The sequence below is a fragment of the Levilactobacillus sp. LN180102 genome (assembly GCF_050106635.1).
GTDB lineage: Bacteria > Bacillota > Bacilli > Lactobacillales > Lactobacillaceae > Levilactobacillus > Levilactobacillus brevis.
In genome coordinates, this window is sequence record NZ_JBNIIX010000010.1 from 1 (window position 1) to 57,671 (window position 57,671).

The 57,671-nt window shown below is 47.6% G+C and carries 54 protein-coding genes, 1 tRNA gene and 1 riboswitch; of the genes, 40 read left to right on the forward strand and 15 right to left on the reverse strand.

Features of this window, described 5'->3' with window-relative positions; all coding sequences use genetic code 11:
• Positions 1–248: 248 nt before the first annotated feature.
• Complete coding sequence (locus tag ACP4IT_RS07135; RefSeq protein ID WP_011668909.1) at positions 249–722, reverse strand: C40 family peptidase; 474 nt, start codon at positions 720–722, stop codon at positions 249–251.
• 158 nt (positions 723–880) lie between these two features.
• Positions 881–1,837, reverse strand: coding sequence for a linear amide C-N hydrolase (locus ACP4IT_RS07140; protein ID WP_128491941.1), 957 nt, complete (start codon positions 1,835–1,837; stop codon positions 881–883).
• Positions 1,838–1,968: 131 nt separating this feature from the next.
• Here ACP4IT_RS07140 and ACP4IT_RS07145 point away from each other — a divergent pair, with 131 nt between their 5' ends.
• The gene (locus ACP4IT_RS07145; RefSeq protein ID WP_011668907.1) at positions 1,969–2,595 is read left to right on the forward strand and encodes an LVIS_2131 family protein; all 627 of its coding nucleotides are present in this window, start codon (positions 1,969–1,971) and stop codon (positions 2,593–2,595) included.
• A 116-nt stretch (positions 2,596–2,711) separates the two neighbouring features.
• Here ACP4IT_RS07145 and ACP4IT_RS07150 read toward each other — a convergent pair whose 3' ends face one another.
• From ACP4IT_RS07150 to ACP4IT_RS07160, 3 genes are all read right to left on the reverse strand, one after another.
• Complete coding sequence (locus tag ACP4IT_RS07150) at positions 2,712–3,275, reverse strand: M15 family metallopeptidase (protein WP_226769800.1); 564 nt, start codon at positions 3,273–3,275, stop codon at positions 2,712–2,714.
• A 243-nt stretch (positions 3,276–3,518) separates the two neighbouring features.
• Positions 3,519–4,166 (reverse strand): NAD(P)H-hydrate epimerase, encoded by a 648-nt coding sequence (locus ACP4IT_RS07155; protein ID WP_011668905.1) that lies wholly within the window; start codon positions 4,164–4,166, stop codon positions 3,519–3,521.
• Between the two features lie 26 nt (positions 4,167–4,192).
• Positions 4,193–4,645, reverse strand: a complete 453-nt coding sequence (locus ACP4IT_RS07160) for a MarR family winged helix-turn-helix transcriptional regulator (protein ID WP_011668904.1) — start codon at positions 4,643–4,645, stop codon at positions 4,193–4,195.
• Between the two features lie 147 nt (positions 4,646–4,792).
• On the opposite strand from ACP4IT_RS07160, the gene ACP4IT_RS07165 reads away from it, so the two are divergent.
• From ACP4IT_RS07165 to ACP4IT_RS07175, 3 genes are all read left to right on the forward strand, one after another.
• Entirely contained in the window at positions 4,793–5,119 is a 327-nt protein-coding gene (locus ACP4IT_RS07165; protein ID WP_128491939.1) for a hypothetical protein, read from the forward strand.
• A gap of 50 nt (positions 5,120–5,169) precedes the next feature.
• A tRNA-Arg gene (locus ACP4IT_RS07170) sits at positions 5,170–5,241 on the forward strand.
• A gap of 588 nt (positions 5,242–5,829) precedes the next feature.
• The gene (locus tag ACP4IT_RS07175; RefSeq protein WP_107696576.1) at positions 5,830–5,916 is read left to right on the forward strand and encodes a type I toxin-antitoxin system Fst family toxin; all 87 of its coding nucleotides are present in this window, start codon (positions 5,830–5,832) and stop codon (positions 5,914–5,916) included.
• A 279-nt stretch (positions 5,917–6,195) separates the two neighbouring features.
• On the opposite strand, the gene ACP4IT_RS07180 is transcribed toward ACP4IT_RS07175, so the two are convergent.
• Positions 6,196–7,488 carry a DNA/RNA non-specific endonuclease gene (locus ACP4IT_RS07180; protein WP_086231733.1) on the reverse strand — a complete coding sequence of 431 codons (1,293 nt, stop codon included), beginning with the start codon at positions 7,486–7,488 and terminating at the stop codon, positions 6,196–6,198.
• A 472-nt stretch (positions 7,489–7,960) separates the two neighbouring features.
• On the opposite strand from ACP4IT_RS07180, the gene ACP4IT_RS07185 reads away from it, so the two are divergent.
• The 6 genes from ACP4IT_RS07185 to ACP4IT_RS07210 all read left to right on the forward strand — a co-directional run bounded on the left by ACP4IT_RS07185 (position 7,961) and on the right by ACP4IT_RS07210 (position 16,053).
• Positions 7,961–8,872 carry a DUF6933 domain-containing protein gene (locus ACP4IT_RS07185; RefSeq protein ID WP_015474388.1) on the forward strand — a complete coding sequence of 304 codons (912 nt, stop codon included), beginning with the start codon at positions 7,961–7,963 and terminating at the stop codon, positions 8,870–8,872.
• 349 nt (positions 8,873–9,221) lie between these two features.
• Entirely contained in the window at positions 9,222–10,592 is a 1,371-nt protein-coding gene (gene brnQ, locus ACP4IT_RS07190) for a branched-chain amino acid transport system II carrier protein (protein WP_011668899.1), read from the forward strand.
• A 312-nt stretch (positions 10,593–10,904) separates the two neighbouring features.
• Entirely contained in the window at positions 10,905–12,266 is a 1,362-nt protein-coding gene (locus ACP4IT_RS07195; protein ID WP_128491938.1) for an APC family permease, read from the forward strand.
• On the forward strand, positions 12,256–13,149 hold the full coding sequence (locus tag ACP4IT_RS07200) for an ROK family protein (RefSeq protein ID WP_114684558.1): 894 nt from the start codon (positions 12,256–12,258) through the stop codon (positions 13,147–13,149). The genes ACP4IT_RS07195 and ACP4IT_RS07200 overlap by 11 nt, the downstream gene beginning before the upstream one ends.
• Before the next feature lie 356 nt (positions 13,150–13,505).
• Positions 13,506–14,888: a branched-chain amino acid transport system II carrier protein gene (brnQ, locus tag ACP4IT_RS07205; RefSeq protein ID WP_069359933.1), complete on the forward strand. Its 1,383-nt coding sequence runs from the start codon at positions 13,506–13,508 to the stop codon at positions 14,886–14,888.
• Between the two features lie 91 nt (positions 14,889–14,979).
• A complete protein-coding gene (locus tag ACP4IT_RS07210) occupies positions 14,980–16,053 on the forward strand; it encodes a YdcF family protein (protein WP_015474383.1) in 1,074 nt (357 codons plus the stop codon).
• A 69-nt stretch (positions 16,054–16,122) separates the two neighbouring features.
• On the opposite strand, the gene ACP4IT_RS07215 is transcribed toward ACP4IT_RS07210, so the two are convergent.
• From ACP4IT_RS07215 to ACP4IT_RS07225, 3 genes are all read right to left on the reverse strand, one after another.
• Complete coding sequence (locus ACP4IT_RS07215) at positions 16,123–16,974, reverse strand: hypothetical protein (protein ID WP_011668894.1); 852 nt, start codon at positions 16,972–16,974, stop codon at positions 16,123–16,125.
• A 78-nt stretch (positions 16,975–17,052) separates the two neighbouring features.
• Entirely contained in the window at positions 17,053–17,472 is a 420-nt protein-coding gene (locus ACP4IT_RS07220) for a helix-turn-helix domain-containing protein (protein WP_011668893.1), read from the reverse strand.
• A 67-nt stretch (positions 17,473–17,539) separates the two neighbouring features.
• Positions 17,540–19,348, reverse strand: a complete 1,809-nt coding sequence (locus tag ACP4IT_RS07225; protein ID WP_011668892.1) for a M3 family oligoendopeptidase — start codon at positions 19,346–19,348, stop codon at positions 17,540–17,542.
• Between the two features lie 124 nt (positions 19,349–19,472).
• On the opposite strand from ACP4IT_RS07225, the gene ACP4IT_RS07230 reads away from it, so the two are divergent.
• From ACP4IT_RS07230 to ACP4IT_RS07260, 7 genes are all read left to right on the forward strand, one after another.
• A complete protein-coding gene (locus ACP4IT_RS07230; RefSeq protein WP_011668891.1) occupies positions 19,473–20,417 on the forward strand; it encodes an alpha/beta hydrolase in 945 nt (314 codons plus the stop codon).
• A gap of 439 nt (positions 20,418–20,856) precedes the next feature.
• Positions 20,857–21,546, forward strand: coding sequence for a YoaK family protein (locus ACP4IT_RS07235; protein WP_225350050.1), 690 nt, complete (start codon positions 20,857–20,859; stop codon positions 21,544–21,546).
• Between the two features lie 117 nt (positions 21,547–21,663).
• Positions 21,664–23,271 (forward strand): ribonuclease Y, encoded by a 1,608-nt coding sequence (gene rny / locus ACP4IT_RS07240; RefSeq protein WP_114684559.1) that lies wholly within the window; start codon positions 21,664–21,666, stop codon positions 23,269–23,271.
• Positions 23,272–23,374: 103 nt separating this feature from the next.
• Positions 23,375–24,694, forward strand: coding sequence for a replication-associated recombination protein A (locus ACP4IT_RS07245; protein ID WP_426855400.1), 1,320 nt, complete (start codon positions 23,375–23,377; stop codon positions 24,692–24,694).
• Between the two features lie 18 nt (positions 24,695–24,712).
• On the forward strand, positions 24,713–25,558 hold the full coding sequence (locus tag ACP4IT_RS07250) for an aldo/keto reductase (protein ID WP_156646678.1): 846 nt from the start codon (positions 24,713–24,715) through the stop codon (positions 25,556–25,558).
• 290 nt (positions 25,559–25,848) lie between these two features.
• A complete protein-coding gene (locus tag ACP4IT_RS07255) occupies positions 25,849–27,042 on the forward strand; it encodes an ROK family protein (protein WP_156646680.1) in 1,194 nt (397 codons plus the stop codon).
• A gap of 137 nt (positions 27,043–27,179) precedes the next feature.
• Complete coding sequence (locus ACP4IT_RS07260) at positions 27,180–27,905, forward strand: MerR family transcriptional regulator (RefSeq protein WP_097545661.1); 726 nt, start codon at positions 27,180–27,182, stop codon at positions 27,903–27,905.
• Between the two features lie 42 nt (positions 27,906–27,947).
• On the opposite strand, the gene ACP4IT_RS07265 is transcribed toward ACP4IT_RS07260, so the two are convergent.
• Positions 27,948–28,802 carry a DUF368 domain-containing protein gene (locus ACP4IT_RS07265; RefSeq protein ID WP_426855403.1) on the reverse strand — a complete coding sequence of 285 codons (855 nt, stop codon included), beginning with the start codon at positions 28,800–28,802 and terminating at the stop codon, positions 27,948–27,950.
• Positions 28,803–29,124: 322 nt separating this feature from the next.
• Here ACP4IT_RS07265 and ACP4IT_RS07270 point away from each other — a divergent pair, with 322 nt between their 5' ends.
• The 5 genes from ACP4IT_RS07270 (at position 29,125) to ACP4IT_RS07290 (ending at position 33,742) form a co-directional block, all read left to right on the forward strand.
• On the forward strand, positions 29,125–30,075 hold the full coding sequence (locus ACP4IT_RS07270) for a magnesium transporter CorA family protein (protein WP_087716534.1): 951 nt from the start codon (positions 29,125–29,127) through the stop codon (positions 30,073–30,075).
• A 241-nt stretch (positions 30,076–30,316) separates the two neighbouring features.
• The gene (locus tag ACP4IT_RS07275; protein ID WP_267160828.1) at positions 30,317–30,841 is read left to right on the forward strand and encodes a helix-turn-helix domain-containing protein; all 525 of its coding nucleotides are present in this window, start codon (positions 30,317–30,319) and stop codon (positions 30,839–30,841) included.
• Between the two features lie 738 nt (positions 30,842–31,579).
• Positions 31,580–32,191, forward strand: coding sequence for a glycine zipper family protein (locus ACP4IT_RS07280; RefSeq protein ID WP_156646684.1), 612 nt, complete (start codon positions 31,580–31,582; stop codon positions 32,189–32,191).
• Positions 32,192–32,745: 554 nt separating this feature from the next.
• Positions 32,746–33,087 carry a hypothetical protein gene (locus tag ACP4IT_RS07285; protein ID WP_251933074.1) on the forward strand — a complete coding sequence of 114 codons (342 nt, stop codon included), beginning with the start codon at positions 32,746–32,748 and terminating at the stop codon, positions 33,085–33,087.
• 352 nt (positions 33,088–33,439) lie between these two features.
• Positions 33,440–33,742: a hypothetical protein gene (locus tag ACP4IT_RS07290; RefSeq protein ID WP_024855368.1), complete on the forward strand. Its 303-nt coding sequence runs from the start codon at positions 33,440–33,442 to the stop codon at positions 33,740–33,742.
• Between the two features lie 625 nt (positions 33,743–34,367).
• Here the strand turns inward: ACP4IT_RS07290 and ACP4IT_RS07295 are convergent.
• Entirely contained in the window at positions 34,368–34,808 is a 441-nt protein-coding gene (locus ACP4IT_RS07295) for a hypothetical protein (RefSeq protein WP_024526256.1), read from the reverse strand.
• Positions 34,809–34,889: 81 nt separating this feature from the next.
• Complete coding sequence (gene rlmD, locus ACP4IT_RS07300) at positions 34,890–36,353, reverse strand: 23S rRNA (uracil(1939)-C(5))-methyltransferase RlmD (protein ID WP_011668880.1); 1,464 nt, start codon at positions 36,351–36,353, stop codon at positions 34,890–34,892.
• A gap of 212 nt (positions 36,354–36,565) precedes the next feature.
• Between rlmD and ACP4IT_RS07305 the strand changes: the two genes are divergently transcribed.
• The 10 genes from ACP4IT_RS07305 (at position 36,566) to ACP4IT_RS07350 (ending at position 45,976) form a co-directional block, all read left to right on the forward strand.
• On the forward strand, positions 36,566–37,216 hold the full coding sequence (locus ACP4IT_RS07305) for an ABC transporter ATP-binding protein (RefSeq protein WP_259030973.1): 651 nt from the start codon (positions 36,566–36,568) through the stop codon (positions 37,214–37,216).
• On the forward strand, positions 37,213–37,971 hold the full coding sequence (locus tag ACP4IT_RS07310; RefSeq protein ID WP_259030974.1) for an ABC transporter permease: 759 nt from the start codon (positions 37,213–37,215) through the stop codon (positions 37,969–37,971). The genes ACP4IT_RS07305 and ACP4IT_RS07310 overlap by 4 nt, the downstream gene beginning before the upstream one ends.
• Before the next feature lie 24 nt (positions 37,972–37,995).
• On the forward strand, positions 37,996–38,832 hold the full coding sequence (locus tag ACP4IT_RS07315; protein ID WP_015474369.1) for an oxidoreductase: 837 nt from the start codon (positions 37,996–37,998) through the stop codon (positions 38,830–38,832).
• Positions 38,833–38,879: 47 nt separating this feature from the next.
• A riboswitch (TPP riboswitch) is annotated at positions 38,880–38,985 on the forward strand.
• Positions 38,986–39,212: 227 nt separating this feature from the next.
• Positions 39,213–40,001 (forward strand): hydroxyethylthiazole kinase, encoded by a 789-nt coding sequence (thiM, locus tag ACP4IT_RS07320; RefSeq protein ID WP_015474368.1) that lies wholly within the window; start codon positions 39,213–39,215, stop codon positions 39,999–40,001.
• A 23-nt stretch (positions 40,002–40,024) separates the two neighbouring features.
• Entirely contained in the window at positions 40,025–40,840 is an 816-nt protein-coding gene (gene thiD, locus ACP4IT_RS07325; protein WP_024855369.1) for a bifunctional hydroxymethylpyrimidine kinase/phosphomethylpyrimidine kinase, read from the forward strand.
• Positions 40,840–41,493, forward strand: coding sequence for a thiamine phosphate synthase (gene thiE, locus ACP4IT_RS07330; protein WP_267160782.1), 654 nt, complete (start codon positions 40,840–40,842; stop codon positions 41,491–41,493). Before thiD ends, thiE begins: the two co-directional genes overlap by 1 nt.
• 76 nt (positions 41,494–41,569) lie before the next feature.
• Positions 41,570–43,495: an ATP-binding cassette domain-containing protein gene (locus ACP4IT_RS07335; protein ID WP_426855410.1), complete on the forward strand. Its 1,926-nt coding sequence runs from the start codon at positions 41,570–41,572 to the stop codon at positions 43,493–43,495.
• 484 nt (positions 43,496–43,979) lie between these two features.
• Entirely contained in the window at positions 43,980–45,278 is a 1,299-nt protein-coding gene (locus ACP4IT_RS07340; protein WP_426855412.1) for a Y-family DNA polymerase, read from the forward strand.
• Positions 45,271–45,579, forward strand: a complete 309-nt coding sequence (locus tag ACP4IT_RS07345) for a hypothetical protein (protein WP_011668873.1) — start codon at positions 45,271–45,273, stop codon at positions 45,577–45,579. The genes ACP4IT_RS07340 and ACP4IT_RS07345 overlap by 8 nt, the downstream gene beginning before the upstream one ends.
• 13 nt (positions 45,580–45,592) lie before the next feature.
• Positions 45,593–45,976, forward strand: coding sequence for a hypothetical protein (locus ACP4IT_RS07350; protein ID WP_426855414.1), 384 nt, complete (start codon positions 45,593–45,595; stop codon positions 45,974–45,976).
• A 227-nt stretch (positions 45,977–46,203) separates the two neighbouring features.
• Here the strand turns inward: ACP4IT_RS07350 and ACP4IT_RS07355 are convergent, their stop codons facing one another.
• Complete coding sequence (locus ACP4IT_RS07355; protein WP_426855416.1) at positions 46,204–47,310, reverse strand: hypothetical protein; 1,107 nt, start codon at positions 47,308–47,310, stop codon at positions 46,204–46,206.
• A 314-nt stretch (positions 47,311–47,624) separates the two neighbouring features.
• Between ACP4IT_RS07355 and ACP4IT_RS07360 the strand changes: the two genes are divergently transcribed.
• The 3 genes from ACP4IT_RS07360 to ACP4IT_RS07370 all read left to right on the forward strand — a co-directional run bounded on the left by ACP4IT_RS07360 (position 47,625) and on the right by ACP4IT_RS07370 (position 48,736).
• Entirely contained in the window at positions 47,625–48,179 is a 555-nt protein-coding gene (locus tag ACP4IT_RS07360; RefSeq protein WP_042255134.1) for a hypothetical protein, read from the forward strand.
• A gap of 105 nt (positions 48,180–48,284) precedes the next feature.
• Positions 48,285–48,479: a hypothetical protein gene (locus ACP4IT_RS07365; protein WP_024526268.1), complete on the forward strand. Its 195-nt coding sequence runs from the start codon at positions 48,285–48,287 to the stop codon at positions 48,477–48,479.
• Between the two features lie 20 nt (positions 48,480–48,499).
• The gene (locus tag ACP4IT_RS07370; RefSeq protein WP_141268002.1) at positions 48,500–48,736 is read left to right on the forward strand and encodes a DUF2922 domain-containing protein; all 237 of its coding nucleotides are present in this window, start codon (positions 48,500–48,502) and stop codon (positions 48,734–48,736) included.
• A gap of 118 nt (positions 48,737–48,854) precedes the next feature.
• Here the strand turns inward: ACP4IT_RS07370 and ACP4IT_RS07375 are convergent, their stop codons facing one another.
• Positions 48,855–49,763 carry a LysR family transcriptional regulator gene (locus tag ACP4IT_RS07375; protein WP_021742356.1) on the reverse strand — a complete coding sequence of 303 codons (909 nt, stop codon included), beginning with the start codon at positions 49,761–49,763 and terminating at the stop codon, positions 48,855–48,857.
• A 224-nt stretch (positions 49,764–49,987) separates the two neighbouring features.
• Here ACP4IT_RS07375 and ACP4IT_RS07380 point away from each other — a divergent pair, with 224 nt between their 5' ends.
• From ACP4IT_RS07380 to ACP4IT_RS07400, 5 genes are all read left to right on the forward strand, one after another.
• Positions 49,988–51,205: a PLP-dependent aminotransferase family protein gene (locus ACP4IT_RS07380; RefSeq protein WP_426855420.1), complete on the forward strand. Its 1,218-nt coding sequence runs from the start codon at positions 49,988–49,990 to the stop codon at positions 51,203–51,205.
• A 523-nt stretch (positions 51,206–51,728) separates the two neighbouring features.
• The gene (locus tag ACP4IT_RS07385; RefSeq protein WP_426855422.1) at positions 51,729–53,195 is read left to right on the forward strand and encodes a hypothetical protein; all 1,467 of its coding nucleotides are present in this window, start codon (positions 51,729–51,731) and stop codon (positions 53,193–53,195) included.
• A 570-nt stretch (positions 53,196–53,765) separates the two neighbouring features.
• The gene (locus tag ACP4IT_RS07390; RefSeq protein WP_426855424.1) at positions 53,766–55,178 is read left to right on the forward strand and encodes an S-layer protein; all 1,413 of its coding nucleotides are present in this window, start codon (positions 53,766–53,768) and stop codon (positions 55,176–55,178) included.
• A gap of 317 nt (positions 55,179–55,495) precedes the next feature.
• Positions 55,496–56,968 (forward strand): hypothetical protein, encoded by a 1,473-nt coding sequence (locus tag ACP4IT_RS07395; RefSeq protein ID WP_426855426.1) that lies wholly within the window; start codon positions 55,496–55,498, stop codon positions 56,966–56,968.
• Positions 56,943–57,326: a DUF5776 domain-containing protein gene (locus ACP4IT_RS07400; protein WP_426855428.1), complete on the forward strand. Its 384-nt coding sequence runs from the start codon at positions 56,943–56,945 to the stop codon at positions 57,324–57,326. The genes ACP4IT_RS07395 and ACP4IT_RS07400 overlap by 26 nt, the downstream gene beginning before the upstream one ends.
• A gap of 171 nt (positions 57,327–57,497) precedes the next feature.
• On the opposite strand, the gene ACP4IT_RS07405 is transcribed toward ACP4IT_RS07400, so the two are convergent.
• On the reverse strand, positions 57,498–57,617 hold the full coding sequence (locus tag ACP4IT_RS07405) for a putative holin-like toxin (protein ID WP_220096133.1): 120 nt from the start codon (positions 57,615–57,617) through the stop codon (positions 57,498–57,500).
• Positions 57,618–57,671: the final 54 nt, after the last annotated feature.

Genomic DNA, 57,671 nt, shown 5'->3' on the forward strand with positions numbered 1-57,671 from the left:
TCACTCGCTTTCAATTGGTTTTCGTCGACTTGATTGTAGCACAGGGCAGTATGCCCTTTTTAGTTTGTTTTACAAAAAAGGCGTCGATGGATTTTATCCATCAACACCAAATATCATAGAGCCCATTTAAGTAGATATTCGTAGATACAAAACGCCCGGGACGTTGATCCGGGCGTTTTTTTTACAAAAAAAACCAGCCACAGATGAGTGTGACTGGTTTAGAAGTCGTTCGTTTATGAAGACGCTAATTAAGCAACTGTACCGACGCGCGCATAACCAACAGCGTGCCACCAAGGGGCGTGAACGGCTTCCGTCACGACACCGCGGTTTTGAGAATCGATCATCTTGCCGCCGCCAACGTACAGGCCAACGTGAGAGATAGAGTGCTTGGAACCGCCGAAGAAGACCAAATCACCCTTCTTAATGTTCTTGTAGCTCACATGCTTGTACTTGTTGTATTGTGCTTGAGCGGTCCGGGGGATCTTCTTGGAAGCGCCCTTTTTGTAGACGTAGCTGGTAAAACCAGAGCAGTCAAAGCGGGAAGGACCAGTAGAGCCCCAACCATAAGGCTTACCCAATTGGGCTTTAGCGACCTTGTGGATCTTGTCGTAAGACATCGTTGCCGCATTGGCATCGACAGGTTCAGTGATGGCAAACCCAGCAATTGCAAAAGCAACAGTGGCAACCAAAGTCAAGATAATATCAGTCAGCGTCTTCTTCATAAATGTAAACAAACTCCTTAATTTTTTTAATGTCTTGGTGTATTAAATATTTTCCGTTTCGAATCAACGTGTTTAATACTATCAGGGAGTTGTTACAGAATTGTCTCAAACCATTATCAATCGGATTAAAGGTGTTGGGGGGATTGCAACATTTGCGGTTAGTTAGCCGGGAAAGCGTGAGGGAAATGCCGACCTGCCGCCATTTCAGGGGTTAAGGTGATTTGTTGCAAACGACCCGTTGTTCGGGGAATAAAGAGGTACGACTTCGTATCAAGGTCGCAAATTCCCCGGTAGTGCGTGTAATTATGATTCCGATCGTGGCGTCGTTCGGGCTGATAAGGGAGCTGAACTTCGGCTAACCACTGAAAAAGGTGGGTAACAGCCGCTGTTGTGGTGGTTGCTGGCGGATTGCCCCAACGCCGGATAGCCGTGTGAATGAAGCGGTGGGTCGGCACGGGACCGCTGGGTAACGGTTGGCCGCTAACCAGATACGATCGAGCAGCGGCAACGGTTGTTGATGAAAAGTCCGGGGTGTCAACGTTCAAGAAGTCATTGAGATTTCGTAGGTGAGTGGCCAAAATCGGCGTATTAGTGAGGACACCGGCCGGATTTAATTGGGCTGTTAGTGGGCCACCGGTGGGTTCGATGACCAGTGTTTGCCCGGAACGGTCGCTGAGAATCCAATGAAATGGGTAAACGTAGTGGTCGGTCCCCCAAGGCTGATCCACCAACGTGACGTGCGGCAGATCGGCCGCAATTGCGGCTAAAGTGGCGTGTTCGCCGAGGGCCCAGTTGATGAAATCCTGGGGAGTTAGGTTTAATTGACCGGCTACAGGAGCGGGCGCGTAGTCGACCACCCCGGGTAAATAAAGTTCAGCACAACTGATACCGTTTTCATTAAAACCGTCCGCTAACAGGTAGGCCGAAAAATCGGCGGCCATTCGCCCGCCACCGAGAATGGCATACTGGGTGGCCCGGGTGACATGTAAGGCCGTTTCCCAGTGATAGTGACGGGGTAAGAAGACGGGCCGCCAAGGAGTCGTAGTGGGAAAATCCATCGTCCGGGCGAAAAAATGGTGGCCCGTGGCGGAGGTGTAGGTTAAACTAGTACACACGGGGGATTCCTCCTTTAAAGTAATAATTAGGCTAAGTATACGCCAAACTTGTTGGGAATGACGCTTGTATTCCCAGATTGAATCTCGTAAGCTTAATTGATAAGGCTGATTTTTGGAAGGGAACTGGGAAAATGAAATCGACTTGGAACTTAGTGGGAATGGCGCTGTGGGTGCTGGTCCTCGTAACGTTAATCTGGATGGTGCATGACATGCGGGTTCGCCGCATTCGGCTCATCGTGAAGGAACACCATAGTTTCTCGTGGCGCAACTTGGCTATTTCGACGATTGAACTGGTCGTTTGGCTACTGTTTTTTGGGGGGATGAGCTACACGACGTTCTTTCAAAATGTGAATCAGTTAGGCGACCGGGTGACCCAAACAACACGCTATGAGCCATTGGTCATTAACACGGGCAGTGGGAGTGGCTCAGCTTACTACGTGACGGTCGATAACAGTACGGGCAAGCAACCCGTGCAGACCTATACGTACCTGACTGAGGGCGAAAAGTACGAGGTCAGCAGTACGGATTCGACGGTTTCGGATGGTAAGAAGGCCATTAACCTGCCAGCATCTGCATACAAATGGGACGCTAAAAAGGTTGCGAAATACGATCAACGTCATCAAAAGGCGTGGGTGGGCGTCGTCGAGACAACGTATAAGAAGACGTTTGTTAATGGCATCGGTTTGCACGCGGGGCGCTTGGCTAGTCGCTTTACGTTGATTCGAATTCCCGATCACTCCTTTATGTTACGTAAATAAAAACGAAATTTTGGATGATAAATTAAAAAAGCGGTTCTTGCAGAACGTTAACTTCTGTAAGAATCGCTTTTTTAGCAATGGTATCGCTGATTAAAGTTGTTTTAGTGTTACCTGATTCAAGGTAGGGCGTAGTCATCTGGATTGGCAGTCGCTGGACCATAAGCGTCCATTTGACTGTCCCGATAGTCCCACCACTCATTTTCGTAGCCGACGAATCCGGCCGCTCGCATTGCTTGGTCTAGGATTTGGTAGTGGTGTTCTTGAATGGCCGTTCGTGAGGCATCCCGGTGAGCAGCGGCTGTAAAGTCGTCAAAGGCCGTTTGCATCTCAAGTTCGTTACCGTCTAGGTCACATAGTGTGAGATCAAACGTGACACCTTTTTGGTGTGAGAAGTTCGGATCGGGTTCCGCAACAAAGCTGGGATCGGGATAGACGTCAAAGAGCCGGCGTTGGGCGGTCACGGGTCGGTAAGCATCCCAGATTTTTAGCCGATAGCCTTGTTGCCGGAGGGCAGCACTGGCAGCGGCCAACTTTTTAGCTGTGCCGGTACGGGCGATGGCCGTTGTGAAATCATAGACCACCTGGTGAGTGAAATTATTCGTAGTGGCGTAGCGCAGGTCGACCAAAATGCCGGGGTCCAGCGCTTGAACGTTGGTAAAACCAGTTTCTAGTTCTGACATGGGGCACCTCCAATAAGAAATTACCCTCAGTATACCGGCTTGTGGCGAGAAAAGCTTGAATTGTGGTTTGCTTAAAAAGTGGGTAAAGTTGAATAACGAAAAAGCCCCCCAGCAATTAGCTCGGGGGACTTTTAGGGTAGTCGGAAAGCGCAGAAAACTTGATGCAACTTTCACACTCCTTAGTTTACACGTTTCACTAGTGAATTTCGAGTGAAATTTGGACTTGGTAAGGTGACCTCCCAATTAGCGGGCATGTTCGACTCGGTCTTGGGCGTAAATACCAATATCGGCCACGTGAATGGTACCCGCGTGTTGCTTGCCAACGGTGGTTAATAGGCCAATTTTGTTGTAAGCCATGGTGGTCGTACTATCGGCAACAACGGCAACACCCATGACGGCACCGGTATCAGCATTAATACCTGACGGTACGTCAATGGCAACGGTTTTGGCATCGGCAGCGTTGATGGCGTTAATCGCATCAGCAAATTTGCCGGTAACGTCGCGGGTCAGTCCAACACCAAAGATGGCATCTACAATTAGAGTGGCGTTAACGATCTGATTGAGATCAGCTGTGACCGGGATATTGTAGTAATTGGCAATCTTTAATTGTTGGCTAGTTTGGGGCGTCGCGTTTTCGGGATCACCTAAGAGATAGATGGTGACGTCAATTCCGCGAATTTTGAGGAGGCGTGCCACGGCGATTCCATCGCCACCATTGTTACCCGTAGCAGCAACAACGACGACACGGTCAAGGTCAAAATCATCATTTAAGAGGTTGTTGAAAGTTGCTAAAGCCGCCCGTTCCATGAGGACCATGGCGGGGATGCCAATCACGTTGGTCGCGTGGGCATCGTAGCGTTGTGCTTCGGCAATCGTAATCGCTTTACTCATTGAAATCCCTCCTTAGAGTCAAATAACTAATGGTTGTTGGCCTGTTGCTTTTGTAAGACACGCGATGATAACCGCTGAAGCTGAGCCGTAATGACGGCGTAGTCGAAATCAGATTGATTGGGAGTCGCCTGTTGCCACCAATCGTGTAAGACGGTGATGGCTTGTTGAACGAGTTCTTGCCCAGATGGTGTGAGTTGTAGGCGCCGGTTGCGGCGGTCGCGGGGATCCGTTTCTTTTTGAATCAGGTCGAGTTCGACTAGATGGTGGACCATGCGGGCCATTAATCCCTCATCGACGGCCATCGTCCAAGCCGCCCGGCGCTGATTTAACTGACGCGTTTCGGAGATTAAGACCAGTAAATAAAATTCAGTGATGTTAACGGGCATTTTGTCGGCTTCAAGAAGCTGGTTCATCGCTCGCTGAAACTGCCGGTGGAGGATGGCCAAATTCGTGGTAAAGTCTAATATTGAGTCTTCCATGAGTTGCCCCACCTCCTTGGCAAAAAAAGTTATTTTGACTATGCCCTTAGTTTACACCAGATGGGGGTCAACGATAAACGCTTTAGCTCTAATCTGCCGCTGGAAGTGATAGAATAGTAGCAAAACTAATTTATGGGAGGCAACACTGTGTTTATTCAAATACCGATGGATATGGATGAGGTGCAAATGCGCCAGTTACAGTTAAAGCAACACGGAGAGGTCGCCAGCGAAGACGAGATTATTCGCCAGGCAGTTTTGGATATTTGCCAGAACTTCTTGGATCAGATTGAAGATGGACACTATGATTCGGTGGCTTGGCAAGGAGAAAACTTGACGGTAACGGACATCAATGGCGACCAAATGGCCGTGATTAAGCCGCAAGGGTCATCGTTCGTGGCTGATTTTCGGCAGAATGCGGATGTTACGCTACAGCGGTTAGAAAAGGCCGCGATTCAAGCGTCTGGTGCACGGTAAAAAATGGGGTAGCGCTTTCTGTGATTTTGGATTACACTAGAGGAGATCAAGCGCCCTTAGTGTAATGGATAGCACATGAGATTTCGGTCCTCATGATCCGAGTTCGACTCTCGGGGGGCGCATTTAATTTGAGATGAGACGTTGGAAACGTTGATGGGACGCTAGTTGTGGCTAGCGTCTTTTTTGTTATGATCGGAAACATAATGGAACAGGTTACTGGTTAAAACTCGGTCGGGGTTCAATTATAATGAAGTCAGTTATTGGTTAAGAAAATATAGAAATGTTTCTAACGCACGTTCCTGTTTGGAAATAATTAGAGACCCCTTTGGAGAGAGGCGATCAGAGATAATATTTGAGCGTGCGCCTTACGTGAACGTATTGAACGTCATTTTTTGATTTTGGGGAGTTAGACTTACAGGTAAAACAGTAAAGTCTAAGGGCGTGGGGGTAATGGCATACTTTGCGCTGGATTGCATAAACCGTTCAGGTAGCAAATGGCATCAATAAGTGAACCTGAGGTACATCATTGATTACTAAGTGAAGACGGGCCGCATAGTCGTGATGTGGACGTGAATTACCAGTTAAACGAATTACGCCAAGCGACCTGTTTCATTCCATGAATTAGTGGGTTGTCGGTTGTAATTCAATGAATATTCACTCATAATTAAACGGTTGCCTACCTATGCTAGCAATAGTGAGGAGGTGTAGTAATGTTCACATCTTTTTTCGCCCCGCTTGCGGTTGGACTCTTAGTAGCCCTGTTTACGGACTGGTTAGACCGTAGACACCACAAGTAAAACGCCATAGGCAACACCTAACCCACCCGTTTAGTTACATAGACGTATAAAAAAGGCCTCGACTACTCCACATAGTCGGGGCCTTTGGTGTAGCAATGCTACATCTTTCTTCGCAAAGTCATTATAGCATGAATGGAAAATTGATACATGCTTATGATACTTATATGAGAACAAAAATAAAAACTGCTAGCCGTTAAGCTAACAGTTCCATGGTGCTTGCCGTGTGACACATAATCATAATGGAGTCAGTTGTTGGCTTGGATTCACTGGCTACTGGCGTTAAGGACGTGCGTACTGATTCCCACGAGATGCTCGCGTGGCTCCGCTGGATTGGGCCGCTGACTCACTTTCGTAAGTATAGTTGTCGGGGTTCGTAACCCGTGAATAATACTTATGGCTGTCAGAAACGTATACCATGCCGGCTGCGGCGACGTTCCACTGACCTGATTTCGTGCCCGAATGAGTGGTTGACCGGGCTGTGGCGTTTGTTTTATGGCTTGCACTGCCGGTACTGCTCCTGTAACCGTGGTCAGAGTTGGTACTGGTTGCCTGACTGGACCGGCGGCTGGTCGATTTAATTGGCTTGGCATTGTTGCTGCCGGTATTGTAGTTAATCTTGATACCTTCAGCTGAGTTGATCACAGCGACCGCCGTGTTGATTTGTCCATCTGATGACTTAATGTCTACGATGGAACCGCGGGGGATGGTTTCACTGTGATAATAGAGTGGTGTCGTTTCGTACTTGATGGTATCACTGGTGTTCGGGTTGGACGCCCAATAAGCTTCCGCGGTCTCTTCGGCGTAACGCATGCCACCGTCCTGGTCCGCGCCAACATTTTGTGGTCGGGTACCAGTGGTGAAGTTGTTTTCTGACGTGTAAGATTTGGCGCCCAGTAAGCTATCACCGATGGAATGGCTGCGATTATAGAGATAACCGTGGTAGGTACGACCGGTGAAGGCATAGCTGATAGCGACTTTGGGATTGGTCGTTGGCCAACTACTTGGTTCTAGTGGGGAACCTTGGCGGGAACCCCGTGAATCGGCGTATTCGCCGTAAGTCAAAACTGCGCGGGCGGTGCCGGCACGCCCTTGAGAATCACTAGCAAAATGGTAATCACCAGATTTGAGATGTTTGAATCCGGTGGTGTGGGACTTACCTAACTGCCAATAATAGTCCTGAGTCGGGCCAGCCGATTCGTGATTGGTATAGCTGACAAGTTTTTTAAGCACCTGACTATTTCGAGACGTGGTTGTCGTGACTGTTGGGGTTACCTTGTGCTTAGCTGTGGGATGTTTGGCCGATTTATGTGTCGTAGCCGCATGCTTGGTTGCCGTGACAGAGGCGTCGCTTGACGAGTTAGACATGCTGGCCTTGTCTGAGTTGGTCTTGGTAGTTGAATCACCGCCGCCTCCTATGCCGATGAAGATGAAGGCGACTACTAAGGCGATTAACACATTGCGTCCCTGGTGGTTAGTGTTGCGATGACCGATTTTATTGACAACCCAGAGTACGCCTAAAATAATGGCGATGAGCAGACTGAGCCCGCCAATGAATGATGCGAATGATGACATGAAAAGTTCCTCCTCGGGAATTTAAGTATTTTGACAAAATGGGTATGTAAACAAGCTTAGTGGCCATTTTACTAAGATAAACCAGCGCCATTAAGGTTACCAATTTGTATAATTAAGCATACCAGAAATTAAGCAGCAAAAGGAAGATGTCGAGAAATAGTGCAGATTAACAATATAGAAGGTGATAGCATACTCATGCATTGATTTTTGAGGGTCCTTAACCGATACAAGTAACTACGATGTATTGGAGTTGCTGTCGACAGAATGACTGATATAATAAGTTTCATGAGTAAGGTTAGCTTGTAGTTTTATCTACGATACATAGGTTTTTTGGAATAATTTAATCATTTAGGAGACGTTTATTAATGTTTATCAATGTGATACAGAAAGGCCGATCACTTTTTCAAGATTTCTCCCAGGTAAGCTCCCCAGACGCCGCGAAGCGAGAAGCACTTGCCAACCCATTATTTTCTTGGCAGGCGACTTATGTGACCTATCAGCGAAAAAGACGGTTGTCTTAACGCATGATGAAAGTACGTTAGTCGTGGCGCTAGTTGATATTAATGCGAAGAACCGGCAGACGATGGAGACACGGTTTTGGGACCAGTTGCGGCTGCTCTATCATGACTTAGGATTATCAACGGCTGATTTTCAAGCTTACCAACGCGTATCCAAGCTGTGGCAAATTAACCAAACGGTGAGTCGCCAGCAGGTGGGGCGGCTGAATCTCATAACGCCGGCCGTGAAAGCCTTTTTGGCAGAGCGGCTGATGGATGATCATAAGTTATCACGGAAATTATCTCACATTATGCGAAAGACGGTCACGGGGGACACCGTTTTCTGGGAGGATACACCGGCCATGTTAGCAACAGATCAGCTGGTTTGGCATCCCGCGGAGATTCCTGCCTTGACGGATCAGTCGGCTCTCCAACAGACTTGGGTAACACTTCAGAAGACTGCTAAAGTCGCGACGGCTGCCTTAGAAAGTGAAGACAACCGTCAATTTGAAAAGGTAGCCCACCAGATTCAACGGGTCAATCGCGAGTTAATTGCGGCGTTTATCCAATTTGCTCAAACCAAATATGCAGCCAAGACTGTCAAATCATATCAGCAAGCACTGGACTTTTACCTAAATGAGTATCTGGCCAATCGACTCGTGACAGTATTAGATGATGATGCAGCCGAAGTAGGTGACTTATACCTGCACGGCGGCAGTCTGACGGAGTGTAAACGGGTTCAGCGAACAATGAAAAAATTCTATCAGTTTCTGGTTCAACAGCAGTTAATGACCAAATCGGCCTATCAAACGATTAGGAGTAACCTGGATGAGAGTGTTGAACTCGTCTTATTTGAATTAGATGAATACGATGATTTTTACGATTAATAAAAAATGAAATTTATCATTGATTTTTAATTAATTATCAGCTATACTACTTATCAATATTTATAAAACGTTGAAGAAAAAAGTAGCGTGGATAGCGATGTCTAGTGAGTCACGTTGAGTGAGAAGTGACCATCTCGTCCTAGTGAAAATCATTTCTGAGTTCGGTGCTGATTTTGTAGGTTACCGTGGCAGCCACCATTACTAGGCTAGCGGATGTTGGTCCGTGATGAGTGTGGCATTTTTGGAGGCCACAAAAAGGTGGTACCGTTCTACTGAATTAGAGCCCTTTTCCCGTTGATGGGAGAAGGGCTCTTTTAACGTTTAGTAATCATGATGAGGAGGAATCGAGATGGAACAAGCAGAACATACGCAACATAACTTTTGGCAATTATTAGTGGTGAGTTCATTAATTTTCGGCATGTTCTTTGGCTCGGGCAACTTGATTTTCCCGGTACATCTGGGACAAATGGCCGGACAACACTGGTTTTCAGCAGCATTAGGCTTTGCGGTATCTGGGTCGCTGTTTCCACTGCTCGCAATTCTCGCCGTGGTTGTCACTAAGAGCGATGGTCTGTATGATTTAGCCAAACCGGTGGGGCGCCACTATGCGGCGTTCTTTTTGGTTATGGTTCACCTGACAATTGGTCCCTTCTTTGGTACGCCACGAACTGCAGCAACAGCTTTTCAAATGGCGGCGGAACCATTTTTACCGCAACGGTGGACAACAGTTGGTCAGTGGCTCTTTACCGCTGGATTTTTCGGATTGGCGTATTTGATTGCCATCCACCAAAATAGTTTAATCAAGTGGATTGGTAAGTATCTCAATGCCCTCTTCTTGGCGCTCCTAGCGGTGATCTTCGTGGTGGCCTTTTGTAAGCCGATGGGGAGCTTGAACCATACACCAAGTGTGGCTTACCAGAGTGGTGCAACTATCAGTGGCCTGTTGGAAGGTTATAATACGATTGATGCTGTGGCGCTGTTGGCATTAAGTGTGACCTTTGTTCACGCAGTTCGGGCGTTAGGTTATCACGATCGCGAATTGACTAAATTGACTGCTAAGGCGGGGACACTGGCTATCGTGGTTGAGGTCTTAGTTTATTTTGGACTAGTCTTGTTGGGGGCCTTTAGCCTGGGGGAATTAGCCCTATCGGCTAACGGTGGGGTGGCGTTGTCGCAAATCGTGGGTCACTACTTTAGCAATCTAGGAACCGCCTTTTTGGGGATCTTAGTGACGTTAGGAGTTTTCACCACGGCGTTGGGCCTAGTGACGTCATTTGCCCAAGACTTTCACAAATTATTTCCCAAGGTTAGCTATTTAACGTGGCTACGAACGACCACTATCGCTTCATTTCTGGTTGCCAATGTCGGGTTGGATAACATCATTGCTTGGTCATTGCCAGTGTTAATGTTGCTGTATCCGCTATCGCTGGCCTTGATTCTGGTTTCACTAACGGTTGCCAAATGGGCACATGCTGGTTTAATCTACAAGTTAACAATCGTTTTCACGGCGGTGCCAGCAGTTTTAGATATGTTAGCAAACTCACCAGCTGTCGTTACTAATTGGGCACCAATTGCTAATCTATTACGCGTCTATCACACTTATGTGCCGTTCGCGAGCCTGGGGTTGGGATGGCTGGTGCCAACCTTAGCCGGCTTTACCCTAGGGATTGTTTGGGGGCACTGGCGATTAGTTGCGGAACGGATGACGGAAGACGTTTAAGGGCCATGGATGATCTGGCGGGGATCACACGGATTCGGCACCGGGTTAAAATTAGCGTTTGTACCTATCAGGCCGTATACGCAATCCGGTATAGGCGGCAAAGAGTCCGAGACAAAAGTTTCGGACTCTTTGTGTCTCGCCACCTGATACAAAAGCATGCCAAAGGAACGGGGAACTTTGTCTAACTTTAGGACTATACCGATTTTAATTTCAAGACGATAATGATTTGTGAAAAAATACCAGAAAACTATTTACAACCCGTTTTCATAAGTCTATCTTAATAACTATATTAAGAGAAAAGGGAGCATACCTATGAAAGAATCTGGGGGATTAGAGCGTCGGATTGGGACGTTTCAGGCCATCACGATTAACATGTCACAGATGATGGGGGCCGGCCCATTTATCACGATTCCACTTGTTTTAACAACAATGGGTGGGCCACAGGCCATGTTTGGCTGGATTGCGGGCGCCGTACTAGCCTTGTTGGACGGTCAAATTTGGAGTGAACTTGGAAGTTCATTGCCGGGTGAAGGGGGGACTTATAATTACCTCAAGGCCGCTTTCCATGACCGAACGGGCAATCTAATGCCGTTTTTGTTTATTTGGTCAGTTCTGCTAGCTACACCACTAACGCTTTCCAGTGGTGCCATTGGTTTGGCCAATTACATGACCTATTTCTTTCCAGCGTTAACGGGTCTACAAACGAAGCTAATTGCCGTGGCCGTTACGTTATTAGCGATGGTGCTGCTTTATCGGCGCGTCACGAGTGTTGCTAAAATTTCGTTGGTACTATGGTTGGGGATGATTTTAACAGTTATCCTGATTGTGATTACCGGCTTGCTACATTTTGACCCCCAATTAGCATTTGACTTTCCTCAGGGGGCATTTGCACCAAATAAATTTTTACTAGGATTGGGTGCTGGAATGTTACTGTCGATCTATGACTATCTCGGGTACTATACGTCAGCGTACATGGGTGATGAGTTGCGTGAGCCTGGAAAGACATTGCCCCGTTCGATTACGCTATCAATTATCTTGGTCGCACTCATTGATCTTTCCATGAATATTGGCATTATCGGTTACGTTCCGTGGCGAGAAGCCGCGCATAGCGCTAACGTGGGTTCCTTATTCATGACCCGTGCATGGGGACCTTGGGGTGGTGCTATTATTACCGTCTTAATTATTTGGACGTGTTTTGCCTCAGTATACACGGGGCTCTTGGGCGCTTCACGGATTCCTTATAACGCCGCCAAGGATGGCGTGTTTTTCAAAAAATTTGCGCATCTTCATCCTAAGATGAAGTTTCCCAATTACTCACTCGTTGTGATTGGATTGATTATGGTTATTTGCTGTTTCTTTGACTTGACGACGGTGATTAACGCGTTAATGGCCGTTCAAATTGTGGTGCAATTTATGATGCAGATTATTGCCCTATCAGTCTTGCGCCGAAAACACCCCCATTTAAACCGACCATATAAGGAGTGGCTCTATCCTATTCCCAGCATCATTGCCTTCTTGGGTTGGGGCTTTGTCTTCTTCTCCTCAGGGGCCAGTGCGATTAGCCTTGCCGTTACCTGGACGATCATAGGTATTCTCGTCTTTTGGGGCCGGACTTGGTATGTTAACCATGTCAAACCAGCAATGACGACAGGAGGACAAGACGTTGACAACTAAAGGTGTCTTAGCAATCGATATTGGTGGAACTAAAATTGCTTTGGCCACCATTGACTTGGCCGGCCATTGGTTAGCTCAAACAAGATTTGTGATTGCTGGTTTAGATGGTGCCGCTATTGTTACGCAGCTATTGGCCGCGAGTCAGCAACTGGTGTCGCAGGCGCAATTAACGGTTACGGGGATTGGTGTCAGTACAATCGGCGTAGTTGATGGTGAGCATTTAAAGCTAGTACCGACAATTAAGGGGTGGGATCACGTTAACCTCAAGGCGGCATTGCAACGTCAATTTACCCAAATTCCAGTTTGGATTGAAAATGACGTAAAGGCAGCTACCTATGCCGAGGTCCTAAATGGTGCTTTAAAGGGGACGACGGCTGGCCTTTATTTAAACCTGGGAACCGGAATTGCCACCGGCCTATCTTTGGGGGATCGGGTTATTCGGGGGAGCCACGGCGCTGCTGGTGAAGTCGGTTACTTATTGACGGCTAGCAGTGATGCGGGGTTTGCTGCCGGTCACGCGCCGTTTGAAGAAGCTACGGGTGGGCAAGCCATCGGTCGGCAACTGGCCGCACTGGTTGGGTCTCCATATTCGGCCAAGGATATGTGGTCTAACAGCGAGTTGCCTCAGGTTGTGCAACGGTTTAAAACTCAACTGTTAGCCTCATGGGCCTTTAATTTGGCGAACCTCTGCATTACTTGGGACCCGGCCGTCGTGGCCATCGGTGGTGGCATGGAAGCAGCCTATGACCAAATTGCCCCAACCCTAACAGCCCAGTTAGCGCAGAGTGTTCCATTTCCACCAGTTTTAAAGCGCGCTTATTACCAGCAAAATGCGTCCCTAAACGGTATTGCTTTATTAGCCGTACAGTCAGTTACATCATAAGATAACAAAAAGGTGAAATTTATCATTGATTTTTAATCATCCATCGACTATACTACTCATCAATACTTATAAAACGTTGAAGAAAGTAGTAGCAAAGCGGTTGATGTTTAGCGAGTCACGGTCGATGCAAGGTGACCATCAGCGGTTTGTGAAGGTTAATTCTGAGTTCGGTAGTTGCTAAGGCTATCGTGGTGGCCACCATTACCTGGCTAGCGGATGTTGGTCCGTGAAGTGCGGTGATGATGTCGTCGCAAAAAGGTGGTACCGTTCTACTCGTAGAGCCCTTTTCCCATAGTGGGAGAAGGGCTCTTTTTGACGTTTGTGAGTTAAAAATGATGCAGTAGGAGGACTTAAAGATGACAGATGAACAAGTAACACCGAGAAAAAGTTGGGGACAGTTGTTGGTCGTTAGTTCTTTGATATTTGGCATGTTCTTCGGCTCTGGTAATTTGATTTTTCCGGTTCATTTAGGGCAACTAGCTGGTGCGCATTGGTGGTTAGCGGCAATCGGCTTTGCTATTTCGGGCTCGCTTTTTCCGCTGCTAGCGATTATGGCCGTTGTTGTGACACGTAGTGATGGCTTGTTAGACCTAGCGCGGCCACTGGGACGACCAGTAGCGGCAATCTTTTTGATTTTGGTTCACCTGACGATTGGCCCATTCTTTGCCACACCCAGAACAGCGGCAACGGCATACCAAATGGCGCTCAGTCCGTTTATGCCACAGCGGTGGACTACGGTGGGGATGTTAGGATTCACCGGCGCGTTCTTTATAGTGACTTATTTAGCCGCTACGCATCAAGGGGCGCTGTTAAAAATTGTGGGAAAGTACCTCAATGTGGGGTTCTTGGCGCTCTTGGCACTGGTCTTTCTGGTTGCCTTTTTACGGCCAATGGGGAGTGCCACGCATACGCCGACCTTAACCTATCAGACGCATGCGATGATTGGTGGGGTATTAGAGGGTTATAATACGTTGGACGCGGTGGCGCTTCTGGCGTTGAGTGTGACGTTGATTCATGCGATTCGGGGGTTAGGCTATCGTGGTCAAGCACTGACCAAGCTGACAGCGCAGGCGGGGATCATTAGTATCTCGCTAGAAGTGCTCATTTATTTTGGCCTCGTGCTATTAGGGGCCCTGAGTATGAGTCAACTGACATTGTCGGCTAATGGCGGTGTTGCCTTGTCCCAGATTGTGGGCTACTACTTTAACAACGTTGGTACGCTATTACTGGGCGTCCTCGTCACACTGGGCGTGCTAACAACGGCAATTGGATTGGTCTCTTCCTTTGCACAGGACTTTCACAAGCTATTTCCTAAAGTCAGTTACCGCTTTTGGTTACGAGTAACCACGGGTTTGTCGTTTTTGGTTGCAAACGCGGGGTTAAATGCCATCATTACGTGGTCGTTACCCGTTTTAATGTTGATGTATCCGTTAGCCTTAGCCCTCATCTTTCTCTCTCTGACGGTTGCCCATCAGAGACATGCAGCTGTCATTTACAGAACGACCATGGCTTTTACGATTTTACCAGCCCTGTTAGATATGTTGAACAGTGCACCAGCAGTCATTAATGAGTGGGGGCCTATTCAGACGGTTTTGGCAGGTTACCATCACCTTCTGCCGTTTGCTAGTTTGGAACTCGGCTGGCTGGTACCTGCGCTGGTCGGCTTCTTAGGGAGCTGGGGCTGGTGTACCTTGCGGATGCGTCGTCATGTGGTTGTACCAACAAACGAAGAGCGCTAAAAATAAAGACCAGTAAGCAGTTTTCACGTGTCGCATATAGTAAATGTGCTATCCTAAAATTATCAAAGAATAAGTTTAGGGGAGTTGCACCATGAACGATAATTTATTTAATATTCCAATCGTGGCTTACTGGGTGTGGGCCATACCAGTCTTTTTTGGCTTAGGTTTTACGATTAGTTACCGGATTGAAAAACGTCGATTAAGCAACGGCTTGTGGTTTTCGTTATTTTTCTATTCGTTTTTAGCAGCGCTGGCGATGACCATTTTGGGGACCAATAATAAGTGGTTGATTGTGATCAGTGTGGCGCTATTTGTCATCTTCTTTCTAATCGTGGTGGTGATTTTCGTGTTACAAGCCTTTCTGCTATTGTGGAATGCGTGGATCGTCTGGCGGCGCGAGAGTCATACGTTAGCCAACATGTTGACTTTATTTTTGGGCCTGGCCATTTTACTGGCGCCGTTCTTTTCTCGATGGGCTGCACTGAATTTGTCAAAACCCGTGGATACCTTTATTAATTTATTTCCATCGTTGGTGATTACGTATGTCCTGTTTTGGTTCTATAATTATTTGACGATGCTGGTCTTGTATCAATTTAATCGACCACGTTACAATCAAGATTTTCTAATTGTTTTAGGCGCAGGATTACTAAATGGCAATGAAGTATCTCCTTTATTGGGGCGACGGATCGACCGCGCATTGACGTTTTATCGCAAGCAACTTGCCAAGACTGGGCAGGCACCGATGGTGATCTTTTCCGGTGGTCAAGGTGGCGACGAAACCGTCCCAGAAGGCCGGGCCATGCGGGATTATGCCATTGCCCATGGCTTGCCAGCCGAGCAGGCCTTGGTCGAGGACCAATCGAAGACGACTTATGAGAATATGGTCTTTTCTAAGCAACTGATTGCAGCCACTGGGCAGCAGCGACCGCGCGTGACCTTTGTCACCAACGGCTATCACACCTTTCGGGCGGGGATGATTGCTCGTAAGGCGGGATTAAAGGCTAACGGCATTGGAGCGCACACAGCCAAATTTTTCCTACCTAACGCCATCTTGCGCGAATATATTGCCATCTTTGTTGGTAATAAACGGTGGCATGCCGTAGCAATCGTGGGTATCTTCTTATTGAGTCTATTGCTCACGTGGGCGCAATATTATTACCGTTAAACCGATAAATGAAAATGGTCCTTCAGCGAATTGACTGTTGAAGGACCATTTTGCTTATGACGCCCAAAACTATTTGACCAAGTAAACATGGTCTTGAACCAAATCAATCTGAGTAAAATGATGGTTGAGGGCCCGAGAATCTGCATTTTCAATGAATTCGGCATGGTCCCAGAACTCAGTGGAACCGGTGGCACCGTGGGGCTCGCCAATGACAACAAAATCGACAGTGGTATGGGCGGCACGCATGGCCTGCAGGAGCTCCCAATCCAGCGGCAGGCCATCTGGCGACCAAGACATGACAACCACGCCCACTTGGTCTTGGTATTTATGGAAAGCATCCACCGCGCTGAGGGGTTCAATTGGGGTGAGTGGGTGTCGACCAGTTTCGTTTTCGGCCGTCCACGCCTGACTGTCGGTTGCAAAGACAGTCTTGTGGGCGTCTCGCAGGCCTTTTGAAATATAACCATTGCCCGCCATGACTTCTAAGACCGCACGATCGCCCACAAAAGTGGCTAAGTCGGTCACAAACGGAGCTGGGGTGTATGCCCACATGCCGTAGTGGGTTTCCAAATAATCGCGGAATGAACGCAGGTCGTGGTCCAGCTGGGGCAACGCCGCGGTTAAGTCATTCCACAGCTGATCGCCGGTTGCGTCGCCGGGGGCATACAGCGTATTGATTTTTTGGTAAATCTGATCTTGACTGTCATCAGGTAGTTGTAAAAGCGGCAATTGTTGGGGCAGATTCCCAGCTGCCAACATTTTATCCGCCAAGAGAACGTTACTGATTAGTAACTTGATGGCGGGGTAGTCATTAAATTGGTGATAATATGCCGTCATACGGTCAATATAAGTGGTGGGTCGTTGACTAAGCGGTGCGTGGCGGACTTTCTTTTTGAGTTTTTGCAGTTTTTTCGGGTTCACGGAGAGGTCCTTTCTAGCCACATGAAGACAAGCAAACAGTCGACTGGCTAGCAGTTACGCTGATCAGTCGACTGTTAATTAATGGTCGTCTAGATGCAGATCCAATTCTTCTTGTTGATTAGGTTCGGGGTCACTGAAGCGATTTTCCTTGCCATGCAAGTAACCGTCAATTAATTGGTAAATTTCGTAGCGATCTTGACCACTCAGTAACTCACGGTTAAAGCTGAGCTGCTTACCCGACAAGAAGAGCCGGCCAAGGTCGTATTCATCGCGTTCCGCTTTTCCCGTCAGATAATCCATGGTGACATCGAAGTATTCGGCGAGTTTGCGAACTTCAATAAAGGAGGGGGTTCGAATGCCCCGTTCCCAATTGCCAATTTGAGAAGCAGTATTGGCATGTTCATCTGGTCCGGCCGCTTGCGCATTAAGCGCCGCTGCTAGCTGTTCCAACGTAATGTGTTGGCCCCGTCGTAAGGCCCGAAGTCGTTCTGGAAACATTCTCGTCACCTGTTTCTTTCGTTTACACCTAGTATACCACTCTGCGTGGGGTTAAACGACCAGCAGACTATTTGACGAATGAATCAGTTAACCGCATAAATTCGGCAACATCGCGCTTAATGAGTTTAACACCAGCCAGCCAGAAGTCCGGTTGCGTGAGGTCCACCCCGAGATGCTTTTGCGCGAGCGCTTCAGTCGACATGTTAGCCGTATCGCGTAACAGGGCGATATATTGATCTTCAAAGTTACCAGTCTGTTGGGCTTTAGCGTAAATTCCCAGACTAAAGAGGTAACCGAAGACATACGGGAAGTTATAGAAGGCGGGTTCGTCGATATAGAAATGCAGCTTGCTAGCCCAAAGGTGTGGCGAGTAGCTGGATAGGTTGTGACCAAAGGCTTCCTTTTGCGCGTTCAGCATGAGTTCATTAAGTTCTGCGGGAGTAACGAGTTTCTTTTGGCGTAGTTGATAGAACCGGGTTTCAAATAAGAACCGGGCCCGAATATTCAAAAACATGGCTAGGGGGTTGTCCAATTTGGCATTTAATAGCGTGATTTTTTCGGCGTCTGTTTGAGCAGCCTGCACATTGGCATCGGCGACAATCAATTCACCAAAAGTTGAGGCGGTTTCGGCCACGTTCATGGCGTAGTCTTGACGCAGATTAGGTAAGTCGGCCATCACGCTAGAGTGAAAGGCATGCCCCAACTCATGCGCTAAGGTTGAGACGTCGTTGGGTGATCCCGTAAAGGTCATGAAAATTCGTGATTCGTGGGTTTCCGGCGCACTTTCCATCCAGCCACCAGGGGCTTTGCCAGCGCGATCTTCGGCTTCAATCCACCGATGTTCAAAAGCGTGTTGGGCTAACGCAGCCATTTTAGGTGAGAATTCACCGTAATGTTGAATGATAAAGGCTGCGGCTTCATCAAAGGTGAAGTGGTGCTCGTCACTACCTGGTAGGTGTAAAGGGGCTTCCACATCCTGCCAACCAGCATGCTTTTTACCAAGCAGGGCCGCCTTACGGTCAAGGTAATCCAATAAAAATTGGTGGTTATCAGCGACAACTTGCCAGATGGTATCCAATGTAGCAGCGCTGAGCCGATTTTCTTTTAGTGGTTCTTTGAGAAAATCAGTGGTTCCGTGCGCGGCGTATTCGGTGAGGCGGAAGCCCGCCAAATGGTTCAACGTATCAGCAAAGAGCTGTTCCTTGTCGGCCCAAGCCTGTTCCCAGGCGGGGAGTAGTTCCGCTCGATATTGAGGATCAGCATTACCCAAAAGGTTATTGTCAGCTTGACCGGCGGATAGCGTCACGGGGTGCCCATTTTCATCGTGAAAGGGAATCTGCATGGTGGCGACTAATGAGTCGTAGTGACTACTCCAGGCAGCCTTACCGTCTAAGTTTAAGCGGTTGATCAGGGCCTCAGTTTTGTCGTCCAGTAATTCCTTGCCGGCATCGCGCATTTCCCGGAGATTAAAGGCAATTGGTTGTAGAGCCGGAAGGGCTAAGAGCGCGGCAAAGTAGTTGTCGGGGACTTGAACCAGCACCTTTTTGAGCTTGCCACTGACGTTATCGGCTTGGGTTTCCAAGTCACGTAATTGAGCTTCCATTGGGGCAACACCGGGATTGTTCACATCGGCAGAACCCACGGCAGTAATGAAGATGCCAGCCTGACCAAGGCCCGCATCAATGGTTTGCAGTTGGTCAATGAGTTTGACGAACTGGGGATATTGTGGCGCGTCACTGGCGGCGTCCCAGCGATCAAGTAAATCAGCAAGGGTAGCAATCGCCGTTTTGAGCTGGGCTAGCTTGGCAGCTAACTGGGGCGAGTTAATCCCCCCAGCAAAAAGTGAGTCTAAATCCCAATTTAACGAGTATTTCATCGGCAAGGCCTCCTAGGCGTAAGTTGGATTCATTATAGCAAATTTCCTAACGATTGCGTTGGCGAAAGGAACTCCGTATACTAACCAGTAGCAAAGAGTTGAGAGAATTGAGGAGGACATAACGGTGAATAAACGACTGAAACATTGGCTAATTGGCCTAGGAATCGTGGTGGTCTTGATTTTAGGTGGCCTTTTAGGGGGAAGTTTGTATTTTTACAATATGACGGTGGCAAGTGGTAAAAAGAGTTTTGTGTCTTCTGGAACGACCTTGAAGAAGTCAGACCCGCTGTATGCACAAAAGAAGTGGTATCGACAGGTACATAAACAACGGTGGACGGAGAAAGCCGCCGGGGCAAGTCTAAAATTAGTCGCTGATTATGTTCCCGCAGCCCATGACACCAAGAAAACGGTGGTGTTGGTTCATGGATTTGGGTCCAGTAAAGAGGCTATGGGTGGCTATGTCGCGATGTTTCATCGGCTAGGGTACAATACGCTCACGCCGGATACCCGAGGACAGGGGCAAAGCCAAGGGAAGGTTATTAGTTACGGTTATTACGAAAGTCGCGATTATTTAAAATGGGTCAAACAGGTTATTGCTAAGCAAGGGCCCCAGTCACAGGTGGTCTTGTTCGGCGTTTCCATGGGTGGCGCGACAACGATGATGACGAGTGGCTTGAAAACGCCCAGTCAATTAAAAGCCTACGTGGAGGATTGCGGGTATACAGACGCACAAGCCGAAATCACGTATCAGGCTAAGCAAATGTATCACTTACCTTATTGGCCAATGGTGCCATTGACGAGTGCCGTTGCCAAAGCTAAGGCGGGCTTTTATTTTAAAGACGCTAATGCTGTTGCAGCAGTCAAGAAAAACCACAAACCCATGTTATTTATTCATGGTGGGGCAGATTCCTTTGTGCCAACGAAGATGGTTTACCAAGTCTATCGGGCAGATGCTGGGCCTAAGCAACTGCTCGTGGTTCCGGGCGCCCAGCATGCAGCCTCACTATCGCATGCACCGCAACGTTATACACAGACGGTGAAGGCTTTTTTAGCGAAGTATATTAAGTGATGCTTCTTAGAGGGCTGCCAGAATTGTCTGATTTCTAGTTGCGGCATAACTATACTGGTTTAGTGCGACTAAGCCAACTACTGCCCGCCCTCTGGTCGCAGCAAATGGGCTGGAACGTACCGGACACGACTTTAAGCCAAGCAGATCACTTGTCTTAAAGCTCGGTCTTATCCTAAGCGCGCGAAAGACGCGCACAAAGGATAACGACGGTACTGAGCCCATTTGCCACTTCCCGTCGGGCTATGGTGGTGTGGCGTGGTCACGTTGGTTGGTCCAACTATGACCATTACTGTAGAGATATTGGACAGTGTTAGCTTGAAACCACATTGACTGTTGCCAAGGGCCCAGCAAGGCGGGTACCCAGAAGTATGCGCTTAAGTGCTGGCGTAGGATAGAAGTTATTAGGAATTTTGGAGGGTTAACAAAGGGGATGGCTAACATGGCAGAAACTACGCGACAGTTTCGCCCCGTTACAGCGACGATTCTGACCTTAGGCGCAACCCTAGTAATGGGGATGATTGATGCGGATACGTTTCTTAATCATGGCGCGGTTTTCGTCAGCGCCCAAACGGGTAACCTGGTTGTGTTTGCGGTTAAGCTAATTGAACATGGCTGGGGCGCCGCGTGGGTCAACGTGCCCGTTTGGATCGGTTATTTTCTGGGGTGTTTTGGCGCGCAGGGCTTGAGTGAACACTTAGGGCGCGGCAATAATCGGCGTCAAATGCGATGGTTGATGGTATTAGACGTTGGTGCGTACGTGATTTTAGCGAGCCTGCAACAGACACTGCCGACCATGTGGTTAATCTTTTTTCTAGGGATTGTAGCTGGCTATGAGCTGACTGTCTTTCGGCAGGTCGGTGGCCTAGGAATCAACAATGGCATTATGACGGGCAATACCAAAAATCTGGCAACCAGTACCTATCGGGCGTGGATTGTCGGGGATCAATCTGCCCGTCAGCGTCAAATCCGTTTGGCTGGCGTTCTCTTGATTTTTATTGTCGGATGTGGCATTGGCGCGCGTTTAGCGATGTTGACGCCCCATGGCGTGCTCTGGATTGCGACGGCTGTTAAGGCGATTTTACTGGCTTGGTTGTTCCTGCCCGTAGCGATGGAAAAGCCTGTAAGATAGTTGGTTGGGTTGTGGCTAGAAATAGCGTATAATTAACAAGATAAGTGGCCCTCTAAATTGGGGAGCACAAATGAAAATAACTTAATGACAGACTGAAATTTAAGGAGCACATTTAAATTGTTAATCACAGGACTTATTATTGGCTGCCTGCTGATTGGCTTGGTAATTGGGTACGTGGTGCGGCAACATCATCATCGTCAAGAACTGTTAGCGGTACAGAAACAAGCCCGCGACATCATTGCTTCGGCAACGGCTGAGACGCAGCAAAAGATTGCGAAGCTGACGGCCGACAGTCGGCGTGAGACGCTTACTTACCAACAATCAGTGAAGGATGAATTAGCCGAGCAAACAAGTGATATCGCAGTTCGCGAACAGCGGCGTCAACAACGTGAACAGTTATTGGGCCAAATGGGCGTCCGGTTAGCTGACCAAACAGCGATACTGGATGAACGAAGTCAGGCTAATCGCGATCAACGCCAAAAGATTCGCGACCTCAAGGCCCAGGCACTCCAGCTACGGACTGACAGAGATGAGATGTTGGCTCAACAGGCAGGAATTGATGAACAAGCGGCTAAAGACCATGTGTTAGCCGATACGGAGTTGGACTTGAAGCGTGATCGTGATGTTGAGATTAAAGCGTTGAATGACAACGCCGTCGCAAACGCGGAGAGGTGGGCCAAGGATGTGGTATTATCGGCCACTGAAAGTGGCCCGCAAGACCTCCCTAAAGAACATTTGGAGCATACGGTGACGGTGCCTAACGGTGAAATTCGTAGTAAGATTATTGGCCGTGATGGGCAACACATTCGCTTGTTAGAAACGCTCACGGGGACCGATCTAATCTTTGTGCCAGATGATAATACAACGTTGTTTATCAGTACCCATGATCCTATTCGGCGAGAAGTGGCCCGCGTGGCGTTGACCAATTTAGTGGCTAGTCGCCGGATTTCATCGAACCAGATTGAAACCCAAGTGGAAAATGCCCAACGTGATGTAAACCACAGTTTGTGGGAAACGGGTGAGCAGACCGTCAGCGGACTGCACGTTGGTTGGATGCACCCTGATTTGATGAAGCTAATTGGACGACTCAAATACCGGACTAGTTATGGTCAAAATGTGTTGTTGCACTCAATCGAAGTGGCCCAATTAACGGGAGCGATGGCAGCGCGGTTAGGGTATAATACGCGTTTGGCGCGCCGGGCTGGCTTACTCCATGACCTTGGAAAAGCGATCGACCACGAAGTCGAGGGCACGCACGTGGAGATTGGAACGGAGTTTGCCCAGAAATATGGGGAAGATGATGTTGTGATTAACGCAATCGCTGCGCACCATGGCGACGTCGAGAAGACCTCGCCACTGGCCGAACTAGTGGCGGCAGCGGATGCGATTTCTGGTGCACGACCGGGTGCACGGAGTGAGTCTGTCGAAGACTACATTAATCGATTGCGTGCGTTGGAGAAAATTGCCAACGACCAGTCTGGTGTGGCTGAAAGTTACGCTATTCAGGCCGGTCGGGAACTGCGGATTATTGTTAAACCACAGGAGTTGGATGATACCGCCGCGGCCAATTTGACGCAGGAAGTGGCCCAACAGATTGAATCGACGCTGACTTATCCAGGTAAGATCAAAGTTACCACGATTCGTAAGTCAACGGCGGTCGAGTACGTGGGCGATGAAAAGAAAAAGAAGAGCAAGAAGAAAAAGAAGAAAGCTGCCAATGCGTAGCGTATTTTAGGGTTATGGCGAAGGTCATAGCCCTTTTTTATGCGAAATGGTGTTCGCTAAGCAACATCAGCGGTATCATAAAATGAGGAAAGGGGCGGTCACCATGAAGCAAGGGTCATTATTTGAAAATAGTCAGCGTAATACGCCATTAGCTAGTCGGGTCCGTCCGCAAACGTTGGACCAGTTCGTGGGTCAGGCACATTTGTTAGGACCAGGTAAGATTTTACGGGAACTGATTGAAAATGATCAGGTGTCCTCCATGATCTTTTGGGGACCGCCGGGTGTGGGGAAAACAACGCTGGCTGAAATTATTGCCCGGCAAACGCAAGCCACCTTTCTGAGCTTTAGCGCGGTCGATAGTAGTATCAGTAAAATCAAAAAAATTATGCATCAGGCGGAAGCTGATCGGGAAATTGGCGAGCAGACGATTGTTTTCGTGGATGAAATTCATCGTTTCAATAAAGCGCAGCAGGATGCCTTTTTACCTTACGTTGAACGGGGGAGCATTATCTTAATTGGTGCTACCACGGAGAATCCGTCGTTTGAAGTCAACTCAGCGTTGCTGTCACGGTGTAAGGTATTTGTGTTAAAGGCGTTGGCAACGGCGGATATTGACCAGTTGTTGCGTAACGCTTTGATTAATCCAGCTGGATTTTCTGGCCGGGTGACTATTGGTGATGCTGAGTTGCGAGCGATTGCCGAATTTGCCAACGGGGATGCGCGTATGGCGCTGAATACGTTAGAGATGGCCGTGTTGAATGGTGATAAGCAAGGCGACCAAGTCACGGTTACTCAGGCTGATTTGAAACAGCTGATTACCCAAAAGTTTGTGCTGTATGACAAGACGGGTGAGGAGCACTACAATATTATCTCGGCGCTACACAAGTCGATGCGCAATTCCGATCCGGATGCGGCAATTTATTGGTTGACGCGGATGCTTAGTGGCGGAGAAGACCCGCTGTATGTGGCGCGACGGCTGGTGCGCTTTGCCAGTGAGGATATTGGGTTGGCCGACACGAATGCGTTAAATGTGGCCATCAATGTTTTTCAAGCCTGTCAATTTTTGGGAATGCCAGAATGTAATGTGCATCTGGTCGAGGCAGTGACGTATTTGTCGCTGGCACCCAAATCCAATGCGATTTATAAAGCGAGTCAGGCGGCGCAAAAGGATGTCCAGCAGACCCGTGATGAACCAGTTCCACTGCAATTGCGCAATGCGCCAACGAAGCTGATGAAAGACCTGGGTTATGGGGCAGATTATCAATATGCCCATGAGTCGGCCGCTAAATTGACGACGATGCAGACCTTGCCAGAAGCTTTGCGGGGTCACGTGTATTACGAACCAACCGAGCAAGGGCGTGAGGGCCGGTTCAAAGCCCGGTTGGCCGAGATTAGACGGTGGCAACAGCAACACCGTGATTAACTAAAGGAGGGTTCCACCATGCAAACCGTTAAATTGAACAATGAGGTCACCATGCCCCAGCTAGGACTGGGCGTGTTTCAAGTCTGGGACCCAGCCGAAACGCAACAAACTGTGGAAACAGCCTTAGAATTGGGGTATCGCTTGATTGATACCGCGGCAGCCTACCATAATGAAACGGCAGTGGGTGCCGCGCTGGCTGCAAGTAAGGTGCCCCGTGAAGAGTTATTCGTGACCTCAAAATTATGGGTTCAAGATATGACCTATGCGGGCGCCCAACGCGGCGTGCGTGATTCATTGGCTAAGTTGGGGTTAGATTACTTGGATCTTTACCTGATTCATCAACCAATTGGCGATGTTTATGGGGCGTGGCGCGCCTTAGAAGAACTGTATGAAGCCGGTAAAATTCGAGCGATTGGTGTCTCAAACTTCTCGCCGGCATTATTGGCGGCGTTCACCCATTTTAACCGTATTAAGCCAGCAGTTAACCAGATTCCCATCAACGTCTTCCAACCCCAAACGGCACCGGTGGATTATCTACAGGCTAATGGCATTCAGCCAGAGGCCTGGGGACCGTTTGCCGAGGGGCGGCATGACTTGTTTACCAATGAGGTTTTGACTAAGATTGGGCAGCGATACCATAAAACACCTGCTCAAGTGGCCATTCGCTGGTTGATTCAGCGGGGCGTGGTGGTTATTCCCAAGTCAACCCATGAGCAACGACTGCAAGAGAATTTAGAAGTGTTTGATTTCGAATTGCTACCAGCTGATATGGTCGCAATTACTGAGTTAGAGATGCCACAGAACCATGTGCGGACCGCGGCTGACGTTGAGCGAATTCTCCAGATCACGGTGCATGGAGATTAGATTTAAAGAAAGCTGTCTGGTGTGAGCTGGGCAGTTTTTTTAATCACTTAACCAAATCATTTCCTAAAACTGATTCACTTATTTAGAAAAATGCCGTAAAACGGTTGAATTTTAAGGAAGAGTAAGCGATACTGGAGTTGGTTGGTTCACTGAACCATGGTGCAAATAGTGTTACCGTTTGCAAAATGACGTTGGCCGGGATAGTTAGTAATTTTAGTTAGTTGGTTTTTTAGAACTACTAACATTGAAATGACCGACTAGTAAATCAGAATTAATGAGGAGGGGATTTTATGGTCCGTCGCAGTATGAATCGTAACCAATTGCACGATCAGAATTTAAAATTTGTGCTTCAACAAATTTTTAATAATCATCCCACCTCGCGGATCGAGATTTCCCATCAGTTAAATCTTAATAAGTCCACGGTGTCATCACTATATAATACCTTGATGGCCGATGGATACTTAACGGAGCTTGGCTTAGGAGAGGCCTCGAACGCGGGTGGTCGTAAGCCAACACTAATCGAAATTAATCGAAATTATGGGTTCACGTTAACGTTTGATTTGGGGTATCGCCACCTACATGCCTTAGTGACCTATCTGAATGGTCAGGTATGGAAGTATGATCGCATTGAGACTAAGGGGCAATCCATCCATGAAATGATTGATCAAATCAATCACTACATTGCGGCCGTCCAAGCCGAAGATACGACCAGCCATGGCTTACTGGGGATCTGCTTTTCCATTCATGGAATCGTCATGGACAATCAGATCAAGACGTCGCCCTTTATTGATATGGATGGCATTGACTTGGAACAGGTCTTTTCTACCATGTATCAAGTGCCCGTGGTACTCGAAAATGAGGCCAATTTATCCGCCGTTTATGAGCGAGACTTCAATGGTGCCCGTGATTTGAATAGTACGGTTACCGTCAGCATTCACCGCGGGATTGGTGCCGGCATCATCCTTCAGCGCGAATTGTTTCGGGGTGAGCACGGCGATGCGGGTGAAATCGGGCAGACGGTCGTCAGCATTGAAATGGACGATGCGGGTGCCGGCCATCCGGTCCACGCGGAAGATATCAGTTCTGAGGATGCGATCATTCAGCAGTTAGAACAGAAAAAAGGAATTACGAATCTGGATCGTCCACAACTAGTGGCCCTTTATCAAAAACAGGACGCTGATACGCTGGCCGTTTTGACTAAATTTACTACGGCAATTGGGGGCTTGATTTATAACCTCATGCGTAGCTTGGACCCCGACGCGTTCTTTATTAACTCACCATTGGTCGAAGAAATTCCAACACTCTTGATGCAAATTCGAACGGTATATCAAAACTTAGCGCATAATGCATTGACCATTGATTTAACGCAAAATGCCCGATTAGCGACGGTTTTGGGTGGCTGTTCACTCATTACTCATCGCGCGCTAGGGTTGGATCATTATGAATTGAATTTTGAACGACCGGCTACTGAAACGACGGCTTAGATACCAAGACCCGACTTATCCTCGCGATGAGTTGGGCCTTTTTCGGTTATTTCCCGGGTTAATCGGTAATATTTTTGCAAAAGGCTTGCTGATGACGCGACGTTATCTGATATAACCAAGCTAAGGAGGTGAGATTCATGTCAACTTATACGACCGGAGAACTGGCCAAACACGTGGGCGTTTCTGTCCGCACAATTCAGTACTATGATCAGCGGGGGTTACTCACATCAATGACGACCGCCGGTGGCCGCCGTGAGTATACGGCCCAAGATATTGAACGGCTACAGCTCATTTTAGTGTTAAAAAGTATGGGCCTGAAATTAGCGGCGATCAAGGATATTCTAAATAGTCCCAATGCGACTGATGTTTTACAATTGTTGCTGACAGAGCAAGTACAGCGTTTGCGTCAAGACCAGGCCGCGACAACGACCCAACTCAAGACGGTTATCGCAGTCCAAAAAGCGCTAGCTGTGTCGGGACCCTTTCCGCTCGAATCCATTCATGACATGGATCAGCTCATGACAAATCAACAGCGGTTACGTCAAGTTCATGGAAAACTAATTATTGGTGGACTAGTCATGGATGCCATTGAGGTAGCGGGGCTCGTATATGCGTGGCTGACCGGTAACTGGTGGGTATTTGGCGGCGTCATGTTGCTCGCTTGTGGGGTAGCTGGGTGGCTAACCTACCATTACTTTCAAGCGGTGCGCTATCGCTGTCCCAACTGTCACACCGTTTTTCAACCACGATTTAAGCAGGCCTTCTGGGCCGGGCATCATCTACGGACGCGCAAATTAACGTGTCCGGCATGTGGAAAGACAACGTACTGTGTGGAAGTTGCCGCTTCGCGAGAACAGGCGTAAAAAATAATCAGCCATTCTTCTGATGAGAAATGGCTGATTATTTTATTTATATTTGACTTCTAAACGACTCATCCAGTAACCCAGGGCAATGCCCAGCAGACCAGCAACGGCGCTTAGCCCCAGGGCTAACGGCGTTACGCCAGCATAGGAGATGCTTTCAGCAGCGTGTGGATTGGGAACCAGAATCAGAATGGTACTGGCTACCACGATGCCCAAGATGAAGTGATACACCCGTGAATGGAAGCGGTGGATCAGATAGTCCATGGCTTTGGAAAAGAGCGCCATCGCTAGTACTGCGCCTAAGGCAATCGGTAAATAGACGCCCAGTAGGTTAAGCTGTTTAAAGCCAGCTAGCATGGGAGTAAAGAGACCTAAGATTAGGAGTAAGTTAGAGGGGCTTAACCCAGGAACTAAGACCCCCAGGGCAATTAAAGCGCCCGCCACGATGAAGCCACCAAAATTGGCGGGTAACGTACCAAAGAGATCACTCATGAAGTATAAGAGCCCCCCGCTGAGCAATAGGGTACCGAAAAACCAAGCCCAGTCAACGCCATCTCGGGGAGTGTGGGCGTTAGCGGTGTGCATCAGGGCGGGCAACGTGCCCACAATGGCCCCCGCAAAGCCCCACAGCACAATGACTTGCCAATGAGCCAACAGATATTCCAGCGGTGCCGATAATAGCGCGACGCCCGCGATGCCGCCCAGACCAACCGGCACAAAGTACCAGAAGTCACGACAGAAATTTTGTCGAAAATGGGCCATGAAATTTAATAAACGTTCGTATAACCCTAAAATAGCGGCGAGCACGCCCCCGGAAACACCGGGGAGAATGAAGCCTAGGGCGATGATAACGCCTTTACAGAAACGCACGATGGGGTGATCTTGCCGATTAGTCACGAATAGGTCCTCCTCAAGGGCTAAGTTAGAGTCAGCTTACCAAAAAAATTTATGCACGACAAGCCTACTGCGCGTAAGGCTAGAATAATTTAAACTTTTGGGGCTTAAGTATCTTTAAGCTAAGTTTGTCTCAAAGGCACCGTAATAAGCAAAGACATCTTTACACGCTCAGCCCAAACCATGATGTCCGGAACGCGATGAGCACTTCAGTTTATCCAATGAGAGCATACAGGTATACTTTTTATGAACAATCAACGTGTAGATATCTACCCCTGTTCAGACCTGAAAGGTTAACCTCAGGTGCCTATTAAGGAGGCGTGTTATGATACGTTCTTTTGAGATCAAACAAGATCTGCTGACCCCAGTACCTGACGGTGATTATCGAACTTATGATGTTAACTATGTCTATGGCAATAACGCTAAGATTATCTCGGATCTGAAAAATCAGTATGATTTTGATTTGGATGAAGTTTTAGCACGGGATGATGAAGTTGTCTGTGATTATGTATTTCAAAGCAGTGGCAAGAAGTTCCTTGCGATTAGCTTCTTATTGCCAGAGCTCAATAAAGGCCTGCATTTAGATAATCTAGTCACGCCAATTGCGCTCTTAATTTTTAAAGGGAAACTCATTATTGTGACGGCTCACCGAATCGCGTTTATTAGCCAACTTCTGACACAGTTTCAGCTACAAGATAGCAGCAATTTTGTCGTTGAAGTGACCTTGAAGATTTTGAAAACGAGCTTTGAACTCATGACAAATGATTTACGGCAACTAAAAGATAAGATTGATGGGCTGGAAACATCGATCTCTGAATCAGGACCAGTCAAGCCCGTGTTTGGTGAGCTATTAACGCTACAGAAGTATATGATAACGTTGTCTTCGACCTATGATGCCAATAAGAAGATTGTTGATTTTTTGGATAAACACTTCAATGATATCGAGTCGTTTAACCGGGAAAACGAAAAAATTATCATGAAACTCTACGATAAAATTGACACCATGAATCGTATTCTCAAGCTATATGGTGCCTATCTGGATAACTTTGAAACGATGATTAACAATATGTCATCGTTCCAATTAAATTCGATTATGAAGGTTTTGACGGAAATATCGATTGTTTTAACGATTCCGACAATGGTCTATGGCTTGTGGGGGATCAACGTGCCGGTGCCGTTTGCCAAAAGTGATGCGGGTATTTTGGCGGTAGTGATCATTTCATTTATTCTAAGTGTAGTGGTGTGGTTATGGCTTCGGCGGCGAAAGTATCTTTAAAGGCGCCACCGATTAAATTAAAGTCAGCGTTTGATAAGCCAATAAATAAGGTTAGTGTGGTTCTGTGGCGTGATGACATCTGTCTTGAGGGCCTTTTTTCACGATGGCAATGAGCCGACCCCCTTAACCTGTCCGGGCGCAAGAAGATGGGGCTGGCAGACCTTCTTGACACGTTCTAGCGGCCCACGTATAATGCAACAGTCAAATTTAATTAAGCGATTAACGACTAAGGAGAGATACTATTACAGAACTTTGTACACAATTAAAAGGAGCTAGGATTAATCAGGGCCTGTCCCAAAATGAGGTTGCGACTATTCTACACGTGACGCGACAGTCAATTTCAAAATGGGAAAATGGACGGGGATATCCGGATTTAGATAATTTGGTTCGACTGAGTGATATTTATCAGTTGTCAATTGACGAGCTCATCCGTGAGAATACCGAGCTGGCATCTAAAATTCAGGTTAGTAATGCGGAAATTAAAAAGAAACAGGTTCAATTAAAAAAGGTCAACACAGAGATTCATCAAAATACCGATGAAGGTCTGATATTGATCTTGTTAGTATTAGCGTCAGCTTTAATTCCACCGATTGGTATGGTGCTGCCACTGTATGCGATTTGGCGAAATACCAAGTATAATAGTCTTCATAAAACGATTATTGTCATATCGATTTTGGTTATGATTGTTAGCTTAATGGGTACATATGTGATTATTGATGATAATTGGATTACACCATCTAAGACGGTGGTTTATCAGGTTAAGTGAACGTAACGTATAACTTACCCTTTTGCATATGAGCAGATAAAGCTGCTTGATGCTTAACGGTACCAATTGAACGAGATATAGCGTTACCTTACTGGCAAAATCTTTGGTCATGTATGTCTTAGTGATCGCACCAAGACGGGTACTGACCTTGATGTTTGAAACATTTTTAATTTTATTACCTGAGGTAACGATGGTATAACTGGCGGACCAAGATAACGCCGAGCTATGAGCCACATGTAAAGTTGCGGCGTTAGCCTTTACTGATCCACCGCATAGAATGATGAAGCAAGTGAATACGATAGTTATAAGTTTACGCATAGATTTAACCTCCTGATTTGAGGTTAAATCTATGCGTTGAAGTACATAAGGAACACCCCGTTTACAAGGGGAAACGATTGGATTACGTTGAAAAAGTAAGGATTAACTAGACCCAAAGTTGATATCCGAGGCCTCATACTTTGGATTTAGATGAACCCGGCTTACCTAACTTAAAAACATTCTCTACTTGTTAAAAATAGGTGGAGGGATAATAAAGATGGGTTGCAAAGTTATCTATAGTGAGGAAATTAAGTCGTTACACCTCTATATGTAAACATCCCGCTTCTCTTAAAAAGGCAAACTTCTTGGTATATTTATTTCTGCTGACGTCGGCACAAAGAAATAGTAATAAATAATTGAGGAGTTGTTCTTATCAAATTTTCAAAAAAACTTTTAGACTTAGCTTTAGGCTTAGCTGCCATGGTTTCAGTGAATATTCTCTACACAAATGTTGCTAATGCTTCAGATGCAACTGGTAATTCGGATGCAGCAATGATAACGATTTCTGACTCAAATGATATTTATAAACAATTTGAGAAGGAAGCAAAATCATTGTACAATCAGGCGTTATTGCCTCAGGATCTACAGAAACAAATGCAAGCCCTTATTAAAAAGTACGATGGTGCTGAAGTTTCATATAATATTAACGAAAATGATAGTCCTAACGTTAATAAGCGCGTTGGGGTCATGCGATCAATTACAAAGCCAGCCTCGGTACAAGAAAAATTTGTTGACGGCGGAGTTAATGATTATGCGAAATCCAAGTCGGCGCTTGGTAAGTTACGAACCTATTATGGTACATGTGAGAACTTAATTCTTGCAGGTGGGACTATTGCAGGTGCATTTGCCGGACCAATAGGGGCAGCTGCGAGAGCATTTGGCGGAAAAATCTTAGGAAAACGTTGTTCTCAAGCACAAAGTGACGTAAAAAAGATGATTAATAAAAAGCGATCAAAAGGAGGATGTCGTATGACGCTGACTGACGAATTTCCAATTGGATCCGTTAACTTAAAAAAACAAGTTAGTATCTAATTCAGGTGGGGTACTTTAATGAGGAGGATATTATGATTTTACTCATAACGATCGGATTTATTTACCTAGTTACGGTTATCTCAATCCTTTTTTATAAACATCTTCATAAAGATTTTGAAATGTCTAATTATCAGAAGGCTATTTTAACCGTTTTAACTATTTTATTTCTTGTAGTGATTTATTCTGCCATAATGGCAACTGTAAATTGAATATCAAAATATGTATAGGGATGGCGAATAAGTTCACCTAATATTAGTATATTACAAGCTCATAGTGGTAAAGAAACTATGAAATTGTTTGGCACGGTGCTGCAAAGAAAGGGAACGTGGACGTTTATATTAGTGCCGGTATGTTGAACATGGCAAAAAAACAAGGATTTAACGTACTGGCACAAATCCGCCTACTACCATTAGGCGCTGTGGGTGGTGCCATTGGTGTTGCACTTCGGTTTGGATTAGCACGGCCTCCGGCAAGGGATTTGCTAAGGGGCGCGTATTCCACTTCAAAGGTGGTAAGTATAAATCATGGTCATATCAATAAAGAGAATACTTTTAGTGTTGTTTAGCATTTTGGTTGGCGTATTTGCGGCAATCAACTTTAAGTGTGCTTTGAAAATGAGAATTATTTTGGCTGTCGCGTTTTCAATTGCAAATATTTTTTCGTCTTTGTATACGTTGTCGCATTGGAGAGAGTTACGTGAAGATCATTATAGTCAATCGCAATACTTTTTAATGTTCATAGTAATGGAGGCTGCTTTGTGGGTATTTACGGCACTAGTTCCTAGTGGCCTGACCGGTATCGTTTCGTGGCTTTGGCTGGCAGCCATTAATCTCTGTTTTTTCGGTATTTTGGTGATCATTGCAATTTTCTATGAGAGACTTTGGAGAAAACGTTAGATAAAATTAACTGAGGTCATCACCGTGGGTTACGATGATGGCCTCTTTTGGCGGGAGTTAGCCGGTTTCAGCAAACACCGTAACGGTAGTGAGTTGATGAAATGGCAGTAACAGAAGGATTAGGTTACGTAACTATCTTATATGCTATGTGACAATCGGGATCATGGCATATATTTACCTGTGTTGTGGCCAACGGTTTCAGTTTTAATTGGTCGAGTTTAAAGCGCATGTTTATTGGTTTGCTAGTTGCTATTGTTGTTATTGAAGTTTTTGAGTATATTTCAACGAAGAGAAAGTAGCTTCTGTAATAAGGCTTAGCATTAATCTGAGCCACTAAAGGGGAATAGTCTAAATGAAAACTAACTCGCGTTGGACGGAAGCTCTAGCTAATCAGTACAGTACTTCTACGCTAAAAAAAATTCCGTATGTGATGATAATTGTTTTATTAATATGCATCGCTTTGATGTTAGTGGGCCGTGCTTCTTGGGGATTCAGCCTGTTAACGTTAGATTTTTTCATGCTGGCAGACTATTTAACGGTTAAATTGGCGCAAAAGAATATCAATGTTATCTTCAGTATTTTATTGGGAACGCTAATTTCTGTCATAGTCACTGGGATAGTTATATTAGGTTTGGGTTTGTTGTTTAAATGGTGATTGCAGGACAAAACACATTCTTAATCTGACCATCAGACCGTATAAAATATCTGCTGATAGGCGTCTCTGCCTATTCGTTAAGTCTTAAGCTACAGGTGTATCACTGATACAGCAGGCTATTTGGGATGATAGCTCACTCAGAGTCTGATTCTTAGTAAGCGGTTAAGCTTGAACCAGCATTCGATAGCGGATACAATGAGACTATAAAAAGTGACGACTGATTTGGACAGTCGCCACAAGTTCGCAAGTCTAGTGCGGTATTATGGGGAGCTACTTCTTTTAGAAGTGGCTTTTTTGATTATCCGATAGGCTCTAGCCAAATTGACTATCGCTAAGGATAACACGTAGGCTGCCATTGCGAACCCCCGCCCCTAATACCTTTCTCACTAATAGAGTCATGTTCAATCGCCCCCTAGTCTAGAATATGGGAGGACGTAACCGACTACCTTGCTGAGCCAGTCGCCGGGTAGCTAATCCCGGTCACTGGCTGTGGCTTTAATCTAGCCGACAGCACCCTTGATGTAGATATATATTGCGCTAACTAGTTGGTCATTAATACGATTAAAATAAGACCGGTCTTCTCAGAAATCTACTTTCCGAAAAGACCGATCTTATTTGGGATTAATTACTTTTCTTTTGGCTGAGACCAGTAATGTGCCCGGGTCAACAGGTCACGTGAACGGTCATCGGCAGGGACGAAACCACGGTTGAATAGGTGCTTGAAGTACATCATGTTATAGATAGAACCCCAGAGAACACGAAGTAGAAAGCTTAATGCTGACGTATACTGGACTAATTGTGCTTCACCACTAACACTCATCAATAGAAGCATCTGGACTCCGAGTTCAACACCCATCATACATAGGAAGTTATACCAATCAGCCCGGAAAATACTAGGGAAGGCATCAAATAAAAATGACGTCCACGAAAACCCAACCTTAGCGATCCGCATGTTTCCCGTCTCAGGATTCACGACGGTCGCGTAGTTCGGTGGCAACGGAAATCCTTGTGGACCGTCGCCGTTATTATTCTGATCGTCATTGAAGCCCTTGAAAGGATCTTGCATGTCATTTGCCAACTTTCTTAAAATTCGGTCATTAATCGTTAAATAAAAGTCTAACACGAAACAGCGGGTCTGCCTATTAATCTATTGACGACGCGTTAATTTAACGACTGCTTCACAGCGGGCAGTTTGGGGCATCATGTCAACGGACTGGATATACTCAACCCGATAGTCAGCCGTCAGGTCAACCAGATCTTTAGCCAGCGTCGATGGGTTGCAGGAAACGTAGACCAGCTTACTTGGCCGAATGGCAAGAATGGTTTCAATTAACGTAGCATCTAAGCCGGTACGCGGTGGATCAACCACGATGGCGTCGGGACGGAAGCCCGCCATGACCCATTTAGGCAATAGGTCTTCGGCTGTACCAACTTCATAGTGCGCATTGGTAATCCCATTAGCCGCGGCGTTAGCGTTCGCATCATCGACGGCTTCGGGAATAATTTCCATTCCGCGAACCTCGGCAGCGACATCGGCTAATGACAGCCCGATCGTGCCGATACCGGCGTAGGCATCAACGACCGTTTGCCCGGGTTGTAAGTCGAGGGCTTTCTTGGCCTCATCATAGAGGACTTCCGTTTGTGCCGGATTGAGTTGGAGAAAGGCTCGCGCTGACAGTTTGAAGGTCAAGTCGCCCAGCTTTTCCGTAATTGCCTCGGCACCAGCCAAGTGGCGAGTATCATCGCCCCATACCAATGAGGTTTCACCGGGGTTAATGTTTTGCATCACTGAGGTTACTTGGGGCAGCTCATTAGCAATGCGCTCCAGCAATTCGCGTTTATGCGGGAGCTTAGGCGAGTTGGTGATGAAGACCAGTTGCACGTCGTCAGTGTGTGCCGCGGCCCGCACGACCAAAGTTTTGACAATCCCTGATTTTTGTTCTTCATCGTAGATCGGCATATCAAGGTCTTGCAGCATAGCGACCACAGCTCGCATGACGGTCATGGTGACAGGCATTTGGACGGAGCAGGTTGGTAGGTCGATTAAATCATGACTCCGTTCAGCGTATAAGCCGGCTTCGACTTGACCCTCGGCGTTACGGCGAACTTGGAACTGAGCTTTGTTGCGGTAGCCATAAGGATCTTTCATTCCCAAGGTTGGCCGCAAGTCATAACTGTGAAAGCCCTCGGGTTGGTAACGTTCCAGAGCCTGAGCGACCACGTCTCGTTTAAAGGCCAGCTGGGCTGGGTAATCCAAATGTTCCAGTTCAAAGCCGCCGACTTGATCGGCGTAACTGTCGCGGGGTTCCACTCGGTGGGGGCTGGTTTTACGGATTCGGTGAACTTTAGCCCGCAAATAACGGGTAGCCACACTGGTCACTTCGACCACGGCTTCTTCGTTGGTTAAAGCACCGGGAACAAAAACGGCCATCCGTTTGTAGTACCCGATCCCCTCACCGTTAATGCCCATGCGCTTGATGGTCAGTGGAAAGCGTTGACCAACCTCGACTTGCACCCGTTCCGTTTGCCGGGCACGTCGTTGGTCTTGATGGGGCCGTTGATTGCGGTCACGATGGTAACCGCGATGGTTCTTAGATTCATAATTTGCCATATTTTCTCCTAAACTTGATGACATCTCTTAGACAAGACTGTTGTGTCCCTAATTTACGTGACGAGAGACACAATACCGTCGCCTATTATACCAAACTTTACTGGTATTCGGGAGTTCGGCAGTTTTTGGTATTTTAGAAGTCGCTTCCATAGGCAAAAACTGGCGAGTTCGGTACAATTAGAGGGATCGTTTAATTTAAGGGAGGGGTCGTTGTGAGCTTGCTAGAGCTTCAACATGTTGGGTATCGCGTTGGAGATACCCCGATTTTGCAAGACGTAAACCTCAAGATTGATAAACAAGAATGGGTGACCATTGCCGGTCCATCCGGTAGTGGCAAATCCACGCTGGTCCGGATTATCGCATCGTTACTAAGTAAGACCAGCGGTGAGTTGCGGTTTGCGGGGCAGCCGATTGAAAGTTATGATCCCATCGCCTATCGACGGCGAGTCTCGTATGCCTTTCAGCAACCCACACTATTTGGCGAAACGGTGGCCGATAACCTGGCCTTTCCGTATCAGATTCGCCAAGAACCGTTTGACCAGCAACGGGCGATTACCGCGCTGGAATATGTGGGATTGGGTGAGGCCGATCTAACGAAACATGTGACCGACCTATCTGGTGGACAGCGCCAACGAGTGGCTTTATTACGAAATGTGATGATTTATCCCGAAGTACTTATCTTAGATGAAGTTACGGCGGGGCTAGATGTCGAAAATAAAACGTTTGTGTGGAATATGATTCAGCATTTTAACCAAGATGACCACTTAACGATTATTGCTATCACCCACGACCAAAGCGAAATTGAATCGGCTAAACGCTTGGTGACGATTGAGAATGGTCAGATTGTCGGAGGTGTCCAATGAACTTAGCAGTGAATAATCAATCTTTGTTGTTAGCACTCGGGTTAGTCGTAATTGCCTTAGCCATTGGTTGGAAGGAAAAGCTGGGCATTGATCGTGGCATGATTATCGGGGTTGTCCGGGCCGTCATTCAACTCTTTGTGGTCGGCTATTTGCTGAAGTCGGTTTTTCGGGTTAATAATCTGTGGCTGACGCTCATTTTAATTTTAATTATTATTTTTAATGCCGGCTACAATGCCAAGCAACGTAGCAACGGGATTCCGCGAGCCTTGCCGATTTCGATTGCGGCGATTTTTCTGAGTACGGGCGTCACATTAGGCGTTCTTATGTTGGCGGGAGCCATTCGGTTCATTCCAGCACAGATGATCCCCATCTCCGGGATGATTGCGTCGAACTCAATGGTGGCGATTGGCCTGTGCTATCGCAACTTGAACGCCCAATTCAAGCAAGAACGACAAGCCGTTTTAGAGAAGTTGGCGTTGGGGGCGGACCTAAAAGACGCGTCACGAGATATTTTGCGTGACAGTATTAAAACGGGCATGCAACCCACAATTGATTCGGCCAAAACGGTGGGAATCGTTAGTCTACCGGGGATGATGTCGGGCCTGATTTTTGCCGGAGTTGACCCCGTTCGGGCGATTAAGTACCAGATTATGGTGACCTTCATGTTGATGTCGGCCACCAGTATTGGCTCGGTGTTAGCGTGTTATTGGGCCTACAAAGGCTTCTACAATGAGCGTAAACAGTTGATTAATTAGGAAAAATTCAGGAGGTAATGTGCTATGACACAACGAAAAGTAGCGTTGGTAACCGGAGCTTCTTCCGGGATTGGAAATGCGATTGCTCGGAGCCTGCACCGCAATGGCGTGCAGGTATATGCCGGTGCGCGACGGGTGAGCCGGATGAATGACTTAGATGACCTCGGTATTACCACGTTGGCCTTGGACGTAACGGATCCGGCGAGTGTCGAGCATGTCGTTGACCGGATTGTTGGCGAGACTGGTCGGGTGGATATTCTCGTTAATAATGCCGGGTATGGTCTGATGGGTGCCCTGGAAGATGTGCCAATGGATCAAGCGCAGGCCCAGTTTGACGTGAACCTATTTGGTGCGGCGCGGTTGATTCAATCGGTGCTCCCCATGATGCGGCAACAACACAGCGGTCGGATCATTAACATTACCTCTGTGGATGGGAAGATTGCCCAACCACTAGCTAGCTGGTATGTTGCTTCCAAATTCGCTCTAGAAGGCCTATCCGATGCCTTACGGTTGGAATTATTTCCTTTGGGGATTGACACCATCGTGATTGAACCGGGGGCGATTCAGTCAGAATGGGCTGACATTGCAGCTAACCATTTACGTGAAACGTCAGCGGTGGGGCCCTATAAACCAACAGCCGATCGGGCCGCTGCGATTTTACAAGCGGTCAAGCGCTTTTCTAGTAAACCACAGGTGATTGCGCGATTGGTCGATCGAGCGGCACTATCACGGCGGCCCAAGACTCGTTACCATGCGGGGGCTGGTAGTCAGGCAGTCGTCGCCCGGCGCTTCCTATCCGATAAGACCATCGATCGGTTGTGGTGGTTAATCGGTGAAGCAACGCAACGCATTAAACGTTAAGCTAAGTTTGATTGCCGTTGCGGCAAAAACTGTTATACTAAAAATAACCAAAACACTAGGGGTGTCCACAAATGGGCTGAGATATGGCAACGCCATGATCCCTTAGAACCTGTCAAGTTCAGACTTGCGGAGGGAACGTGTCGTGGCACCCAAATGAATTATAGTCGGGCCACCGGTTTCTCTTTGTGAGTACACCGGTGGCCTTTTTATGGCCTAACGAATAAAGTCAAGTGGCGTTGACCCTGTTAACTAGCGGGTCATTCAGCGGAACCGGGGCCGTCATAAATCACCTGACTGGCAGATTATCCGGCTCATTTTGCTGGTACAGTCCAAGTGCTTGGTGACGCAGATGCTCGCAAAGAAAAGGGGAGGACCTTACCATGAAATTAGCTTTACTTGATGACCTACGGACCCAGAACCCAATTGTCTTTAACATCTCCAACTTTGTCACGGTGCAGGATGTGGCGAACGGCCTTAATGCGTTAGGGGCGTCGCCGATTATGTCCGAAGAACCAGCCGAAGCCGGTGAAATGGTGGGCTTGGCTGGTGGCGTGTGCTTGAACCTGGGAGCATTTACGCAAGCTCAGATTCAACAAATTCGGACGGTCGGCCAACAAGCTAACGCCCAGCATAAGCCGCTAGTGATTGATCCCGTTGCAGTTGGGGCCGTGCGGTATCGTAAGCAAGTGGCCACGGGGCTTTTGGCGGATTTCCATCCCGATGTCGTCCGGGGAAACGCTGGGGAAATTGCGGCGCTAGCCGATATTTCATGGCAAGCTAAGGGGATCGATGCCGGGGAAGGTGCGGGAGATCTTGTGGCGATTGCCCAAGCCTGTGCCCAGAAGCTGGATTGCGTCGTGATCTTATCGGGGCCAACGGATATTATTACCGATGGTACGCGGGTGGTGAAGGTCCTGAATGGCACGCCATTGTTCCAAGTACACGTGGGGTCTGGTGATATGCTGTCGAGTATTGTGGCGGCTTTCTGTGCCGTGACACCGGACACCTTTGAAGCGGCGCAAACGGCTTGCTTGGTCTTTGCGGCGATTGGCCAACGGGTCGTACAAGCGGTGCCTGACGTTGGTGCGGGCAGTTTCACGGTGCATTTATTAGATGCTTTACAATCCACAACGGTGGCTCAAATTGAAGCCGTTGCGGCTTATGAATAATCTCTTGGAAGGGAAGTAGCATGATGGCAAATGAATTTCCACAAACGTTAACCATCGCCGGGACTGATAGTGGCGGTGGCGCCGGTATCATGGCGGATCTCAAAACCATGCAGGCGTGTCAAGTCTTCGGTGCGGCGGTTGTCGTCGCTGTAACGGCGCAAAATACACTTGGGGTGCAGGACTTTATGGCCCTGCCACAAAAATTAATTGATGAACAATTTGCGTCGTTAGCGGCCGATTTAAAAATTCGAGCGTGCAAAACAGGCATGCTGGCTGATGCGGCACACGTTCATGGCGTCGTGGAAAACCTCAAGAAGTATGATTTTGGTTTATTGACGGTCGATCCCGTGATGATTGCCAAAGGTGGCGCGGCTCTGCTGGCTGATGACGCGGTGACGACCGTACGTGATGAACTGGTGCCATTGGCCGATGTGTTGACGCCCAATTTACCAGAAGCGGAACGACTGACGGGGCTAACAATTACCGATAATCGGGGGATGGAAGCGGCGGCCATGGCCTTACAAGATCTCGGCGCTAAGAATGTTGTGATTAAGGGTGGTCATGAAGCAACGCCCGATCAAGCGAGTGACTTTGTCTTACTGGTAGACGGCCGTTCATTTTGGTTATCGGCTGCGCGGATGGATACCGTGCGCACACACGGGACAGGTGATACACTGTCATCTTGCATTACCGCAGCGCTGGCTAAGGGCGAAGACTTTGAAACGGCGATCCGTATAGCTAAAGACTTCGTAACCGCAGCGATTGCCAATCCAATTGCGGTGGGCAACGGTCACGGACCACTGAATCACTGGGCTTATAATCAAGGAGGCGCGGAATAATGTCAGTAACGTTTGAACCAGGTCTGTTACGGGCCTACTTTGTAGCGGGGAGCCAAGATGTTCCGGGGCAGGATTTGCGAGATGTCCTAGCGAAAATGTTGGCAGCTGGAATTACCGCCTTTCAATTCCGGGATAAGGCGACGAGTACCTTGACGCCGGAACAACGCCTAGCTTTGGGCCGGGACTTACGGGCACAGTGTCGCGCGGCCAACGTGCCCTTTATCGTGGATGATGACGTTGACCTCGCCTTAGCACTTGATGCCGATGGGATTCACGTCGGGCAAAGCGACCAGCGGATTCAGCAGGTCATTCAGGCGGTTGCTGGCCACAATATTTTCGTTGGGCTGTCGTGTTCGACGATGGCTGAAGTTACTGCGGCTAATGCGATTGCTGGCATTGACTACCTTGGTAGCGGCCCGATTTTTCCAACCACCTCTAAAGCTGATGCCGATCCAGTGGTGGGGACTGCCGGCCTACAAAAGTTGGTGGCCCAGTCCCGGGTTCCCGTGGTCGCCATCGGCGGGGTTACGGTCGATTCTTTACCGGCCATTGCGGAAACGGGTGCCGCCGGTGTGGCCGTGATTACCTTACTGACGCACAGTCACGATGTTGATGCTGATACGGCGGCGATGCGTCAAGCCTTCAGTAAATAATTTAATCGCTAAAGTGATTGTCGGCCGACCTTAAAAGGGGTATGCTTCGAGTATATCCGCAAAGGGGAGGAAGCCAATGAGCTTTTTGGAGTTAAAGGACATTCATAAGTCCTATTATATGAATAAAGTCGCGTTCCCAGTTTTAAAGGGGATTAATTTACAGTTTGAACGCGGCGAGTTTGTGTCGATTTTAGGTGAGTCTGGTGGGGGGAAGACCACCCTGATGAATATCATCGGGGGGTTAGATGCCCAGTATGAGGGGGACGTCTTACTCAATGGGCGTTCCGTTCGGGATATCTCGGCTAAGCAGTTAGACGCTTATCGGCGACAAACGATTGGCTTTGTTTTTCAAAACTTTAATTTGATTAGTCACTTGAGTATTTTGGATAACGTGTTGGTGTCCTTACAGATGACGGGCCTCAGTCGCAAGGAACAGCATGAACGCGCGGTGCAATTGCTGGACCGGGTGGGGTTAAAGGAACATATCCACAAGCACCCCAATCAGTTGTCCGGTGGGCAAAAGCAGCGGGTGGCGATTGCTCGAGCTTTGGCCTCAGACCCAGATATCATCATTGCTGATGAACCGACGGGGGCTTTGGATTCCCAAAATACACAGGAGATTCTGACCTTGATGGATCAGATTGCGGCGGATGGCAAGCTAGTCATCTGTGTGACCCACTCCCAAGAAGTGGCAGATCACGGTACCCGGATCGTTCACATGGCCGATGGGGTGATTGACCATGACACACGGTTAAAGGACCCATTCCCAGTGGAGGAGCACGCGGCGTTACCAGCCAAACACCTGAGCTTTACGGCGATGGTCAAGATGGCGTTGAAGCATATGCGCTATAATTTAAAACGAAACTTGTTGATTATCTTTGGCGCCTCGATTGGGATTTTTAGCGTTATTTTGATGCTGGGCATAGGTCGTGGGGTCAAAGGCTACATGAACCACGAAATCTATTCGCAAATTAAACCCACGGCGGTTCAAGTTGCCCAGAATACGGACAGTCAGGACCCGAAGAAGCTCGCGGTGACGCAGAGTGATCTCAGTCGCCTACAAAAGCTGAGTCACGTCAAAAAAGTTCAGCTCGGGTATTACGGGAGTAATGTGCAAGTCCAACGGGACAACGCTAGTGCGACGGCTCAGGTGATGCAGACCACGACCGACCAGATGTTGGCTAAGAGCATCAAAAAAGGGCATCAGCCGGCGACTGGCGAAGTCGTTTTAGGGAAAGACTTTGCGCAGAAATTCAACAAAAAACACCCGTACCGATTAATCGGCAAGTCAGTAAAGATTTCGATTACGGGAATGAACAAGCAGCATTTACCCGTTGTGATGACTAAATCACTAAAGGTCAGTGGGGTTTCTGATGGTAGCGCCGGACAGGTGCAAACCAATTTGACCACGGTTCGGCAATTGTATGCGGCTAAGAAGTTAACCTTCCATGCCAACTTTGCGACAGTGGTTATTGATAACCTCCAGAATGTGACGAGTGTTCAGGACAAAATCAAGACACTCAAAGCAAGCAACGGTAAGAAGCAGTATCAATTGACCGGCGCGGGCGCGTTGGTTTCAACGTTGAACACCTATATCCAATTGGCCTTCTACGTATTGGCGGCGATTGCCGGCATTTCACTGCTGGTTTCCGCGATTATGATTATTGTCGTGTTATACATCAGTGTTTCAGAGCGGACCAAAGAAATTGGGATTCTCCGAGCATTGGGAGTTCGCCGGAAAGACATTCGCCGATTATTCTTGTCGGAAGCCTTTTTCTTGGGCCTATCCTCCAGTGTGCTAGCTCTGATCTTCACGGAACTGGTCGCATACTTTGCCAACAACGTGGCGACGAAGTACATTGGCTACAGCATCATTGAGATCACCAGTAATTATATGATTTTCGGCATTTTCGTGGCGATTATCATCAGTTTGCTGGCTGCTTTAGCTCCGGCTGGGCAGGCTTCTAAACTTGATCCAATTGAATCATTGGCCTATGAATAAACAACAAAGAGGCGTCATTCCGAGTTATGTGCGGGATGATGCCTCTTTTATTTGAATCAATCGTAACCTGTGAACTATTTATTGCTGGTAATAAGGTGCTTGTAACAAATAGGCGTACGTGTAACGTGATTTCGAGTAATAGAAAACAGGACCCACGGCCGTGTTTAAGTGCGGCACATCTGGGTCCTGCTTTTAAGTTGAGGAAGTTAGTTGACTAGGGCTAACTTCACAAGTTCATTCTACCACGCCAACGAGATAAAAGCTATTACAAAAAAGTAACGTTTGATGCTAATTTCACTGATAGTTAAAAAACGTGCTAATAGTTTAAATATTAATCTGGTTTTGTTGAGAATTATTTGGTAGATACGACCGCTAAGTAGTGGATTAGTACAAATTATTAAAAATAATTTTGAGAAATACAGGCTTGTAAATACGAACTCATGTTCGTATAATAAGAACAAGCACTGAAGGGGGGACTGATGTTATGGATTACTCGCAGGAGCCGCATGGTCTATTCTTTATGATCGACAATAAATCATTTTATGCCAGCGTTGAAAGCGTGGAGCGGGGATTGAATCCGCTAGAGTCCGTCATCGTGGTGATGTCTGAGGCCGATAATACTGGCAGTGGGTTGGTGTTGGCCGCCTCGCCGATGGCTAAGAAGCTGTTCGGCATTAGTAACGTGTCACGCCAGTATGAGGTGCCACGGGACCCCCGTATTTTAGTCGTGCCACCGCGAATGAATCTCTATATTCGGAAAAATTTGCTAATCAACCGGATTTTCCGGGACTATGTTGCGGATGCTGATTTGTTTCCCTATTCCATTGATGAATCAATCTTAGATATGACCAAGTCGTGGCATTTGTTTGGGGAGACACCGGAAGCGGTTGCTCGCCTGATTCAGGTGCGGATTCGCCAGGAATTGGGGTTGTACACCACGGTAGGTATTGGGGAGAATCCGACGCAGGCCAAATTAGCCCTGGATCTACAGGCCAAACACGACCATGAGCTGATTGGTCGGTTAACCTATACCGACTTTCCCGAACACATTTGGCCGATAACGGATCTGACCAAGGTGTGGAGCATCGGTCACCGCACGGCCACCCATCTTAATCGACTGGGCATTCACAGCATGGGAGACCTGGCGCACGTTAATCCCTATGCGTTGCAACAGGAGATGGGGATTATTGGTGGGCAACTCTTTGCCTTGGCCTGGGGCATTGACCGCAGTCAGTTAGCACAGATCCACCCCGCCAAGGAAAAGAGCTGGAGTAACTCGCAGGTTCTACCACGAGACTATCATCAACAGCAGGCCATCGAACTGGTCTTACGTGAGATTGCCCAACAGGTGATTGCCCGGATGCGGCATCACCATCAGCAGACCGCCTGTGTCAGCTTGTCCGTGGGTTTTGCTTGGGATGGCAAAGCCGATGATGGGCGCAGTGGCCTGCACCATACGCGCCGGATTGAACCGACCGATAACGCCCAAACCATTATCCGGGAATTGGTGACGTTATTTCGTGAGTATTGGTCGGGCCAAGCCGTCCGCAATCTGGCCGTAGGGTTATCGCGTTTGAGTGCCAGCGGTCATGTTCAATTGGATTTATTTCAAAATCCGCAGCGCCAGCTTAAAGATGATCGCTTCGACCGTCTCATTGATGAGTTACGCGACCGATTTGGAACGACTGCCGTCATTCCGGCTAGTAGCCTGCTACCTGGCGGGACGATGTTGAGTCGCGCTGCACTGGTAGGCGGACATAACGGGGGGAATAGCTATGATTGATGAACAGGCTGAAACGAAACTGATCCTAACCCGATTGGCCCCATTATTTACGGCGCAGTGGCATTGCCAGTATCGGATTGACGTGATCAATAATCCTTATGGTGCGGCGATTAATTTCTTCTTGGACATTCGCCGAACGCATCATCGGGAGCGCTCAATCCCGCTCCACACAGTAGCCACGCAGGACTTAGAAGTGTTGGAGCGTATTGTGTGGGGTATTCGACAAGAAACGGCACTGACCTTAAATTTTGTGAACTTTGGTCACGTGCGCTGGCCGCACAGTCAGCGCTGGATTCACTAAGGATGGGACTGATATGTTAAAAAAACAACCGAATGATCAACTCGCCACCCAGTTTTTCCAACGCGATTATCAAGACCGCGGCATGTTGAAATGGGGGGGATTTTACTTGTCGGACCATACGAGTGCACTGCGTAAAATGCATGCCGCCGAACAGCAGGAAGCCGCGCAACCCCGTCAGTCCGTGGCAATGATTAGTGAACGCTTGGCGCTGGCCTGGCGGACACATCGCCACGTGCATGTTCAACTCAATGTATTGGATGCTAACCAGGCAGTTGCGGTCCTCGATGGAACCGTGGCCGGGGTAGCTGATGACCAGATTATGGTGAAGTTGCCCGCGGGTAACTATCACCAACTAGCCTTGACGGCAATTCGCTGTGTCACGGTGGCTGCTCATTGAACACAAACGGCGTTCATCACACTGCAGTTGTGTCATGAACGCCATTATCGGAGATTGAGTTATGGTTGTGACTCAGGTGGGATCAAGCCCGCCTCGGGGCCAGTATACCATGGTTACTGGTGTTTGTTTAGATCGTCTGCCCGGTTTTATTTTGAGAAATTAGCGCAACTAAAAAAGCGAACATCTCCAGTGGACCACTCACCGAAGATGTTCGCTTTTATTATACGTTAGAAAGTGGCGTGTGTCGTCTGCATTAACTCGGCCCCTTTGTTAACTAGGAGGTAACCGGAACCGTTGCTCGTGAACTGTAAGCCTTCAAATTCACGCTGACCGTTCAAGTTCGTCCCCTCAACTTGGCTGGCTTTGAGCTTACCCAGCTGGCTGACGGGCACAGAAGCGAGACTACTATCGGAAACGAAGTAGAGTCGGTTCCGCTTGGCGTTGTAAGCCATCGATTGGGGCTTGGTTCCTGGTGCGTACCGCAAGCCTTGCATGACTAAATGAAAATGAACGGACTTGGCGCTGATGGTTCCTTGATAAATCTTAACCGCGCCCTTAGGAGCCCAGCCACCGTTTGAGTAGGTGAAGAAGTAGGCTTTTCCGTGCTTATCAAAGGTCAGATTAGACCCCATCGGTACCGTATTTTTCAGGGTGAAATTGACCTTGGTGCTTGGCTTCAATGTCTTGGTCGATACCTGCTGAACATTGGACTTCACGGCGCCGGGCTTACCGATGAACCACAATTGGCCATTCTTAGGGTTGCGAGCGAGGGATTGACCGTGGCCGGTATTGAAGAGTGGGCCAACAGTCACATTCTTTAGGATGGCCTTGTCCGTTGCGGTTAACTTGCCAACGGAATGGTCGTAAGTTACACGTCGTAGGGCATCCATATGCGTGCTGGTAATGCCAAAGTGACGCAGGGCCCCGAGATTGTAGCGAACAATACGGCCGGTTGTACTCTGACTGCTAGTCGTGATGAGTTCGTAGAGTGTGTTGCCGTTGGGGGTCAACACCTCACTTTGCGGATTACCCCAGTCAGCTGACCGCTGGTAAGTCACCGGTAAGAAGACGTTGGACTTAAAGGTGACGGCTTTGCCCTTGGTACTACTGATGTGGGTTGGACTGGTCTGGAAAATATTGGTGTAGCTTTGTTGAAAGGCGTAGCGCTTAACGAATAAATTCCGGTTCTTCACGGTCTTATACCGCTTAACGTTGTATGCCGCTAGGGCGTTACCATGTTGAGTCGTGGTCTTGGCGTGGGCAGTTAACGCTGACCCACCCACTAATAAAGCAGCGATTGTCGCTGCGAGTAACCAATGTCGAGTTTGGATCATGTGTGTTCTCCTCCAGTAAGTAAACTGTCATAACATATCTATTTATAGCACAAATCACTTTATATGTAAGCGAAAACATCAAAAAATTAAACAGTTAAATCGTAAAATACCTCACGTTTTAGATAATTTAGCAAATATGGCAAATAGGGTAAGCGCGCCGGCGCCGGGGATTTAGTGGGTAATCTACCAAAAAAAGACGGTAAAAAACCGGCCATTTGCTGAAAAAAACCGCATTAGGCACACGGATAACCTTCCGGTAAAGTGGGGATTGTTCCATGGCCATGGATCATCACGCAACGAAAGGATGAGCCATATTGGAGACGACTCAGGCAGCCGCCTACCGCTTTTTGTATCAAGGAGACCACGAAACAATTCTATATGCGGCGTTAAAACGTCTGCACATTGGCCGCAATCACGCAGACTATGAGGATTACTTACAGGAGGCCCGCCTTCTGTTCCCTGAGATTTATGCCGCTTTCCCCGAGGACCCGGAAGCCAAGCCGCACCACTTTTTGGCTTATGCCCAGCAGAAGCTCTATTGGGCCTTGCTGGACCGCTTGCGTCGTGAGTTACGCCTGCAAGACCGTCAAGCTGTGGGTGACCAGGGGGAATTACTAACGACCGTGGCCAGTGACGAGGATATTTTGGATGCGATCGGTCAAGCCGATTTTCGGGAATACCTGTTAAAGGTGATTGGCGGTGCCGGCAGCACGGGGGAATGGCGGTATCTGGTCGGCACCATGATTGACCAATTATCCCCCGATGAGATTGCCGCACGCCACGCGGTGAACCGGGCCACGGTCTTTCGTTGGCGCCGTTCGGTCGTGCGCCGACTGGTAAAGGCTTTGACGCCACCAGATAAATTTTAAAAAGATTGGCAAAAACGTGCGACTTTTTCCGGCGGAATTTCGTTAGTAAGAGTGTAAGGGTTGGCCAATCACTTACTAATAACGATCCACGAGAGGAGTTTCACCATGCAAACCAACTGGCAGAAGACCACCATCACGTTTATCCTCGGCACCGACGACCAGCCGGCCAAGATCACGTTACAACACGCGATTGCGACACCGGATGCCAAGCAAGTCGAGGCCTTCGGCGGGTATCTGGCGGGGCTGACGGGGTTACCATTCCGCACCGCGCTGGTCGCTACCCAAAATGCTGTTGCCTAATTCAGAAAGGATGGGATTGAATGAAGACACTGGAATTAAGCTTTAAAGGCTCCGATATGCGGGTTAAACATTTACGGTTGAAGTACGTGAACACGGAACTCACGGCAGATGATGTGGCGGCAGTCATGAACCAGATGGCTAAAGCCAAGTTGTTCGTAAAGGATGGGGTTAATTTGTACGCCGATCCACTACGGGCTGATATGGTTGAGACCACGAAGACGACCTTGATGGCCGTTGACACCGTCCCAACCGCTTAACCGTTTGGGACTTAACGCAACGAGTCAAGAACGGCTAGTAGCATCAAGTAACGCGTAATTAACAAAAAATCGGTACTGGCAGCGGATTAAAGCTGCGAGTACCGATTTTTGGGTGTCATTAGTTAATGTGGGGATGTTCTAGGACTTTATCCGGATAAGTTGTGGTTACGTAGTCCGTAATCGCCGCAATCATCTTGGCGGTTGAGGGCGCTTTGGCCTGTTCGGAGTTCACGACAAGGCAGATGGTGCGGTAGAAGCGTGTATCAAATGGATAGACGTTCACGTTGCCCGACAGACGTTCTAGTGCCAGTTCGGGGAGAATCCCCATGCCCATGCCGGCTTCGACCATGGCTAAGATGGATTGGTCGTCAATCGAGAAGCGTAACGCGTTGGGCCGGATCTGGTAATGGTCGAGGGCCGCCTTCGTATCCTTATCGTAGTCGCCGCGTTGCAGAATAAAATTCTGGTCGACTAGATCGGCGGCCGTGACCGTCGTGCGGTTGGCTGGGATAAAGTCGCGGGGCGTGATGCAGTAGATTTCATCCTTAACTAGCGGTAACACGGTTAGCTTTTCGGCCACGGGGAGCGCAGAGAGTCCGAGGTCCAGACGTCCGGTCTTAACGGCAGCGGCAATGTCGCTGAACCCGGCTTGAACCAAGTTGATATCAATCTGTGGGTAAGTTTGTTTGAACTGCTGAATGATGGGGGGGAGCCAAGTGATGCAGACGGAAGAAAAGGCGCCCAACCGTACGGAACCAGCATTCAACCCGTTGATATTGGCGGCAGCCTGTTGGAGCCGATCTTCGGCGTTAATCACGCCCTGAATCAAGGGAAGGATACTTTGACCGTCGGGGGTCAGCTCAACGCCGGTTCGGTTGCGAATAAAGAGGGGAAATCCCAGCTCCTTTTCCAATTGATTGACGGAATGGCTAATGGCTGACGGGGTGACATTAAGCGTCTGCGCCGCCCGGTAGAAGGTTTGTTCTTGAACGATGGCCTGAAAGACGCGGTAGGCAAAAGGTAACATGAGTGGGCACCTCCGAAAGATGAATGAGATTCAACTTGATGGAATCTGATTGAATAGAAATAAGTGCTCTTAGTTTAGCATAAATTTGGCGTAACAGCCGAAAAGAATTGGTGTTTAGTTGGGTTAGGGTGCTGAATCAGTTATGCTATAACCGAAAAAACCAGTGACGGTGGTCGCTGGGGCGTTAACTGGGGATGGAATGGGACAATGAAAGGTGTGATCACATGACGATTCGACTAGCAAAGCGGGTGAACTTGGCGGTACCGTTAGCGATGAGTGGCTTGTATCCGACCAACTTAGGGGCCGATGCGATTGCGTTTGCGGCAGGCCAACCCAAAGAACAGTGCTTTCCAACGGCGGAGATGAAACGGGCCATTGATCAAGCGATGAGCCAAGGTGGCCAGCATCTCTTCCAATACCACGATGTTCTAGGCGATCCAGAACTCCGGGCACAGTTGGCGGCGCGAATTGCCCGCACTGGTGGGGTGCCAGCCACGCAGGACAATGTCGTCTTGACGGTTGGCGGCCAACAGGGACTGGAAGTCATCGCCAAGACGGTCTTGAATCCCGGCGATGACGTTATCGTGGAAGGACCCTGCTACTTCGGTGCGTTGGGGGCATTTGACCTGTGCGAGCCAACTTACCATACGGTGCCGCTACAGGTGGATGGCGTGGATCTCGACCAGTTGGAGGCCACCCTCAAGCAATATCCGGAAACAAAGCTGTTCTACACGGTGCCAGACTACCAGAACCCGACTGGGGTGACGATGAGTGTGGCCAAGCGGCAGCGCTTAGTGGCCTTAGCCGATCAATATGATTTCGTGATTCTGGAAGATTCGCCGTACCGGGATCTGGGCTATACGGGGACGCCACTGCCGACAATCAAGCACTTTGATACCCAGGGGCGGGTCGTCTTCCTTTCCAGCTTTTCCAAAATGTTGGTGCCCGGTCTCCGCGTGGGCTGGTTGGTGGCGGATGGCGACTTGCTGGCGGGGATTCAAAAGATGCTATTGGCCAGTAATCTGGGGGCGGCGAGTGTCGTCCAGGCCGCTTTGGCCAATTATATGAAGGAAAATGATCTCGATGCCCATCTGGCTAACCTGAGAACCCACTATCGCGAGCAGCATGATGCCATGCTGGAAGCAATTCAGAAGTATGTACCGGATGCGGTAACCGTGACGCATCCGACCGGGGGCTTCTACTACTGGGTGACGTTACCACAAGGGGTGGATACGACGGCGGTGCTAGCCAATATTGCGGCACCACAAGCCCACGTGACGTATATTCCCTCGGCTAACTTCTATCCGCAACACGATGTGCACAATGGCCTGCGCCTGAGTTATAGTGGTGTGACCCCGGCACAGATTGATGCTGGGATGCGCCGACTGGGACAGGTGCTAGAGACGGCGATTAAACGCACTCAGCCAGTACCAGAAGCATAATATAGAAGAAAAAGGCAAACAAAAAGGCCGGCGAGAACATTTCGCCGGCCTTTACCTTAAAGAAGTTAATCGTTTCCGTTCTCCGCGGAAGCGATCACTTTAAGGTAACTATTTCCAGTTACCAAAAAGCATCACCCCCTTTCATTTGATGCCTGTAGTATGGACCCATCGGAAGATAAATGCAAGTAAACTTACTTACCTTAACCCCGCTTTAAATTTGATCGTCAATAATGATTATCAATGTTGAGGGATAAGCGGTTACAAAGGCTTTAAGCAGGTTAGCGGTGTTTTAGTTATGTAACAATAACATTACAGGACACCCATAATTGTTTCAATCCAACGACAATCAAAGCGTAATCCTTGTATCTCCTTAAGGAAATCGCTATACTTATCTTCGTAGTTAGGGGATAGCTGATCGGGTCCGCTAATGTTATCGAATAAAATTCTTAACAAAAGCGCTAACTTCGGTTATACTATTCTTGCTTGATAAATTACATATTTTATGTTTGGAGGAAGAAAGATTATGCAATCAAGTTTAAAGAAATCTCTTTACTTGGGCCTTGCCGCATTGAGCTTTGCTGGTGTTGCTGCCGTTTCAACGACTGCTTCAGCTAAGTCATACGCTACTGCAGGTGCCTACAAGACTTTGACGACTGACGCTACTAAGCGTAACGTTGAAGCTACGGGTTCAAACGCTTTATACACTAAGCCAGGTACTGTTAAGGGTGCTAAGGTTGTCGCTTCTAAGGCTACTATGGCTAAGTTAGCTTCTTCAAAGAAGTCAGCTGACTACTTCCGTGCTTACGGTGTTAAGACCACTAACCGTGGTTCAGTTTACTACCGTGTTGTAACGATGGACGGTAAGTACCGTGGTTACGTTTACGGTGGCAAGTCTGACACTGCCTTTGCTGGTGGTATCAAGTCTGCTGAAACGACTACTAAGGCTACTATGCCTACGAACACTACTGTTTACTTCAAGACTCCTGGTAAGACCAATGTTACGTGGACTGCTCCTAAGTATACTCAATACAAGGCATCCAAGATGGTTACTGACACGACGCCATTTGCAGCTGACAAGTTAACTGTTACTGATGCTGCTACTAAGACCCGTGAAGGTTCATTGTACTACTACGTTAAGGACGCTACTAATCCATCCGTAAGTGGTTGGATTTACAGTGGTGCCGTTACTACTGATGCATCAGTTGCATACAACCAAGCTACTGACGTTAAGGTTAACTTTGTGAACACTGATGGTACTACTGTTGCATCATCTACTTTACAAAAATTAACTGAAAACAATGCTGCTAACACTGCCGTTTCCGATCCAGCAGTTGCTGCAAATGCTAAGGGAACTCAAGTTGGTTTCTCTGCACAAGCACAAGCTACTGATGCTTGGGGTAAGACTGCTTTAACTGGTACTGGTTATGTTTACTCTAAGGATACTGCAAGTAACCAATCTGCACTTCTTGGTGCCAAGACTGGTGACACGATTACTTTAACTGTTACTAAGGGTACTCAACAAGTTCAAGGAATCAACGCATACTACCAAAAGGGTACTACTGTAACCCAACTGGTTGCTAAGTCTGATTCTGCAACTGCACCATTGAACTTCCAAGTAACATTCCCTACCTTAGGTGCTGCCTTTGCTGGTGCTGACGGTGTTACCTACACCGCTGCTGATGTTCAAAACTTCTTGACTACCAACAAGGCTACTAAGTTAGTTTCTGCTCCTTATGCCAAGGATGCTGATGGTAAAGTAGTTAAGACTACTGATCCAACTGCTATCGGTACTAAGGGTACTGCTATTGGTGATACTCCAACTGCTGATAATGCAGCTGTTGTATACCACAGCACTTACACTTTGACTTCTGGTGTTGCTGGTACTTACACTACCGGTGGTAAGGCTTCTGCATTCTACAACACTGTTACTGAAGCTAAGGGTAGCGGTACTTCAACTGATAACTCTGGTTCAGTTAGTGTCTTTGACTAAATCATAAATTACCTTTTGGTATTTATAGTTTAGTGAGAAAGGGTTGGCCCCAATTGGGTCGACCTTTTTTATATGTCTTTAGACTTAGTTAAGTACGCAAAAGCGTGCGAAACAAAAAGGTAAGTAATCTCAATACCCCTTAGAACGGTAAGCCAAAGTGAATGATGCAGTGTGGCTTTTGACAAAAAGCCAGCGCCTTGAGACGCTGGCAGTACATACGGGCTTACGGAGTAAGCCACTCATTTTACGGGTAGTCATGACTAGTTTGATTCTTTGAAAACGAGTATTGTTAGAGAGTTTATGTGGAATTCCGTTCGTTTTCGATCGAAGTTCCATTTCTTTATTCCGATTTTAACTTCAATTCGAATAATAAGGTTTATCCAGTTATGGTAATTAGATGTTGTTCGCTTATTTTGATTCATTGTGGACAAAAGTCAATATGTCGTTAATTAATATCGGATTAGTTTAGCCGATAAATTAAAATAATTCATTTTTTTCCATGATTTGCTGGTATACTGATAACAGTCACTTAATCATGACAAATTTCGTTTCATCGGAGGAGAACATAACATGCGAAAAAGTTTAAAGAACTCATTGTATTTGGGCTTAGTTGCTTTGAGCTTGGGAGCGGTTACGGTAGTCAACACGACTGCTAACGCGGCTTCTAAGGCTAAGGTAACATCTGACGTTACTTTGAAGACGGCTGCTGAAAGCCGGAACGTTGAAGCCACTGGTACGAATGCTTTATACAGCAAGCCAGGGACTGTTAAAGGGGCTAAAGTAGTTGCTTCTAAGACAACCATGAAGAAGTTGGCCAACTCCAAGAAGTCCGCTGACTACTTCCGGGCTTACCGGGTTGCTAAGACCAACCGGGGAACGGTTTACTACAAGGTTGTTTCTATGGATGGTAAGTACCGTGGTTATATTTACGGTGGTAAGGATATTAAGGCCTTTGCTGGTGGTATCAAGTCCGCTGATACCACGACTACTGCTTCTATGCCAGCTAAGACGACCGGCTACCATTTAGCAAATGCTAATAAGAACGGTCTCTGGACAGCGCCTAAGAATACGCAATACAAGGCTAAGAGCATTAGTTTGTACAGTGCCAACAAGACGGATACATTTACGGTATCTAAAGCTGAAACTAAGACACGTGAAGGTAGTTTGTACTATTACGTGACTGATGATCAGAACTCTTCAATTGCCGGCTGGATTTATGCTGGTAAGGGTTATGATGCCAGTGCTACAACTCAAAGTCTTGGTGGGTTGTCATTAACGGCAGAAGATGCTGTGGCTACTGAGGATAACAGTGTGACAGTTAATTATATTGGTACTAACGGTAATACAGTAGGTTCGAAGACGTTCGTTACGGCTGTGAAGAATACGAAGAAAGACGCCAAGGTTAATTCTGATAAGAACATTAACAATCAAACTTTAGCTGACTTTATTAATGATGCAACGAACACGCCGGCTGGATACAAGGTATCTAGCACTAATGTTGATACGATTGCCGGTGCTGCTGTTTATGGTGGGACTGTTCGGGTTAACGTTTACAAGGCAGCAACGTCAACGATTGCCTTCTATTTGCCATCTGCTAATGGTGTAGATGCTGGTGCACAGTTGAATGCCGCTGACTTTGCTAAGGGTAAGCCATCTATTACCAGCGAACAAGCTAAGGCGTTGACTGGTGATGTTAATAACAATGTTGTAACTGGTGGAAAGACCGTAACGGATGGGTTCTTTACAACACTTTACTCTAAATTATTAACAGCTAGTTCAGATACGACAGTTAATGGCACTCCGGTTACTAAGGGAAAAACTTATTACGTAACCTACACCTATAGTGATAGCAAGACGGCTACCGCCAATGCTAATGTGAAGTTTGGTAGTACAATTAAGGCTGTATTCGATGCCCAGACAACGGTTGCTGATAAGCTACCGGGGGATGATGGCGCGAACAATGGTAGCACGACTAACTACTAAAATTAAGGATTATTGAATACTAGTCCTCTAAATGATTGTTTGGAGATAAAAATACCCAGTGGCTTGAAAAAAGCCATTGGGTATTTTTAGATAATATAGGTTATGATATAACAGTCATATAAAGGAAAACGTGATGAATCAATAAATGATAAAATCGAAAAATATTACTATATTAATAATGCAACCTTCCCAACTAGGATAAATCGGCTACCTGTCGTATAATTTATAGTGAAAAAAGAGATTAAGGATGTTTTGATAGCTACAATTACATATAATAAAAAGTTTTTACTATAAAAACAATGGGAAAGGAAACGACAATGTTAGATAAGCAAAGCGTGCGGCTACTGATTAATTTTATCGGTACAATGAGTTTGACGTTAATTATGCTGACGATCCCGCAGTCAACCACGCAAGCTGCCACAACCAATTCGGATACCACCCTAACTGACCAGAAATTCGAACGGCAAATTACAGCCGATGTTGACCCCAACCGTCCAATTAGGGAAGTACTTCCCGATCCAGTAATAGCCAGTCATTTTGTTGATAGTTATAATTACTACGTTTATTCACCCGCGGGCCAGGAGGTTACGCTGGACTCTAATTATCAAGCGGCAATGGCGCAGGCAAGTAATGCTTTGCTATATATGAATATTCCGGAGAAGGTCCATGATTGGACCGGGGTCAAGCTAATAGCCAGGAATATTGCCATTATCTCGAATCAGGGTGATGGATTTGATAGGAAGGCCCTGATTTATTATCAACAGTTCGAAACGGGGAGTTCAATTAATTTCGCTAACTGTGGCATTACCCAATCGACATTTGACGGGTTCCTTGATTATATGCGTGAACACCACATAACCGGTATTCAGGGAAACTTTGAATATAACCATATTTCTGATTTTTCGCGGTTATCGAATATTGTTGTGAATGATAATAACTACCCAGAAGGCTATGGCTTTTACGGCTTCTTTGGTGCTGGTCAAACGCACGGTCACATAACCTATGAAAGACCCGGGGCACCGATTAAAGTAGTGGGCAATACGGCAACGGTTGCGGTTGATGACTTCCAACAGATGATGACGCTGGGCTCGCCGACCAGTACGATTCCATTTGATTGGCAAGATGATGACAATCCGGTAAATCACACCTATTGGGCAATGGACAGTGACCTTGCGCGGCAGATGTATGATCCGATTAGTTATGGTACAGCGCTGAAGAAAGAGGAGCTGAACCATACGTTTCCCGGAGAGTCGCCAGATTTGAGTGAAGCGGAGTCTATGAGTAGTTGGCATCAAAGTGATTTTGACCGCTTTGCGCGTAATTATATGGCCTATGCCGGCCATTATTTAGTGACCAATACGGGTTGGCGTAAAGTGAATGTGCCGCCATCAGTTGCTTCCAGCAAGATGTACTTACGCTCATTGGCCGACCGGTTTCACTTTAAGCTACCGGATATGGTTAAGAATTACCCTGATAGACTTACGCTGACCAATATTGGTAGTGACCAGCAATCAATTACGATTAAAGGTGATTATCGGAACGGGGGATCGATCGTGACGGCCTTTAATACGGCGGTTGACGTGCCACTGGTTCATGAGAGCAGCCCCGCGGTATCATCGACAGAGACCTCCCGGCCAGTAACACCTTCGGAGCCAGATAACGTGACTAAGCCGAGTTATGTGGTGAGAAAAGGGGCAGGCGGTATCCGGAATACAGAAACTTGGTTTGTATCGTCAGGCGACCTTTACGGCGAAGAATCGGCGGGTGTTTTACCCTCGGCAGTCACGTGAAAGACGTCCCCAATTTGTCGTGACGGGGTATGCCACATCTAAGGGCGGACGACCGCGATATCGGGTCCGCGATGTGAACCATCATAGTCGAACGGCTGGCCTGACTGGCTACATCACAACCCAGCCACAGTACGTGACGAATACGTACTATAAACAAAATCCGCGGCGAATTCGGGTTATTAATGCCCAAGGGGTTAACGCCTACCGCCGAATTAAGTTAACTGGCAAGATGCGGCACTATAAGCGAGGTGCGGTTTTGAAAGTAAAACGACTGGAATCGTATCACCTGACGACTCGCCTTGTATTGACGAATGGGCAGTATGTGACGGCGAATAAGACGTTGGTGATGAAGCGGTGATAAATGCAGACCAAATATATAGGTAATGTTGAAATGATCTGGTCTTGGACAGAGATGTCGGGAGTGGATGTGATCCTGTGATTATAAGCTTGAAGTGAAGAATAACCAGAGTATAGAAAAGACCGGTGCAGACGCATCGGTCGTGTAAGCCGCTTTAAAGGCGGTAGCAAATTATTTAAACAATGTTGTCGTCCCGTAACCTGTCAAGATTACATTGGGGCGGCTTTTTTTATTGTTTTTATCGATGTACGTCAGCAATGTTACTAAAAACGGACCAAATAATATCATCATGTATATAACATGCCGGGCTAGTGCTGTTCAGTTCGGATATTAATATATCTGGGC

Bases quoted from the DNA above. Each gene is read 5' to 3' on its own strand.
- ACP4IT_RS07145 (WP_011668907.1), top strand. From the start codon at position 1,969: ATGAAATCGACTTGGAACTTAGTGGGAATGGCGCTGTGGGTGCTGGTC.
- ACP4IT_RS07370 (WP_141268002.1), top strand. From the start codon at position 48,500: ATGAAGACACTGGAATTAAGCTTTAAAGGCTCCGATATGCGGGTTAAA.
- ACP4IT_RS07235 (WP_225350050.1), top strand. From the start codon at position 20,857: ATGGCAGAAACTACGCGACAGTTTCGCCCCGTTACAGCGACGATTCTG.
- ACP4IT_RS07390 (WP_426855424.1), top strand. From the start codon at position 53,766: ATGCGAAAAAGTTTAAAGAACTCATTGTATTTGGGCTTAGTTGCTTTG.
- ACP4IT_RS07310 (WP_259030974.1), top strand. From the start codon at position 37,213: ATGAACTTAGCAGTGAATAATCAATCTTTGTTGTTAGCACTCGGGTTA.
- ACP4IT_RS07345 (WP_011668873.1), top strand. From the start codon at position 45,271: ATGATTGATGAACAGGCTGAAACGAAACTGATCCTAACCCGATTGGCC.
- rlmD (WP_011668880.1), bottom strand. From the start codon at position 36,353: ATGGCAAATTATGAATCTAAGAACCATCGCGGTTACCATCGTGACCGC.
- thiD (WP_024855369.1), top strand. From the start codon at position 40,025: ATGGCAAATGAATTTCCACAAACGTTAACCATCGCCGGGACTGATAGT.
- ACP4IT_RS07375 (WP_021742356.1), bottom strand. From the start codon at position 49,763: ATGTTACCTTTTGCCTACCGCGTCTTTCAGGCCATCGTTCAAGAACAA.
- ACP4IT_RS07220 (WP_011668893.1), bottom strand. From the start codon at position 17,472: ATGTTTCCAGAACGACTTCGGGCCTTACGACGGGGCCAACACATTACG.
- ACP4IT_RS07295 (WP_024526256.1), bottom strand. From the start codon at position 34,808: ATGCAAGATCCTTTCAAGGGCTTCAATGACGATCAGAATAATAACGGC.
- ACP4IT_RS07160 (WP_011668904.1), bottom strand. From the start codon at position 4,645: ATGGAAGACTCAATATTAGACTTTACCACGAATTTGGCCATCCTCCAC.
- ACP4IT_RS07290 (WP_024855368.1), top strand. From the start codon at position 33,440: ATGAAAACTAACTCGCGTTGGACGGAAGCTCTAGCTAATCAGTACAGT.
- ACP4IT_RS07175 (WP_107696576.1), top strand. From the start codon at position 5,830: ATGTTCACATCTTTTTTCGCCCCGCTTGCGGTTGGACTCTTAGTAGCC.
- thiM (WP_015474368.1), top strand. From the start codon at position 39,213: ATGAAATTAGCTTTACTTGATGACCTACGGACCCAGAACCCAATTGTC.
- ACP4IT_RS07195 (WP_128491938.1), top strand. From the start codon at position 10,905: ATGAAAGAATCTGGGGGATTAGAGCGTCGGATTGGGACGTTTCAGGCC.
- ACP4IT_RS07245 (WP_426855400.1), top strand. From the start codon at position 23,375: ATGAAGCAAGGGTCATTATTTGAAAATAGTCAGCGTAATACGCCATTA.
- ACP4IT_RS07405 (WP_220096133.1), bottom strand. From the start codon at position 57,617: ATGATGATATTATTTGGTCCGTTTTTAGTAACATTGCTGACGTACATC.
- ACP4IT_RS07270 (WP_087716534.1), top strand. From the start codon at position 29,125: ATGATACGTTCTTTTGAGATCAAACAAGATCTGCTGACCCCAGTACCT.
- ACP4IT_RS07335 (WP_426855410.1), top strand. From the start codon at position 41,570: ATGAGCTTTTTGGAGTTAAAGGACATTCATAAGTCCTATTATATGAAT.
- brnQ (WP_011668899.1), top strand. From the start codon at position 9,222: ATGGAACAAGCAGAACATACGCAACATAACTTTTGGCAATTATTAGTG.
- ACP4IT_RS07380 (WP_426855420.1), top strand. From the start codon at position 49,988: ATGACGATTCGACTAGCAAAGCGGGTGAACTTGGCGGTACCGTTAGCG.
- ACP4IT_RS07155 (WP_011668905.1), bottom strand. From the start codon at position 4,166: ATGAGTAAAGCGATTACGATTGCCGAAGCACAACGCTACGATGCCCAC.
- brnQ (WP_069359933.1), top strand. From the start codon at position 13,506: ATGACAGATGAACAAGTAACACCGAGAAAAAGTTGGGGACAGTTGTTG.
- ACP4IT_RS07395 (WP_426855426.1), top strand. From the start codon at position 55,496: ATGTTAGATAAGCAAAGCGTGCGGCTACTGATTAATTTTATCGGTACA.
- ACP4IT_RS07385 (WP_426855422.1), top strand. From the start codon at position 51,729: ATGCAATCAAGTTTAAAGAAATCTCTTTACTTGGGCCTTGCCGCATTG.
- ACP4IT_RS07150 (WP_226769800.1), bottom strand. From the start codon at position 3,275: ATGTCAGAACTAGAAACTGGTTTTACCAACGTTCAAGCGCTGGACCCC.
- ACP4IT_RS07315 (WP_015474369.1), top strand. From the start codon at position 37,996: ATGACACAACGAAAAGTAGCGTTGGTAACCGGAGCTTCTTCCGGGATT.
- ACP4IT_RS07210 (WP_015474383.1), top strand. From the start codon at position 14,980: ATGAACGATAATTTATTTAATATTCCAATCGTGGCTTACTGGGTGTGG.
- ACP4IT_RS07225 (WP_011668892.1), bottom strand. From the start codon at position 19,348: ATGAAATACTCGTTAAATTGGGATTTAGACTCACTTTTTGCTGGGGGG.
- ACP4IT_RS07250 (WP_156646678.1), top strand. From the start codon at position 24,713: ATGCAAACCGTTAAATTGAACAATGAGGTCACCATGCCCCAGCTAGGA.
- thiE (WP_267160782.1), top strand. From the start codon at position 40,840: ATGTCAGTAACGTTTGAACCAGGTCTGTTACGGGCCTACTTTGTAGCG.
- ACP4IT_RS07260 (WP_097545661.1), top strand. From the start codon at position 27,180: ATGTCAACTTATACGACCGGAGAACTGGCCAAACACGTGGGCGTTTCT.
- ACP4IT_RS07135 (WP_011668909.1), bottom strand. From the start codon at position 722: ATGAAGAAGACGCTGACTGATATTATCTTGACTTTGGTTGCCACTGTT.
- ACP4IT_RS07340 (WP_426855412.1), top strand. From the start codon at position 43,980: ATGGATTACTCGCAGGAGCCGCATGGTCTATTCTTTATGATCGACAAT.
- ACP4IT_RS07180 (WP_086231733.1), bottom strand. From the start codon at position 7,488: ATGTCATCATTCGCATCATTCATTGGCGGGCTCAGTCTGCTCATCGCC.
- ACP4IT_RS07365 (WP_024526268.1), top strand. From the start codon at position 48,285: ATGCAAACCAACTGGCAGAAGACCACCATCACGTTTATCCTCGGCACC.
- ACP4IT_RS07255 (WP_156646680.1), top strand. From the start codon at position 25,849: ATGGTCCGTCGCAGTATGAATCGTAACCAATTGCACGATCAGAATTTA.
- ACP4IT_RS07350 (WP_426855414.1), top strand. From the start codon at position 45,593: ATGTTAAAAAAACAACCGAATGATCAACTCGCCACCCAGTTTTTCCAA.
- ACP4IT_RS07280 (WP_156646684.1), top strand. From the start codon at position 31,580: ATGGTTTCAGTGAATATTCTCTACACAAATGTTGCTAATGCTTCAGAT.
- ACP4IT_RS07355 (WP_426855416.1), bottom strand. From the start codon at position 47,310: ATGATCCAAACTCGACATTGGTTACTCGCAGCGACAATCGCTGCTTTA.